Origin of the sequence: Acinetobacter sp. UC24323, assembly GCF_024151445.1 — a bacterium.
GTDB lineage: Bacteria > Pseudomonadota > Gammaproteobacteria > Pseudomonadales > Moraxellaceae > Acinetobacter > Acinetobacter baumannii.
Genome location: NZ_JAHIBY010000002.1, coordinates 53,022 through 110,692 on the forward strand (window position 1 = coordinate 53,022; position 57,671 = coordinate 110,692).

Annotated in this window: 51 protein-coding genes, 1 tRNA gene and 2 pseudogenes (2 of these 54 cut by a window edge); 32 read left to right on the forward strand and 22 right to left on the reverse strand. The window is 39.2% G+C overall.

Translation table 11 applies throughout. The features are described from left to right. On the reverse strand, positions 1-49 hold the 5' portion of the coding sequence (gene pheA / locus KNQ97_RS02880; RefSeq protein ID WP_000606364.1) for a prephenate dehydratase. The gene continues 1,061 nt to the left of window position 1, outside the view; only the first 49 of its 1,110 coding nucleotides appear in the window; the start codon lies at positions 47-49; its stop codon lies off the left edge, out of view. 185 nt (positions 50-234) lie between these two features. Here pheA and KNQ97_RS02885 point away from each other — a divergent pair, with 185 nt between their 5' ends. Next, entirely contained in the window at positions 235-1,179 is a 945-nt protein-coding gene (locus tag KNQ97_RS02885; protein WP_148561477.1) for an alpha/beta hydrolase, read from the forward strand. 42 nt (positions 1,180-1,221) lie between these two features. On the opposite strand, the gene KNQ97_RS02890 is transcribed toward KNQ97_RS02885, so the two are convergent. Both KNQ97_RS02890 and KNQ97_RS02895 read right to left on the reverse strand, forming a co-directional pair. Continuing rightward, positions 1,222-2,367 carry an acyl-CoA dehydrogenase family protein gene (locus KNQ97_RS02890; RefSeq protein WP_000881868.1) on the reverse strand — a complete coding sequence of 382 codons (1,146 nt, stop codon included), beginning with the start codon at positions 2,365-2,367 and terminating at the stop codon, positions 1,222-1,224. A gap of 164 nt (positions 2,368-2,531) precedes the next feature. Beyond that, positions 2,532-3,890, reverse strand: coding sequence for a dicarboxylate/amino acid:cation symporter (locus tag KNQ97_RS02895; RefSeq protein WP_001085436.1), 1,359 nt, complete (start codon positions 3,888-3,890; stop codon positions 2,532-2,534). A gap of 499 nt (positions 3,891-4,389) precedes the next feature. Between KNQ97_RS02895 and KNQ97_RS02900 the strand changes: the two genes are divergently transcribed. Further along, positions 4,390-5,400: a glycosyl transferase family protein gene (locus tag KNQ97_RS02900; protein ID WP_253611792.1), complete on the forward strand. Its 1,011-nt coding sequence runs from the start codon at positions 4,390-4,392 to the stop codon at positions 5,398-5,400. A gap of 197 nt (positions 5,401-5,597) precedes the next feature. Here KNQ97_RS02900 and KNQ97_RS02905 read toward each other — a convergent pair whose 3' ends face one another. Beyond that, a complete protein-coding gene (locus tag KNQ97_RS02905; RefSeq protein WP_001019667.1) occupies positions 5,598-5,870 on the reverse strand; it encodes a YeaC family protein in 273 nt (90 codons plus the stop codon). After that, a complete protein-coding gene (locus KNQ97_RS02910) occupies positions 5,867-6,775 on the reverse strand; it encodes an NAD(+) kinase (RefSeq protein ID WP_001167242.1) in 909 nt (302 codons plus the stop codon). The genes KNQ97_RS02905 and KNQ97_RS02910 overlap by 4 nt, the downstream gene beginning before the upstream one ends. Before the next feature lie 185 nt (positions 6,776-6,960). Between KNQ97_RS02910 and mrcB the strand changes: the two genes are divergently transcribed. Both mrcB and KNQ97_RS02920 read left to right on the forward strand, forming a co-directional pair. Beyond that, complete coding sequence (mrcB, locus tag KNQ97_RS02915) at positions 6,961-9,357, forward strand: penicillin-binding protein 1B (protein ID WP_000667412.1); 2,397 nt, start codon at positions 6,961-6,963, stop codon at positions 9,355-9,357. 20 nt (positions 9,358-9,377) lie between these two features. Beyond that, complete coding sequence (locus tag KNQ97_RS02920; protein ID WP_000913439.1) at positions 9,378-9,929, forward strand: tetratricopeptide repeat protein; 552 nt, start codon at positions 9,378-9,380, stop codon at positions 9,927-9,929. A gap of 21 nt (positions 9,930-9,950) precedes the next feature. Here KNQ97_RS02920 and KNQ97_RS02925 read toward each other — a convergent pair whose 3' ends face one another. After that, entirely contained in the window at positions 9,951-10,850 is a 900-nt protein-coding gene (locus tag KNQ97_RS02925) for a thiamine phosphate synthase (RefSeq protein ID WP_253611793.1), read from the reverse strand. A gap of 136 nt (positions 10,851-10,986) precedes the next feature. Here KNQ97_RS02925 and hemP point away from each other — a divergent pair, with 136 nt between their 5' ends. Continuing rightward, entirely contained in the window at positions 10,987-11,157 is a 171-nt protein-coding gene (hemP, locus tag KNQ97_RS02930) for a hemin uptake protein HemP (protein ID WP_000993415.1), read from the forward strand. 65 nt (positions 11,158-11,222) lie between these two features. Here the strand turns inward: hemP and KNQ97_RS02935 are convergent, their stop codons facing one another. The 4 genes from KNQ97_RS02935 to KNQ97_RS02950 form a co-directional block, all read right to left on the reverse strand. Next, positions 11,223-12,581: a cell wall metabolism sensor histidine kinase WalK gene (locus tag KNQ97_RS02935; protein ID WP_001257359.1), complete on the reverse strand. Its 1,359-nt coding sequence runs from the start codon at positions 12,579-12,581 to the stop codon at positions 11,223-11,225. Continuing rightward, positions 12,578-13,240 carry a response regulator transcription factor gene (locus KNQ97_RS02940; protein WP_001221449.1) on the reverse strand — a complete coding sequence of 221 codons (663 nt, stop codon included), beginning with the start codon at positions 13,238-13,240 and terminating at the stop codon, positions 12,578-12,580. Before KNQ97_RS02940 ends, KNQ97_RS02935 begins: the two co-directional genes overlap by 4 nt. Before the next feature lie 107 nt (positions 13,241-13,347). Beyond that, the gene (locus KNQ97_RS02945) at positions 13,348-13,707 is read right to left on the reverse strand and encodes a NirD/YgiW/YdeI family stress tolerance protein (protein WP_114198020.1); all 360 of its coding nucleotides are present in this window, start codon (positions 13,705-13,707) and stop codon (positions 13,348-13,350) included. A gap of 81 nt (positions 13,708-13,788) precedes the next feature. Continuing rightward, a complete protein-coding gene (locus KNQ97_RS02950) occupies positions 13,789-15,546 on the reverse strand; it encodes a GspE/PulE family protein (protein ID WP_001020908.1) in 1,758 nt (585 codons plus the stop codon). Between the two features lie 287 nt (positions 15,547-15,833). Between KNQ97_RS02950 and KNQ97_RS02955 the strand changes: the two genes are divergently transcribed. After that, positions 15,834-17,102: a DUF4010 domain-containing protein gene (locus tag KNQ97_RS02955; RefSeq protein WP_001052946.1), complete on the forward strand. Its 1,269-nt coding sequence runs from the start codon at positions 15,834-15,836 to the stop codon at positions 17,100-17,102. 6 nt (positions 17,103-17,108) lie between these two features. On the opposite strand, the gene tsaA is transcribed toward KNQ97_RS02955, so the two are convergent. Further along, positions 17,109-17,837, reverse strand: a complete 729-nt coding sequence (gene tsaA / locus KNQ97_RS02960) for a tRNA (N6-threonylcarbamoyladenosine(37)-N6)-methyltransferase TrmO (protein ID WP_253611950.1) — start codon at positions 17,835-17,837, stop codon at positions 17,109-17,111. 104 nt (positions 17,838-17,941) lie between these two features. Between tsaA and KNQ97_RS02965 the strand changes: the two genes are divergently transcribed. Then, a complete protein-coding gene (locus KNQ97_RS02965) occupies positions 17,942-18,721 on the forward strand; it encodes a ferredoxin--NADP reductase (protein WP_000718711.1) in 780 nt (259 codons plus the stop codon). Between the two features lie 54 nt (positions 18,722-18,775). Here the strand turns inward: KNQ97_RS02965 and KNQ97_RS02970 are convergent, their stop codons facing one another. Next, positions 18,776-19,645 (reverse strand): PhzF family phenazine biosynthesis protein, encoded by an 870-nt coding sequence (locus KNQ97_RS02970; protein ID WP_000117591.1) that lies wholly within the window; start codon positions 19,643-19,645, stop codon positions 18,776-18,778. Positions 19,646-19,874: 229 nt separating this feature from the next. On the opposite strand from KNQ97_RS02970, the pseudogene KNQ97_RS02975 reads away from it, so the two are divergent. From KNQ97_RS02975 to abeS, 4 genes and pseudogenes are all read left to right on the forward strand, one after another. Further along, a pseudogene (locus tag KNQ97_RS02975) lies at positions 19,875-21,340 on the forward strand (PLP-dependent aminotransferase family protein). A 56-nt stretch (positions 21,341-21,396) separates the two neighbouring features. After that, the gene (gene yegQ / locus KNQ97_RS02980) at positions 21,397-22,767 is read left to right on the forward strand and encodes a tRNA 5-hydroxyuridine modification protein YegQ (protein ID WP_253611794.1); all 1,371 of its coding nucleotides are present in this window, start codon (positions 21,397-21,399) and stop codon (positions 22,765-22,767) included. Between the two features lie 2 nt (positions 22,768-22,769). Next, positions 22,770-23,033, forward strand: a complete 264-nt coding sequence (locus tag KNQ97_RS02985) for a YfhL family 4Fe-4S dicluster ferredoxin (RefSeq protein WP_017816360.1) — start codon at positions 22,770-22,772, stop codon at positions 23,031-23,033. Positions 23,034-23,269: 236 nt separating this feature from the next. Then, positions 23,270-23,599: a multidrug efflux SMR transporter AbeS gene (abeS, locus tag KNQ97_RS02990; protein ID WP_000121131.1), complete on the forward strand. Its 330-nt coding sequence runs from the start codon at positions 23,270-23,272 to the stop codon at positions 23,597-23,599. A gap of 76 nt (positions 23,600-23,675) precedes the next feature. Here abeS and adeL read toward each other — a convergent pair whose 3' ends face one another. Further along, positions 23,676-24,707, reverse strand: a complete 1,032-nt coding sequence (gene adeL / locus KNQ97_RS02995) for a multidrug efflux transcriptional repressor AdeL (protein ID WP_002040670.1) — start codon at positions 24,705-24,707, stop codon at positions 23,676-23,678. Between the two features lie 197 nt (positions 24,708-24,904). Between adeL and adeF the strand changes: the two genes are divergently transcribed. Genes adeF through adeH form a run of 3 tightly spaced genes read left to right on the forward strand, consistent with a single transcriptional unit; the run spans position 24,905 to position 30,769 of the window. Next, a complete protein-coding gene (adeF, locus tag KNQ97_RS03000) occupies positions 24,905-26,122 on the forward strand; it encodes a multidrug efflux RND transporter periplasmic adaptor subunit AdeF (protein WP_000010641.1) in 1,218 nt (405 codons plus the stop codon). Between the two features lie 6 nt (positions 26,123-26,128). Then, the gene (adeG, locus tag KNQ97_RS03005) at positions 26,129-29,308 is read left to right on the forward strand and encodes a multidrug efflux RND transporter permease subunit AdeG (RefSeq protein ID WP_001027061.1); all 3,180 of its coding nucleotides are present in this window, start codon (positions 26,129-26,131) and stop codon (positions 29,306-29,308) included. Between the two features lie 12 nt (positions 29,309-29,320). Further along, positions 29,321-30,769, forward strand: a complete 1,449-nt coding sequence (gene adeH, locus KNQ97_RS03010; protein WP_000633128.1) for a multidrug efflux RND transporter outer membrane subunit AdeH — start codon at positions 29,321-29,323, stop codon at positions 30,767-30,769. Positions 30,770-30,809: 40 nt separating this feature from the next. Here adeH and glyA read toward each other — a convergent pair whose 3' ends face one another. Continuing rightward, positions 30,810-32,063, reverse strand: coding sequence for a serine hydroxymethyltransferase (gene glyA, locus KNQ97_RS03015; RefSeq protein ID WP_000457893.1), 1,254 nt, complete (start codon positions 32,061-32,063; stop codon positions 30,810-30,812). Positions 32,064-32,123: 60 nt separating this feature from the next. Here glyA and KNQ97_RS03020 point away from each other — a divergent pair. After that, a pseudogene (locus tag KNQ97_RS03020) lies at positions 32,124-32,225 on the forward strand (hypothetical protein); the annotation flags it as partial. A gap of 83 nt (positions 32,226-32,308) precedes the next feature. Here the strand turns inward: KNQ97_RS03020 and KNQ97_RS03025 are convergent. After that, a complete protein-coding gene (locus KNQ97_RS03025) occupies positions 32,309-33,538 on the reverse strand; it encodes an alpha/beta fold hydrolase (RefSeq protein ID WP_253611795.1) in 1,230 nt (409 codons plus the stop codon). 249 nt (positions 33,539-33,787) lie between these two features. On the opposite strand from KNQ97_RS03025, the gene KNQ97_RS03030 reads away from it, so the two are divergent. The 11 genes from KNQ97_RS03030 to KNQ97_RS03080 all read left to right on the forward strand — a co-directional run bounded on the left by KNQ97_RS03030 (position 33,788) and on the right by KNQ97_RS03080 (position 42,945). Continuing rightward, positions 33,788-34,474 carry a DUF3820 family protein gene (locus KNQ97_RS03030; protein WP_001147935.1) on the forward strand — a complete coding sequence of 229 codons (687 nt, stop codon included), beginning with the start codon at positions 33,788-33,790 and terminating at the stop codon, positions 34,472-34,474. 144 nt (positions 34,475-34,618) lie between these two features. Further along, entirely contained in the window at positions 34,619-35,254 is a 636-nt protein-coding gene (locus tag KNQ97_RS03035) for a hypothetical protein (RefSeq protein WP_253611796.1), read from the forward strand. A gap of 99 nt (positions 35,255-35,353) precedes the next feature. Further along, positions 35,354-35,430 (forward strand) — tRNA-Arg (locus KNQ97_RS03040). 117 nt (positions 35,431-35,547) lie between these two features. Further along, a complete protein-coding gene (locus KNQ97_RS03045) occupies positions 35,548-36,483 on the forward strand; it encodes an ABC transporter ATP-binding protein (protein WP_000128669.1) in 936 nt (311 codons plus the stop codon). Then, the gene (locus tag KNQ97_RS03050; RefSeq protein ID WP_001010536.1) at positions 36,480-37,253 is read left to right on the forward strand and encodes an ABC transporter permease; all 774 of its coding nucleotides are present in this window, start codon (positions 36,480-36,482) and stop codon (positions 37,251-37,253) included. The genes KNQ97_RS03045 and KNQ97_RS03050 overlap by 4 nt, the downstream gene beginning before the upstream one ends. Continuing rightward, on the forward strand, positions 37,250-38,062 hold the full coding sequence (queF, locus tag KNQ97_RS03055; protein ID WP_000110165.1) for an NADPH-dependent 7-cyano-7-deazaguanine reductase QueF: 813 nt from the start codon (positions 37,250-37,252) through the stop codon (positions 38,060-38,062). Before KNQ97_RS03050 ends, queF begins: the two co-directional genes overlap by 4 nt. Before the next feature lie 23 nt (positions 38,063-38,085). Next, positions 38,086-38,736, forward strand: coding sequence for a hypothetical protein (locus KNQ97_RS03060; RefSeq protein WP_253611797.1), 651 nt, complete (start codon positions 38,086-38,088; stop codon positions 38,734-38,736). A 128-nt stretch (positions 38,737-38,864) separates the two neighbouring features. Beyond that, positions 38,865-40,007, forward strand: a complete 1,143-nt coding sequence (gene rodA / locus KNQ97_RS03065) for a rod shape-determining protein RodA (protein WP_000075224.1) — start codon at positions 38,865-38,867, stop codon at positions 40,005-40,007. Positions 40,008-40,026: 19 nt separating this feature from the next. Beyond that, positions 40,027-41,028: a lytic murein transglycosylase B gene (gene mltB, locus KNQ97_RS03070; RefSeq protein ID WP_000951088.1), complete on the forward strand. Its 1,002-nt coding sequence runs from the start codon at positions 40,027-40,029 to the stop codon at positions 41,026-41,028. 290 nt (positions 41,029-41,318) lie between these two features. Beyond that, positions 41,319-41,936 carry a septal ring lytic transglycosylase RlpA family protein gene (locus KNQ97_RS03075; protein ID WP_001177236.1) on the forward strand — a complete coding sequence of 206 codons (618 nt, stop codon included), beginning with the start codon at positions 41,319-41,321 and terminating at the stop codon, positions 41,934-41,936. Between the two features lie 556 nt (positions 41,937-42,492). Next, on the forward strand, positions 42,493-42,945 hold the full coding sequence (locus KNQ97_RS03080) for a DUF962 domain-containing protein (protein WP_253611798.1): 453 nt from the start codon (positions 42,493-42,495) through the stop codon (positions 42,943-42,945). 40 nt (positions 42,946-42,985) lie between these two features. Here the strand turns inward: KNQ97_RS03080 and KNQ97_RS03085 are convergent, their stop codons facing one another. The 6 genes from KNQ97_RS03085 to rpsB form a co-directional block, all read right to left on the reverse strand. After that, positions 42,986-43,303, reverse strand: a complete 318-nt coding sequence (locus KNQ97_RS03085) for an AzlD domain-containing protein (RefSeq protein ID WP_253611799.1) — start codon at positions 43,301-43,303, stop codon at positions 42,986-42,988. 1 nt (position 43,304) lies between these two features. Continuing rightward, positions 43,305-44,021 carry an AzlC family ABC transporter permease gene (locus KNQ97_RS03090; protein ID WP_253611800.1) on the reverse strand — a complete coding sequence of 239 codons (717 nt, stop codon included), beginning with the start codon at positions 44,019-44,021 and terminating at the stop codon, positions 43,305-43,307. 94 nt (positions 44,022-44,115) lie between these two features. Further along, positions 44,116-44,940 (reverse strand): AraC family transcriptional regulator, encoded by an 825-nt coding sequence (locus tag KNQ97_RS03095; RefSeq protein ID WP_000554500.1) that lies wholly within the window; start codon positions 44,938-44,940, stop codon positions 44,116-44,118. A 98-nt stretch (positions 44,941-45,038) separates the two neighbouring features. Next, a complete protein-coding gene (locus KNQ97_RS03100) occupies positions 45,039-45,524 on the reverse strand; it encodes a DUF3465 domain-containing protein (protein ID WP_000182512.1) in 486 nt (161 codons plus the stop codon). A 65-nt stretch (positions 45,525-45,589) separates the two neighbouring features. Then, complete coding sequence (gene tsf / locus KNQ97_RS03105; protein WP_000125378.1) at positions 45,590-46,465, reverse strand: translation elongation factor Ts; 876 nt, start codon at positions 46,463-46,465, stop codon at positions 45,590-45,592. Between the two features lie 137 nt (positions 46,466-46,602). Continuing rightward, positions 46,603-47,355, reverse strand: coding sequence for a 30S ribosomal protein S2 (rpsB, locus tag KNQ97_RS03110; RefSeq protein WP_001982118.1), 753 nt, complete (start codon positions 47,353-47,355; stop codon positions 46,603-46,605). A 209-nt stretch (positions 47,356-47,564) separates the two neighbouring features. Here rpsB and map point away from each other — a divergent pair, with 209 nt between their 5' ends. From map to KNQ97_RS03130, 4 genes are all read left to right on the forward strand, one after another. Further along, a complete protein-coding gene (map, locus tag KNQ97_RS03115; RefSeq protein WP_001089491.1) occupies positions 47,565-48,392 on the forward strand; it encodes a type I methionyl aminopeptidase in 828 nt (275 codons plus the stop codon). A gap of 204 nt (positions 48,393-48,596) precedes the next feature. Next, positions 48,597-49,715, forward strand: a complete 1,119-nt coding sequence (locus KNQ97_RS03120; RefSeq protein ID WP_000976517.1) for an OmpW family protein — start codon at positions 48,597-48,599, stop codon at positions 49,713-49,715. A 412-nt stretch (positions 49,716-50,127) separates the two neighbouring features. Further along, positions 50,128-51,474, forward strand: a complete 1,347-nt coding sequence (locus KNQ97_RS03125; RefSeq protein WP_000097621.1) for an MFS transporter — start codon at positions 50,128-50,130, stop codon at positions 51,472-51,474. Positions 51,475-51,648: 174 nt separating this feature from the next. After that, positions 51,649-52,863, forward strand: a complete 1,215-nt coding sequence (locus KNQ97_RS03130) for an MFS transporter (protein ID WP_016685954.1) — start codon at positions 51,649-51,651, stop codon at positions 52,861-52,863. 243 nt (positions 52,864-53,106) lie between these two features. On the opposite strand, the gene sthA is transcribed toward KNQ97_RS03130, so the two are convergent. Next, positions 53,107-54,519: a Si-specific NAD(P)(+) transhydrogenase gene (gene sthA / locus KNQ97_RS03135; RefSeq protein WP_001137505.1), complete on the reverse strand. Its 1,413-nt coding sequence runs from the start codon at positions 54,517-54,519 to the stop codon at positions 53,107-53,109. 196 nt (positions 54,520-54,715) lie between these two features. Between sthA and lipA the strand changes: the two genes are divergently transcribed. Together lipA and KNQ97_RS03145 are read left to right on the forward strand one after the other, a co-directional pair. After that, complete coding sequence (gene lipA / locus KNQ97_RS03140) at positions 54,716-55,729, forward strand: lipoyl synthase (protein ID WP_001289259.1); 1,014 nt, start codon at positions 54,716-54,718, stop codon at positions 55,727-55,729. Positions 55,730-56,012: 283 nt separating this feature from the next. Further along, positions 56,013-57,671 carry the 5' portion of an acyl-CoA dehydrogenase gene (locus KNQ97_RS03145; RefSeq protein ID WP_253611801.1) on the forward strand. It continues 807 nt past the right edge of the window, so 1,659 of the gene's 2,466 nt are visible here — the first part of the coding sequence; the start codon lies at positions 56,013-56,015; the stop codon falls past the right edge of the window.

A 57,671-nucleotide genomic window follows, 5' to 3' on the forward strand; every position in this document is an offset into this window, starting at 1 on the left:
TTTGTTCTAAACTAAGAGAAGTCGTTTTGTTTTGATCATCGTTGATCATTGGAAGGCAGCCTCAGCAAAATCATCTTTTAAACGAGAGTATAACAATAGTCGGCTTTGATTTGTTAGGCAATATGGGTGTATGGGCTTTTTTCATTAATCCGGCTCGAACCTTTGTATAAGATCACTTTATTTGATAATGATTTTCATTTATTATTTGACTTATAACATTTTCTTAACTTTATTATGCTTAAATCTTTTTTCTTTTTATCTTGTAATTTCTTTCTAGGCTCTTTAATAAGTAGTTCCGTTTTGGCTCAAGCCCCTGTAAAAAATCAATCAAAAATCGATTTTCACAACAATCAGGCCCAGTTCCAAATCAAATCTAAAAATACTGGACATGAATACCTTATTCAAATTTATAAACCACCTGTTGCCCCACCCCAACATGGTTATCCGGTACTTTATATATTAGATGGTAATGCAACATTTCCAAGCGCAATGAATATTGCCCAGTCGATTGGATCAGGCTCTGCAAAATTAGGTTTAGATCCGCTCATTATTGTAGCTGTGGGCTATCCTCAGCAAAAAACCTTTGATGTGCAAAAACGCGCTTATGATTACACCCCAAAACCTTCTGCCGAGTTTCAAGCACAAGGTAAATATAAATATGGTGGTGCTGACCAGTTTATTGCTTTTTTAAATAATGAGCTTAAGCCTGAAATCGCTAAACAGTTTCCAATTAATAGCCAACAGCAAAGTCTCTATGGGCATTCTTTTGGAGGATTGTTTGTGCTTTATCATTTTTTTCAAAAACCTACTGCCTTCCAACGTTACTTTGCTGCAAGCCCTTCTCTCTGGTTTGATCAAGGCATGTTATTTCGAGAATTAGAACAATGGCAAAGTCAAAAGCAAACCGTGTTCCCAATGCTGATGACGACAGTCGGTACACATGAACAAGGTGGGCCACATACCCAGTTTAATCAAAGAATTAATAAAGACGATTTCTTTAAAGTCTTAGAAAATAAACGTTCAGACCAATTTACTTATTGGCATTTCAATAATCCTGCTGAACAGCATATCACCAATTTGTATGCGAGCTTACCTAAAGCGCTTATGTTTGCTTCATGCCAAAATCTAGAAAGCTGTAAATCTTTATTCGATGAACCATCGCAGAAAACAGCTAAATAATAAAAAAGCCTACTCAAAGGTAGGCTTTTTTTGAAGCTATTATTAAGCTTTACCGATTAATCCACGTGCTACGATTTCTTTCATAATTTCATTTGTACCGCCGTAAATACGTTGGATACGGGCATCTACAAAGAAGCGTGAAATTGGATATTCAGTCATATAACCATAACCACCAAACAGTTGTAATAGGTTATCCGCCACCTTCATTTGCATATCTGTACTAAAACTTTTCAGTGCTGCAGCCGTCTCAACATCAAGTTTACCTTCTTGATATAAAGCAACATTTCGCTCATAGAAAGCTGTTGTCGCAAGCTCATCAATTTTTGCTTGTGCTAAAACAAAACGAGTATTTTGGAACTGTGAAATAGGTTGACCAAATGCATGACGTTCTTTTACATAAGCGGTTGCCAAATCAATTGCACCACGAATAGCGCCGACCGCTGTCGATGCGATAGCCGTACGTTCGCGCGGTAATTCTTGCATTAAATAAGCAAAACCTTGTCCAGCTTGTCCGAGTAACTGGTTTTTAGGAACCTTAACATTATCAAAAAATAGCTCAGATGTGTCTTGAGAATGCAGACCGATTTTGTCGAGGTTGGTACCTTTTTTAAAACCTTCTAGATGAGTATCTACCAATAATAACGACACACCTTTTGCACGTGCTTGGGGATCAGTTTTTACTGCAAGCACCACAAGGTCAGCATGTTGTCCATTTGAAATAAATGTTTTTGAACCATTTAGCAAATAATGGTCATCTTGCAAAATGGCGCTAGTACGCATTGATTGTAAATCCGAACCCGCTCCAGGTTCAGTCATACCAATTGCACCAACCACTTCACCTGTCACCATTTTCGGTAACCAATATTGTTTTTGCTCTTCTGTCCCGATGTGCAAAATATACGGTGCAGCAATCTCAGAGTGACAAGAAATAGCAGTTGATAATGCGCAAAATCCAGCACGAGCCGATTCTTCAACTAACATTAATGAATAATACGTTGGGACGCCATAACCACCATATTCTTCTGGTACATCCACACATAAAAAGCCATTTTCGCCCAGTTGAGACCAAACTGAACGTGGCATAATTCCTTCACGTTCCCATTGGTCATAATGTGGAGCAATATGCTCATTCATAAAACGTTTAAAATTATCACGGAATAATTCTAAATCTGCATCATATGCCAACATAATATTTTCCTTCGGCTTTATTGTTTTATCGAATCTCATTGCTGTGCATGCTAATCATTTTTTACACAACTGTCATGGCTTAGCTGCTCATTTAAACTGTACTTTTCAGTCAGCCAATAAAAAAGGAAGCCAAAGCTTCCTTTTTTTATATAGGTAGATCCGAATTAATCTAAACCTTCTGCAACCTGAGGATTTTTTGGAGCCAACATTTTTCTGTCAACTTCATCTGGGTTGTTTAAAGCATCATTGAGCTTATCTTTGTCTAAAGCACCCACCCATTTTGCAACTACAATCGTTGCCAAAGAGTTACCAACAAGATTGGTTAAAGCACGTGCTTCTGACATGAAGCGGTCAATACCTAAAATCAATGCCAAACCAGCTACCGGAATATGTCCTACTGCAGATAAAGTTGCTGCCATAACAATAAAGCCAGAGCCTGTTACACCCGCTGCACCTTTAGATGAGATTAGAAGTACCAACAACAAAGTAATTTGATGTTGAATATCAAGCTGTGTATTCGTTGCCTGAGCAATAAAGATTGCAGCCATAGTCAAATAGATTGACGTACCATCAAGGTTAAATGAATAACCTGTTGGAATAACTAAACCAACAACCGACTTTTCACAACCTGCAATTTCAAGTTTACGGAGCATGCGTGGTAAGACCGACTCAGAAGAAGATGTACCAAGTACAATTAATAACTCTTCACGAATCAGGCGAATCATTTTCAGAATACTGAATCCACTAATGCGGCTGATTGTACCCAAAATTAAGAAAATAAAGAGTAAACACGTAATATAGAAGCAGATAATGAGCTGGCCTAACTGTACCAGTGAACCTACACCATATTTACCGATAGTAAACGCCATTGCCCCAAATGCACCAATTGGCGCAAGCTTCATAATCATATTCACAATGTTAAAGAACACGTGTGCAATTTGATCAATTAACTTTAAAACTGGGCGTCCTGCATCACCTAACTTATGAAGCGCGAAACCAAATAGGATTGCAAAAAGAAGGACCTGTAAGATTTCACCATTTGCAAATGCACCAACCACCGTATCCGGGATGATGTGCATCAAGAAATCAATGGTAGATTGTGACTCACCAGAAGTGACGTATTTTTGGATACCTGAAGTGTCCAGAGTTGCAGGATCAACATTCATTCCTACGCCTGGCTTTGCAATGTTAATCACCACAAGGCCAATCAGAAGCGCGATTGTTGAAACGATCTCGAAGTATAACAATGCAACACCGCCAGTTTTACCAACTGACTTCATACTTTCCATACCAGCAATACCACTTACTACTGTACAGAAAATAACAGGTGCGATGATCATTTTAATCAAACGAATAAAAGCATCACCTAATGGCTTGAGTTGCTCACCTAAACCTGGAATATGTTGTTCAACACCATTAACAATTTGCGTTGTACTTGGTGAGAAATGCCCTACCAAAACACCCGCAATAATCGCAATAATCACTTGAAAATAAAGTGATTTATAAATCGGTTTTTTAGCCATAACTTTACTTCAATCTATATTTCCAAGTCCGTTGGAAATATCAAAATGAAACGTCTATTCTTTACGAATACACAGCCCTAACCTTTCACATGAACACCGCAAAAGGGAAATGGTTTTTTAGAAACAAAAAACCTTCCTACTACCTCAATGAAAACAAAAAACTGTTTTCTAAAACAGGAGAATACCTGAAGTTTCTAACTACTTTGAGTAGCTAGAAATAACCTCTTACTTTTTCAATAAAAAGCTGAAGATATAGGAGAATCACAGAAAATTATGATATGAGTGCTCAAAAAAGCACATGAAGTTTACTCGAATTAAATAACGATTCGATTAAAATTTTGGCTAATACGCACAAAAAATACTCATGCAGCCTTAAGACTTTAGTATGAGAAACACTTTTGATATTTTTTCATCAGTTTTTTATGTCATATTGATAAGTCCTTGTAGACATTTCATTTTGAGCTGCCTACTCCCCTTATTTTTACTGTTTTGAATTGCCATGAATACTAAACGTAATATCTATAAAGATGCCGAACATCCCTTTGCTCAATATGTCCGTATTTTAGGTAAGGGGAAAACTGGATCTCGCTCACTGAGTTATGAAGAAGCCTATCAGGCTTTTACTATGATTTTAAAAGGCGAAGTTCTTGACGTTCAGTTAGGTGCTTTTTTAATGCTGCTACGTGTTAAAGAAGAATCGATTGATGAACTTGCAGGTTTTGTACAAGCCACCAAAGACCAGCTTCATTTTGCATCTTTAGAAGTTGACTTAGATTGGTCATCTTATGCTGGTAAACGTAAACATTATCCTTGGTTTTTATTAGCGGCTCTTACCCTTGCTCATCACGGTTATAAAATCGTAATGCATGGCGCTTCCGGACATACCATTAACCGAGTTTATACCGAACAAGTTTTGGAATATTTAGATTATAAAATTTGCCATTCTGAACAAGAAGTTTGCACCCAATTGGCAGAACAAAATTTCGCTTACCTACCCTTAGAAGTAATTTCACCGGTTTTAAGCGAACTAATTTCTCTAAGAAATGTCATGGGTTTGCGTTCGCCTATTCATACTTTAGCCCGTTTAATTAATCCTTTTAACGCTAAAGCCACCTTACAAGCCATATTCCATCCTGCTTACAGAACTTCCCATCAGCATAGTGCACTTCGCTTAGGCTATCAAAATAGCGCAGTTATTAAGGGCGAAGGCGGCGAATTTGAGCGAAACCCAGACGCAAAAACGCTGATTTGCGGAATTAAAAATGGTGAACTCTATGAGCATGAGTTGCCAAAGCTTACGCCTGAACGTAGCCCAATTGAAGAAGAGTTAGACTTAGCAACCTTTAAAGCTGTCTGGCTTGGGCAACAGCATCATGAATATGGGGAAATGGCCGTAACAGAAACCATGGGTATTGCGTTATATACCATGGGTGTGGTTTCTAATTTCGAGGAAGCGATGCAAAAAGCAAAAGTATTATGGGAAACACGAAATATAAACTCAGAAAGCTAAATATAGTCCATACAGCCTTATATAGCATGTTTTTCCTATATCACTGCATATAGGCTTTTATTACTTTTGAAGGATCAAAAGTAACCAAAAATCCTCTGTATCACTGACGATACTTCCTTGTATCGCAGTGATACGGGCGACATCCATGTCGCCCACACGATAGCAAATACTAACTAAGATTTATTCTAAAAGTGATTTTAAACAAAACGAATCGGTTTAAATTCAGGCTCATGCTTGTGATGATCATCTTCACAAACCTCGCCCTCTTCTTTTGTACCACGGTCAATATAACCACTACGCTGTTCTTCTGGTAAGTTCTTTAACTCCCAAGCAATAACAGCTTGCATACATGTTTCACGCTGTTCTTTCGTTAAAGCAACACCATTTGGCCATTTACCAATTTCTACTGCTGTTTTTAAACGCTCTACAATCTCAGGGTTTAAAACAGATAGCATTTGTTCAATATTCATGATTCATCTCTTTGAAAAGATTCAAAATCTTGGTTCCAACCCAATTTGGTACGACAAGCCATATAGAAATCATAACCAGGTGGGTGTAATAAACTTAATTTAAATGGGTGTTTGCGGATGTGCAAACTATCACCGACATTGAGAGAGACACTATGTTGTCCATCTGCACTTACCATCGGTAATACCCGATTTTCGCGAATGACGATTTTAATTTCACTTTGCCCACCAACTACGATTGGGCGTGAAGATAATGTATGGGGATGCATAGGAACTAATGCAATAGCATCCATACTTGGATGTAAAATTGGACCACCACCTGATAAAGCATAAGCAGTTGAACCGGTTGGTGTCGAAACAATTAAACCATCACTATGCTGGCGATAAACATATTGCCCATCGATATTGAGTTCAAAATCGATCATATGTACCGACTTACCAGAGTGTAGTACGACATCATTTAAAGCAATTGCATCATAAATGACTTCACCATTGGTACGTACTTCCATTTCAAGCAAGAAACGGCGATCAAGCTGGAAATGACCTTGTAAAACCTGATCAAGCTTAAAAATAGCTTCCGAAGGCTTAATATCGGTTAAAAAACCTAAACGTCCACGGTTAATCCCGATTACAGGCGTATTGTAGCGCACTAAAGCTCTGGCTGCATGAAGCAATGAACCGTCACCGCCTACAACAATCACCAAATCAGCGACTTCACCTAATAAGTGACGACTAACGACTTGCGCATGATCATAGGGCACTAATTCGGCAGTTTCCTGATCAAAAATGGGGTTTAGGCCTAAACTTAGCAAATGGTCATGAATTAAACATAGTGTTTCTACAACTGATGATTTATCTGGTCGACCAATTAACCCGACGTTTCTGAAGGACTTATGTGAAATTTGCACGAATGAGTAAGCTCCGCTGCGATTCTACGCTATCATAACATTAACCAGATTAATTTAAAAAAACATAACAACAAGATACTGTAAAATTCAATCTAAGTTTTCCATTTATTCACAGTTTTATCATTGCAAATTGATGACAAGCTATCGCATCATTAACGCATTGTTTAGGGTTTTATCTCATTTATATGAAGTTTGAACGTGGTATCGGTTTCTTCGCGCTAATTTTTTCCATTTTGGTGATTGGTGCTTTTATTGCTCTTAGTATCTATCTGATTCGTTTAGATAATATTATACGTGAAAAATTTGAAGGACAGCGCTGGGACATTCCGGCCAAGGTGTTTGCTCGACCTTTGGAAATTTATAATAATGCGCCAATTACTCAAGCAAATTTCACCCAAGAATTAAAATTACTAGGTTACAAAACTTCAAGTAATTATGACAAGTCTGGAACCTATGTTGCTCAAGGCAGCAACATGTATGTCCATACACGTGGTTTCGACTATGGCGACAGCGTAGAGCCTGAACAGGTTTTAGAACTGAGTTTTGCAAACGACCAAGTTGTAGAAGTTCGCAGTACAAAACCGTCATCAACTGGGGTTGCCCGTTTAGAACCTTTATTAATTGGGGGCATTTATCCTCAACATAATGAAGACCGCGTTTTGATTAAGCTTAATAGTGTTCCTAAACCACTTATTGAAGCTTTAATTTCTACAGAAGACCGTAACTTTTATCATCACCACGGTATTTCAATTCGTGGTACAGCACGTGCTTTGGTAAGTAATGTAACTGGAGGACGTCGCCAAGGTGGTTCGACCCTCACCCAACAGTTAGTCAAAAACTTCTATCTAACTCCTGAACGCACACTTAAACGTAAAGTTAATGAAGCATTAATGGCTTTACTTATTGAGTTGCATTACAGCAAAGATGAAATTTTAGAAGCATATTTAAATGAAGTGAATTTAGGTCAAAACGGTAACTATTCAATCAATGGTTATGGATTGGCCTCTCAGTTTTATTTCGGTTTACCACTACGTGAGCTTAATGTTGCACAACAAGCTTATTTAGTCGGTTTGGTTCAAGGTCCATCTTTATATAACCCTTGGAAAAACCCTGAAGGGGCAAAAAATCGTCGCGATACAGTATTAAATAACATGCGTGTCATGGGGTATTTAACTCAAGCAGAGTATGAAACTGAAATTGCGCGCCCTTTAAATGTTCTAAGCAAGCCAAGCCTAGGTCCAGCAAAATTCCCTGACTTTTTAGATATTGTGCGTCGTCAATTACGTACCGAATATCAGGAAAGTGATTTAACCAATCAAGGATTACGTATTTTTACGACCTTGGACCCAATTGCTCAAACACAAGTTCAAAACGCCTTTAAAGCTTCTGTAGAGCGCTTAGCTAATAGCAACCCTGCTCGCTTGAAAAACCTTCAAGGGGCTGTACTGATTGCCCATCCTGAAAATGGCGAATTAATTGCAGCTGTCGGGTCAACGCAAGACTTTACTGGTTTTAACCGTGCCTTAGATGCAAAACGCCAAGTCGGTTCTTTATTGAAACCTGTCATTTATTTGAGCGCAATTGAATCTGGACGTTATAACTGGGCAAGCCAGATTGAAGACGCTCCAATTAGCGTTCCAGTAGACGGCGGTAAAAGTTGGACACCGAAGAATTATAGCGGCGGTGGACATGGAATTGTGAGTTTAAGTGAAGCCTTAGCAAATTCTTATAACCTTTCTGCTGTGCGCTTAGGTCAAGAGTTCGGGTTATCTACATTTACCAATAACTTAAGAAAATTTGGTGTTGAATCGACAATCCCGGCCTACCCTTCTATTTTCCTGGGTGCAGTTAATATGTCACCAATGGAAGTACTTGGTATTTATGAAAACTTTGCTACAGGCGGTTTCAAATATCCGACTCGTGCGATTCGTTCTGTTGTAGATGCAAATGGACGTTTACTTGATCGTTATGGTCTAAACGTACAACAAACCATTGATCCATCTGTCGGTTATATCATGAACTATGGTTTACAACAGGTCATGTCATCAGGTACAGGACGTGCAGCCTATAACAGCTTATCTCCAGCTTTAAAATTAGCGGGTAAATCAGGTACGACTAACGATACACGTGACTCATGGTTTGCTGGCTATTCAGGTAATCATGTTGCAGTAGTATGGTTAGGTTTAGATGACAATAAAGTAACTGGTTTAACAGGTTCATCTGGTGCATTACCAGTATGGATTAATGTGATGAAACAATTACGCCAGACACCAGTAAACTTACGTCAACCAGACTCTGTACAATGGCAATGGATTGACCGTGCATCGGGTGACTTATCGGCACAAGCTTGTGATGGTGCCATGTATATTCCAATGCTAGCGCATACAGTCCCACATCGTGCTACGCCATGTGGAGCACCGTATTATCAAGTTGATCCAACATATACGCCACAAAGTGATAACACAATTCCTGAGCCTCAGGATGATAATACCGACAGTTATATTCGTGAAAGTGAAAACCAGATGGAACAAGATCTGTCGAATAACACACGAATCATTTCAAGTGGTAGTTATAACAACTAAGCGTTAACAGGAAACAGGATATGTTAAAGAAAGGTGTTTTTTATATTGGTGCTGTACTTATGGTCGGCTGTACAACTTTACCAGATCATTCAGCTCCAAAAGAGAAAACACCTCCTGTTTCTGAAAAGAAGAAGTCCGAGTCCTCATCTGGTGTAAAAATTACACCTTATGATCATCCGGAAATTCAACGAAAAAGCTTACAAGTAATTGTTCCTCAGCAGAAAAAGCCGCAACGCTTTAATGATGATGGAAGCCAGTTACCCGCTTTTAAAACTTTAATGCAAAAAACCGAGCAGGCTTACAAAAACCAACAATGGTCCGAGGCTGAGCGCTACGCTCTTCAAGCACAGCGTTTAGCGCCACAGGCAGCCGAGACCTATTTATTTCTGGCATTAACTGCAAATCATAAACAGCAATATTCTAACGCTGAGTCTCTTGCAAGACGTGGTTTAAGCTTTGCGCAGAGTCAAGCCATGAAAAAACAACTTTGGTTGGTCATTTTAAAAGCTGGACAACAGCGCAATAACCCAAAAACTGTTCAAGAAGCACAACAAGCATTGAAAGCTTTCTAGCTTTTAATGCTTTATTTCTTATTAAAAATTACGAATACCCGCCAAGCCATATGCACCATGTTGTTGTGCTGTGGCTAAATCCTCAGGACTCATGCCTCCCAAAGCAAATACGGGAATTTGGCACTTCTCAACTAAATCAGCAAAACGATCCCATCCTAATGCACTAACTTCCGGATGAGTAGCCGTCACTTTTACAGGACTAACAAAAACGGCATCACAGCCAATTTGCTGAGCATGTTGTAAAGAAACTGCATCGTGACAAGCAGCAATAAAACGTACTCCTACCTCTAAGTCACCTTTATGTAAACTCATGAGCTGAGATTGTTTTAAATGAACAGTCTTGATCTGTTTTTTTAACTCGGGGTTCAATTGCTGCCAAATATCTACATTTATAATTAAATTTGATCGTTGCCCTTCATCTAAGGCCGTTAATTGTTCTACTTCTCGCGGGCCAAATTCATCTTCTATACGCCAATACAATAAAGCATTACTATTTGCTACAGATGTAAGTGTATGGCTAATTTTAATAAAATGAGGCCAATATAATCTTTTAATAATGTCTTTATTAGCTTTCGGGAAGTTTAGGTGAAGTAGCTGTTCACGTGTGTACCATGTCCAAGGCTGATGAATAAGATTTAATAACTCATCAGGTACATAACTATGGAACAAATGAAGGTTGACGATAATGTCATCATATTCATGGTGAATATAATCAAATTGATGCCAATCTTTTAAACCAATACCGACTTCTTCATAAATTTCACGGCGGCAGGCTTCTTCAGGCATTTCACCCTGCTCTACCTTTCCACCAGGAAACTCATGCTTTCCACCTTGATGCTGCTGTTCACCACGCCATCCCACTAATATTTTTCCACGATGAATTAAGATAGCTATTGCGACATCGACAATCGGTTTGGGCATTTTTCTACTCACTAAAATTTTTCACAAGTGTAAGCAAATTTTATCAATTTATAAAATCTTTAAAATCTCATTGACAGATCTATTCGATAATGATTATCATTTAAATCGTTCAAGAATATACCACGGAGCACAACAAATGAACGCACCTTTTAGCTTATTTACACGCAATACAGATTCAGCTCATGCCTTACCAATGCTGCATTCTAACAACCTATTCGCCTTAGGTCGTGAAATTCGAATTATGCATGCTGGCGAGGAATATCGTTTACGCCTTACTCGCAATAACCGTCTCATTTTAACTAAATAAGAACGATCCTCGCGTTTCAATAATATTCGTGGGAAAACAAAAAATGGATAGCATGGGCAACCATGCTATTTTTGTATTTCACGGTTAAAAGGTAGTATTACTTCAACTTTTAAGCCACCTTGGCTTGCATGCATAAAATGTAATTCCCCACCATGGAGTTGAATAATTTTTTTAGTAATTGATAACCCTAACCCTGAGCCTTGTTGCTTTGTCCCTAATACACGAAAAAAACGCTGTCCTAAACGCCTTAAGACCTCATCATCCACACCATTCCCCGTATCTTCTATAGAAATCTTCAGCTTTTGCTGGTACTGGCTTAGCTCAACATGAATAGCACCCAAAGCCGGACTATAACGAATAGCGTTATCAAATAGATTTCTAAAAGCAATAAACATGAGCTCTTCATTTGCAAATGTTTTGGTTTCATTTGACAGAATGTTTGTCTCAATTACCATGTGTTTGGCTTGTGCATCAATATTTACTGTATCTATCACTCTAGCTAATACATGATTTAAATCAACGACACTCTTAGAGAGTTCTAATTGCTCTGTTTCATTAGGTTCCAAGCGAGCGAGTAACAATAAATTTTCCAGTATTTTTGTACTTCTTGAAACGTCTTCTTGAATACGCTCAAAATCATGATCAAGCTCTGGAATATGCTGATATTTCCGTTGCAACACCTGAAGACGCATTTGTATGGCTGATAAAGGTGAACGTAATTCATGTGAAGCATCTGCAGTAAAACGCTGTTCAGCAACCAGTGCCCTTTGTAGCCTTGCAAGTAGCTGATTTAAAGCATCAATCACAGGCTGAATTTCTGTAATAACATCTGGTTCTTGAATTGGCTCTAAGTTTGAGGCAGTTTTTTGAGCAATACGTTTAGAGAGTAAATTCAGCGCAGCCAATTGTTGTTCGGTACGCCAACTTACAATAACCCACTGTAGTAACCAGAACAGCACCATAAGGCCACTATATCCAGCAAGTGCTTTCAATACCTCTTCAATGCGTGTACTAATGGGCTGAAAAACTTCAACTTGTAGTTGAGAATCTTCTTGTTGTGCAGCCAGACTACGCCATAATTGGCCATCAAACCAAAAATATGAAAAACCTTCTGATAAGTTACCTTTTTCAAAAAGTTCATGCTGATAGGTATGAGAATGGGTAAGCACCTGACCTGTATCTAATAACTCATATTGAATATCAAACTCATCACTCAGCTCATCAAACTGCTTCATCGAGTGTTTAGAAAGGTCAGAAACCAGTAAGGTATCTGAAATTTCATCCATGATTTCATCTTGTACTGACATGTTGTGATAAATCGAAAATATAGTGAGTAAACTTAATGCCAGTAGCCCCACCACAATACTGCTCCACATGGTGGTTTTAACCAGTTGTGACTGCAAGGATGAACGATTTGATCTCATTTTAAGTCTCCCATACGGTAGCCTAGCCCCCGTATGGTTTTAATACTGCTGCTTCCGATTTTCTTTCGAAGTTGGTAAATAAAAACTTCGATTGCGTTACTCTCGATTTCCTCGCCCCATGCATAAAGTGCTTCTTCTAATTGATCACGGGTAATAATATGCTCAGGATGAACCATAAGTTTACGTAATATTTGAAATTCTTTTGCTGTTAAATCGATAGTTTTACCAGCACATAATACAACTTTCGCTTGTGTATCAAGTTGCAAATCACCCCAAGTTAAAATCGATTGCTGACTCAGAGTTTGTTTACGTAATTGAGCACGGATGCGAGCCGATAATTCTTCTAGGCTAAATGGTTTAACCAAATAATCATTTGCACCTAAATCAAGCCCTTCTACGCGGTCATGAATACTGTCACGTGCAGTAATAAAAATCACGGGAACGTTTTTTTGTTTGTGGCGGATGGTTGTTAAAACTTTTTCACCAGCCAGTTGGGGCAAGCCCCTATCAAGCAAAATGCAGTCATAATCATGCTGCTCAATTGCTGTAAGGGCATAATCACCTCTTTCGACCCAGTCTACTTGATAACCGTCTAATTCTAACCATGATTGAATACTTTCAGCTTGAGAGCGATCATCTTCTGCAAGCAAAATTCTCATCTGTTTTTCCTGTTATATCCTGATTGGATGTTGCCAAGTCTTTATAAAAAAAGCAAAGCCGCATGATTTAAATGCGGCTAAAAGGAATAAATGTAGAAATTAATTTATTAGAACTGGACCTGATCCACATCAATTTCTACACGTTTTAAAGGCTTATAATCTATGTCTACTTCACCAATTAAAGTCACATTTGTATTGGCTGAAACAGGACGTCCTTGCCAAAGCTCATCATCTACATCAATTGTAATGCTACCGCTCTTATCGCGGAATTGATATTTTTCATCACCTAAAGATTTTACGACCTGACCATGTAATTTTACAGGCGTATTATCTTTTGATGCTAACGCTTGTTTCACTGTAGTAACTGTCGCTGGAGCAATAGCTGCCTGATTCACAGGCGTATTTGCTACAACCACACCCGCAGTTGCCATACCCGTAGTCATCAAAATTACTTTAAGCATTTTCATAAAATTACCCTCTGTTATTTGGTTTACCCTTGGAATAAAACAATTACGCCATCGATAGATGAGGTGAATCTTAAGAAAAATTTAATTTAATGGAACAACTCGCAATACCTCTTCCAAGGTGGTCAAACCTTCAATAACTTTGCGAGCTCCTGCAATTCTTAAAGGCTCTACACTTTCTTTTTTAGTTTGACTTCTTAATTCATTTAATGTCGCATGACTGCTAATAAGATGCTTAAGCTCAAGACTAACTGGCATAAACTCATAAATGCCGATTCGACCTTTATAACCCGTATGCCGGCACTCTTCACAACCTACCGCCCGATAAACTTTTTCTGGCATTTCCATAATGTAGTCAAATGTTAGGTGCTGCCATTCATCTTCATTAATATGAGTTTGTTGTTTGCAGTTTGGGCAAAGCTTACGCACTAAGCGCTGTGCCAATACACCTAAAATAGTCGCGGCTGTTAAAAATGGTTGTACACCTAAATCATGTAAACGGGTCAAACTAGACGGCGCATCATTGGTGTGTAAAGTTGATAATACCAAGTGGCCTGTGAGTGCAGCCTGAATGGCCATATTCGCAGTATCTTGGTCACGAATTTCCCCAATCATAATAATGTCTGGGTCTTGTCGCATAAGCGCACGCACACCATCTGCAAAGCCCAGTTCAATTGCATGATTGACCTGCATTTGGTTAAAACTAGGCTCTAGCATTTCAATCGGATCTTCAATGGTACAGACATTGACCTGCTCGGTTGCAAGCTGTTTTAAAGAAGAATATAACGTTGTAGTTTTACCAGAACCTGTTGGCCCCGTAACTAAAATAATGCCGTGACTATTTTGCGTAATACGCTGCCATTGCTGTAATAAAGACTGGTCAAAACCCAATTGCTGAAAGGAACGTACTAACACATCTGGATCAAAAATACGCATAACCAGTTTTTCACCAAACGCTGTTGGTAAGGTAGATAGACGTAGTTCGGTTTCTTGGCCTTTCGGCGTACGTGTTTTTAATCGACCATCTTGCGGTTTACGCTTTTCTGCTACATTTAGCCGCCCTAAAATTTTAATCCGAGAAATCACGGCGGTCAGAGTATTTGAAGGCATGTTATAAATGGTATGTAAAACACCATCGATACGGAACCGAACTTTGCCATTGTCTTTACGCGGTTCCATGTGAATGTCACTGGCGCTCTGTTCAAATGCAAATTGCAATATCCAGTCGACCAATTTCACAATATGCTGATCATTGGCATCAGGGTTTTGGCTATCACCAAGTTGTAAAAGCGCCTCTACACCTTTGTTATCACGGTCATGAGCCGCATCTTTTTGAGCTGAGTTTACTGCTCGGCTGACTTGATAATATTCTCGTAAATAACGTTGTAATTGCTCGGGGTTGAGAAATACACGTTCAATTTTTTTTGGTGCTAAACTCTTCTCTAGATTATTTAGCCAGTCTGTTTGAAAAGGCTGGTCTGTTCCTATCACAATTCGGTCCGCATGGACTTCTACAGCTAAAATATGATTACGGATCGCAAACTCTTGCGACATGACTTGAGTTAAAGCACTCACATCTGCCTTTAAAGGATCAATCACAAATAAAGGTAATTGCGCCCGATCTGCAAACCATTGGCACAGACGGTTTAAACTTAAATGTGCTTGTACATGGTGTTGGTCTTTTAAATTAAAATGTGCAATCCACTGTAATGGATGCCATTTCAACTGATCTTTTTGCCTATTTGTGGTTTGTACAAGTAACTTATCTCGTTCAGTGATACGGCCTTCTTGTAATAGTTGTTCTAGACACCAATGTGTGTCTATTTCTACATGTATATTCATGTGTTTTCCCCAATATATTTTTATAATATATCAGAGAAGGTTTAGATTTAGCCCGTCTAAAAAACCCAAGTTTAGCTTTTAAATATCTTTGAACTTCAAATAATTAATCCAATTCTCAACTTAGTATTTTTTTGTGTCGTAGATCATATTTATAAAGATGCTTATTGTGATAGTTTGATTAAAAAAGAGACTAGGCTCAATACAAGAAAAAGCATAAACTAAAATGGAATACATGATTTTTAAATGACTGACATCTACATATAACAATAAACCAAAGAGGAAGTATTATGAATCTTCCAATGACAATGTCATTACAAACCGTATCTTTTGAAGAGTTTATTACCACCATTGCGGCTGCATTAGGCTGCGGCTTATTGGTAGGTCTGGAGCGCGAACGAAGTAAGTTAAAACACGAATATAAAACTTTCGCAGGTTTTCGATCTTTTGCAATTAGTTCTCTACTCGGAGCAATTTGTTTTTTATTTGGTCCCGCAATCGGGATTGTAGGCGCTCTACTTATAGGCGCGATCAGTATTGTATCTCTTAAAAATCAACCAAATGACCCCGGTGTCACCACAGAACTTGCCTTTATTATGACTTACTTTATTGGGGCACTTTGTATCTGGAATATTTCTTTAGCTGCGGGACTCGCCGTCATCATGACGATTATTTTATTAGCAAAACAATCAATGCACGGCATTGCCAGTCAATGGATTACCGAATCAGAGTTGCGCGACGGGATTTTTTTACTTGCTCTACTTCTAATTGCTTTACCCTTAGTTCCCAATAAACCTTTTTGGGGACCCGTTCTAAACCCTCATGTGATTTTAAAGTTACTGACGTTGATTTTATTTGTACAAGCCCTCGCACATATTGCAAAGCGGCTTTTATCCTCTAAAAATGCCTTATTACTTTCTTCTTTAGCCTCGGGTTTTGTTTCAAGTACTGCCACCATCGCGAGTCTAGGCTTAGAAGTACGCTCTGGTCGCGCGAATGCAAAAACAAATGCAGGTGCAGCGTTAATGTCATGTGTTTCCACATTGGTACAAACCTTAATTATTGTCATCGGTATAAGTTTGGCGTGGTTCAAACTCATTATATTTCCAACGCTCATTGCATTGGCTTTTTTAGCGGTATGGGCCTTCATTCTATTACGTAAGGCAGAACCCAGTACGACTTCATCTGAACTCGATACCAGAATGTTCAGCTTAAAAGAAGCGATTATTATTGCTGGGACACTTACGCTCATTCAGGCAGGGGTTTATGGTCTAAGCCTATATTTAGGTAATGCAGGCTTAATCGCAGGGACACTACTTGCCTCTTTGTTCGAAATACATGCCGCTATTGCAGCAGTGATTGTACAAGGTGAACCAAATAACTCTCAGACGTCGTTATTAATCGCGTTCATGGGTGGCTTTGCTGTTCATGCAATTGCCAAGAGCATTAACTCTGCCATTTCGGGTGGACTGCATTATGCCCTTGCTTTCATACCTGCCCAAATTTTGCATATGACAATATTTATTAGCTTGCTCTGGATGAACATACATTGGTTCTAAAATTTATTACACGAGCGATGTGTCTTTCACCATATCAACAACTGTAATGACATTGCCATTAACTTTAAAATGAATATCAAAATTCGAAAATTTCATTTTATAGACTCGTTCAGGGTCTTCTTGATAGGCAGGTCTAGGATCTAATGACAATACTTGTTCTAATTCATCAAGATATTGTGCATTAATTTCTTTATTTTTAAAAAGAGACTGCTGGGTAGACAATGCATTTTCAGACCATAAGACCGATTTTCGTTCTGGTTCGGCCTGCGCATAACCACTTTGAGCATCAACAATAGCATCTGAATATTGAATATAAGGCTTAATATCTAAAATTGGCGTGCCATTTAATAAATCACTGCCAGTAACATAAACTCTTAATGATTTACCGACTTTTTCAACCTTGTTTAAACGTACTACAGATAAGCCTATAGGTGCTGGACGATACATACTACGTGTTGCAAACACACCAATTTTTTCATTGCCCCCTAGACGTGGTGGGCGAACTTGAGGCCGAAATTTAGTTGCAGTCTCCTGATTTTTATTGTCATGAAACTGCCAGATGAGCCAAAGATGACTAAATTGTTCGATTCCCTCAAAAGCTAATAAGTCATTATAAGGTTCTACCATTTTGATATAAGACTCGATATTGACCAAATTAGGCTGACGTGGAATACCAAATTTTTCTCGAAAAGGTGAGCACATGTGCCCGACTATTGGGAGGGTGACAGAATTCATCATCACTTTTTCTTATAAACACAATTAAATATATTCAGTTTATCGGGAATGAAATTAGATTAGAATAGCAACCTGTTTTCTTTTAATCGTGATCGAGACCTTTAATGGCTGCTTTTAACGTTGAACGCATTACTCATGTGCACCACTGGAATGACACCCTTTTCAGTTTTAAAACTACACGCGACGCTAGCTTACGTTTTAAAAATGGTCAGTTCGTGATGATCGGACTTGAAGTGAATGGCAAACCGTTAATGCGTGCATATTCGATTGCAAGTGCGAACTACGAAGAAGAGTTAGAATTCTTCTCGATTAAAGTACAAGACGGTCCTTTAACTTCGATTTTGCAAAAAGTACAAGTTGGCGACGAAATTTTAGTTTCTAAAAAACCAACAGGTACATTGGTTCATGATGACCTTTTACCTGGTAAAAACTTGTACCTATTATCTTCTGGTACTGGTCTTGCTCCATTCTTGTCAATTATTCGTGACCCAGAAACTTACGAACGCTTTGAAAAAGTAATCGTAGTTCACGGTACACGTTATATTTCTGAATTAGCTTATCAAGACCTAATCTTGAACGAATTACCAAACAATGAGTTCTTTGAAGAATTAGGTATTAAAGACAAACTTGTTTACTACCCTACCGTTACTCGTGAACCTTTCCATACTCAAGGCCGTGTAACAACTGCAATTGAAACTGGTGCTTTATTTGAAAAAATTGGTTTACCACGTTTCAACCGTGAAACTGACCGCGCAATGCTTTGTGGTAGCCCTGCATTCTTGAAAGATGTTGCTGCGTTACTTGACCAACACGGTTTAGTTGAATCACCTCGTATGGGTGAAATGGGCGACTATGTCATTGAACGTGCGTTCGTAGAAAAATAAGATTTTTTCTAATTAAAAAACCGAGGCAAAGGCCTCGGTTTTTTATTTCTGTTTTTACAACTTAATCGTACCGTCGATACAAGTAACAGCAGCTCCACCCACTAAAATTTTATCTTGATGTAATTCAAGTTGAAGCTGTCCTTCACGCCCTAAAGCTTGCCCCTGAGAAGAAAGCACCACATCATTTTGCGCAGGCAAAATACCATGGTAACGAATGAAAGATGCCACGCTACCATTACCGCTACCACAAACAGGATCTTCGTTAACTCCATATGCCGGAGCAAATGAACGAACTTCTATGCGCTTTTGCTCATTACTTTCTTCATAAAATCCATAAATTGTAGAGCCTGTTACTTTCATCTCTAAACTAAATTGCTTTAAAGCATTTAGATCAGGCTGACTTGCCAAAACAGCCTTAGCATTAACAGCTTGCAATACAACCCAGCGGGCTCCGACATCCACCAATGCGGCATTCCATTGAGTATTGATTTTACATTTTAAAATCTCGGCCAACTTCTCAGTTTGCAGTGCATCTAATAGTGTAATTTTAGGTTTAGGTAACTCAAAGGAAATATGATTTGAGTCATTCACGGTCAGCGTCACCAAACCAGCAGCGCACTGCTGTACCAGCTGACCTTCTTTCGCTTTAATTAGACCTGCCTCAAGCAAAGCATAGGCTGTACCAATGGTAGGGTGTCCTGCAAACGGCAACTCACTTTGTGGAGTAAAGATTCGAACCTGATAGTCAGCTTGTGAATCAGTGGCTGGCAATACAAATGTGGTTTCAGAAAGATTGGTCCAGTTCGCAATGGCTTGCATCTGCTCAGACGTTAAGGTACTGGCGTCCATAATGACCGCAACGGGGTTTCCTTTAAATGCTTGTGAAGTAAAAACATCAACTTGTTTAAATGCAACAACAGACATAGACCACTCCTACTGATTTTGTAATTTAAAATATGGCTTTAAATCCTCACCATTTTTTGATCTTACTGTTTTATTTTTAATGGTCACAGTATCAGTTAATATGAAAAATAACAGACACAGTTCTTAAAACTAAATCCTCCATTAAAAGCATTAATCTAAATTAATCACAATATTTGAGTTAAATATGAGATCACTATAAAGTGTATCCATTGCTTTTGCTTTTTAATAAATTGATATGTACAAATATAAAAAGTGAGTGATGACCTTACTCTTCAAATTCAGAATGGCAGGCAACCTGTGGGTTCTCGGTTGCCATCAATTCGAGACTGTGCCCAACATTATCAAGTTAGTATTAACACCGTAAAGGAAGCTTATCGGAAGCTTGAAGACCAAGGTTTAATTTCTGTTCGCCCACAGTCTGGCTACTATGTTTGTCATGCACCTTCAAACTTGCCAGATCTTGAGGAGCGTTATATCAGTGAAGAAAAAGTGCCCCTTTCAGGAATTAGCTGTTTTCTCGCTCAAATTGTTAAAAAGCAGATGGACCCCGACTATATCAATTTGGCCCTAGCTTGCCCATCTGGTGAAAACTTCTACCCGATTGAACGCTTAAAACGCTTAACTGCTCAAGTTTTACGGACACAGCCGGATATTTTTAAAAGCTATACTTTACCGCCCGGCTCTATACGTTTACGTACTCAAATTGCTAGACGTAGTTTACAGCTTGGTATGTTTCTATCCGCAGATGACATTGTGCTGACTCATGGCACCATGGAGGCTTTAAGTCTCGCGATTATGGCAACCACCCAAGCAGGTGACAGCATAGCGCTTGAGATCCCTACTTTTCATAACTTATATCCACTTCTTCAGAATTTAGGACGAAAAATTGTAGAAGTGCCGACTTCGCCGCATACAGGGATGTGTCTAGACGCACTTGAAGAACTCTTAAAATCTCAAAGCGTACAAGCCATATTAACTATTCCAACGGGACATAATCCTCTTGGTTTTAGCATGCCTGAAAACAACCGACGTCGTTTAGCAGAGCTCGCTAATCAATTCCAAATTCCTGTTATTGAAGATGCGATGTATGCCGAATTACAACTCACCGAGCCTCTTTTGCCCAACATTAAGGCATTTGACCAAAATGGATGGGTTTTGGTCTGTGGCAGCTACACCAAAACTGTGGCACCCGACTATCGAATTGGTTGGCTAGAAGCTGGACGCTTCCGTAATATTGTACAGCAGCTTAAATTTACAACCACTGTTGCCGAGCCAGCTTTACTCACAGAAACGTTGGGACTTTTTTTAGAAAATGGCGGATATGATCTACATTTACGTCAGCTCAAAAAACGCTATCAACAACAAATTGACACCATCAAATCTTATATTTGTCGTTATTTTCCAGTCGGTACTCGAGTCAGTCGTCCACAAGCAGGATTTATTTTATGGTTAGAGCTACCCGAATCAATTGATACCCTAGAACTGTTTCATCAGGCCATGGATGAAAAAATCTTATGTATGCCGGGAATTTTGTGCTCGGCTGATAAACGTTTTAGTCATTGTTTACGTATTGCAGCTTGTTTTGAGTTAAATCCTAAAATGTTAAATGCTTTGATGCGTTTAGGAGAGTTAGCAAAAAATATGCTACCTGTACAAAAAGATATAGATCAAATCCCTACTAATTCAGTAGGTTGAATCGAAAATATAGAGTTAATAAAATAAAACCATATATTTTTTATGCCTTTTATTTTATGAAAACCGAACTTCTCTCTCCCGCAGGTTCACTTAAAAACATGCGCTATGCATTTGCCTATGGTGCAGATGCCGTATATGCAGGACAACCACGTTATAGCTTACGTGTACGTAATAATGCTTTTGACCATGACAATTTAAAAATCGGAATTGATGAAGCCCACGCTTTGGGTAAAAAGTTTTATGTTGTGGTGAATATCCAGCCACATAATAGCAAATTAAAAAACTTTATTCGTGATCTTGAGCCGATTGTGGCTATGCAGCCAGATGCTTTGATTATGTCTGATCCCGGCTTAATTATGATGGTACGTGAGCATTTTCCAGAAGTGCAAATTCATCTATCGGTTCAAGCCAACGCTATTAACTGGGCCACTGTTAAATTTTGGAAAGACTACGGCCTAAGCCGTGTAATTTTATCTCGTGAATTATCTTTAGAAGAAATAGAAGAAATCCAGCAACACGTACCAGATATTGAACTCGAAGTTTTTGTACATGGCGCTCTATGCATGGCCTACTCAGGCCGCTGTTTACTTTCTGGATATATGAACAAGCGTGATGCCAACCAAGGTGCTTGTACCAATGCTTGCCGTTGGGACTATAAACTGCATGAAGCTCAAGAAGATTTAAACGGCGATGTAATTCCAGTCACTCAACTAAATACACCAGAAAAGTCTTGCTGCTCATCAGGACAATCAGAAACAACCTCGGTTCAAACTTTACTCGTACAACGTAATGATGAAGAAATGTTTGCTGCCGAAGAAGATGAACACGGCACCTATTTTATGAACTCCAAAGATTTACGTGCGGTACAACATGTAGATCGTTTAACAAAAATGGGCATCGCCTCACTCAAAATTGAAGGCCGTACTAAATCCTATTTTTACTGTGCCCGTACTGCTCAAATTTATCGAAAAGCCATTGATGATGCTTTAGCAGGTAAACCTTTTGACCCAAGCTTAATGACCCAACTCGAAGGGTTGGCAAATCGCGGTTATACCGAAGGCTTTTTAAGACGGCATGTACATAGCGAATATCAAAACTATGCTGATGGATCATCACATTTCGACTACCAACAATTTTGTGGAGAGGTTGTAGAACGTCACGATAATTATATTCGGATTGAAGTTAAAAACCGTTTTGTGGTGGGTGACTCACTTGAGCTGATGACGCCTCAAGGCAATATCACCTTTAACTTAACCGAAATGCGCGATTTAAAAGGCAACCCAATTACAGATGCTAAAGGTTCGGGACATTTTGTTGAAATTCCGCTCTCACAAGATGTTGATATCAGTTATGCCCTACTCATACGCAATTTGCCGCATGCAAAAGAAAGTATTACTGCATCGACATTGGCTTATTCAGCGAGTTAAATATGGCACTTTTAATTACAAATGACTGCATCAATTGTGATATGTGCTTAGCAGAATGCCCCAATACGGCTATTTTTGAAGGCAACAAAGTTTATGAAATCGATCCACTTCGTTGTACAGAATGTGTAGGTTTTTATGATGCACCAACATGTAAGGCGGTTTGTCCAATCGATTGCATTAAACAAGACCCTGCGCATATTGAAAACAAAGAACAATTATTAGAGAAATTTAAAGGCCTGAATTTAATTGGCTCATTCTCTTTTTAAAACCATTTAGAGGATCAAGTTAAAATCGCTGATCCTCTTTTTATGACTATGCTGACCAGCTATTAAATAAACGAAGAAATGGTCTAGAGCATATTGCTAGTGATAAAATCAATTTATCAGTTTAGTTCCATTTACTGGTACTTTTGTACCAAAAAAATTGAACAATCGTTAAAACTGGTCAAACTATATCAACATCTCATGTAGATTGATTAAAACCCTTTCTGGCGCAGCTTCCCATGTCTTATCTTTATTTAGCAATTGCGATTGCTTGTGAAGTTATTGCAACTTCAGCATTAAAAGCATCTCAAGGTTTTACTGTTCCAATTCCGTCTATTATTACGGTTGTGGGTTATGCAGTTGCTTTTTATTTATTATCTCTTACGCTCAAAACAATTCCGATCGGGATTGCCTATGCCATTTGGTCAGGCGCAGGTATTATTTTAATTTCTGCAATTGGCTGGATATTTTACAAACAGCATTTAGACTTAGCTGCCTGCATTGGTTTAGCTTTAATGATCGCAGGCATTGTGATTATTAATGTGTTTTCTAAAAACACCCATCTATAAAATATAATTAAAAAGTACTCCTAGTACCTTTTTGGTCTAGGGTGCTTTCATCTTTAAACTACAATAAACAATAAGTTTAAGTTTTTAATACTCTTGCTTCAGCAATATTATGCTGCTCGACCAAAGTACGAATTGTATATTCATGACCAGTTTCTTTATCACAGGCAAATTCACATTTCTGGTCGAAAGGTAAAGCTGTACCGCCAAGTAATGGACAGCCTGCAAAAAGTTCAGCGACCCAATCTACAAACACTTTTACTTTAAGCGATAAATGACGATTTTGAAGATAAACTGCTGAAATCGGCATCGGCGCTGGCGTCCACTGAGGCAATACCTCTTTTAATAAACCTGATTCTAAATGGTTGGTGAGCATATAACGTGGGCCTTGAATTATACCAAAACCTTGCAAAGCCAAGTCGATATAAGCATCACCGTCATTTACCGAAACACGTCCACGTACTGACACACTTTTAATTAAATCATCAACCACAAAGTCCCAATCGAAGTTGCGTCCGGTACGGCTTGAAAAGAAGTGAATCGCTTTATGATTTTTTTGCAAATCTTCAATTGAGGTAGGTTCGCCATATTTTTCTAAATAAATCGGTGAAGCAGCAGTTGCACACTGGAAAGTTCCGATACGACGCGCAATTAAGCTTGAATCTTTTAATTCACCCACCCGAATTGCACAATCAACCGCTTCTCCAACCAAGTCTACAGGTCGGTCGTTCAGACCAATTACTAAATCAATATCAGGATAGCGTGCATGAAAATCGCGGAGCCTTGGAATTAAAATTAAACGTCCAATCGATACAGGCACATCAATACGAAGCTGACCTCTTGGCCCCCGCTCTGCATCATGAAAAGAAGATTCAATATCGGCAACATCCGCTAAAATACGGGCTGTCCGATCATAATATACGGCGCCATCCGGTGTGAGACTAATTTTTCGTGTTGTCCGATTAAGCAATCGAACTTGCAAATGCTTCTCTAAAGCCTGAATGGTTGTGGTCACAGAAGCACGCGGTAAACCCAAACTATCAGCTGCTAAACTGAAACTATTTGTTTCAACAACTTTGTTGAATACTCTCATGGCATGAAATAGATCCACACGCACACTCCTATTAATGCATTTTCTAGTGCAAACACATCAATTGTTATAAAAATACGAATAGTGTTATCAAATTTAATATATTTATTCGTGATTGACAAACTTTTATGCTCCGTCCATTCCATAAACCCTGTTTCTCCCATACGGACCATAACTAAAAGTCTGAAAACAGGTATCCAAATAACTAGGAGCACCTCATGTCATTTTCCCGCAAACAGTTTGCACTGTCTGCCATCTTTGTCGCTATTTTAGCAACCGGTGGCAGTTTTATGTTGTTACATGAAAATGCCGATGCAAAAGCTGCACCAACCGCTGCCCAACAAGCTGCTACTGTTGATGTAGCCCCAGTAGTAAGCAAAACCATTACCGATTGGCAAGAATATTCCGGTCGTTTAGAAGCAATTGATCAAGTTGATATTCGACCTCAAGTTTCAGGAAAACTCATTGCCGTACATTTCAAAGATGGAAGCCTCGTTAAAAAAGGTGATTTACTTTTCACAATCGACCCTCGTCCTTTTGAAGCAGAACTGAACCGTGCAAAAGCCCAGCTTGCTTCAGCTGAAGCACAGGTAACATATACCGCAAGCAATCTTTCGCGTATTCAACGTCTCATTCAGAGTAATGCTGTTTCTCGCCAAGAACTGGATTTAGCCGAAAATGATGCACGTTCAGCCAATGCTAACCTGCAAGCCGCTAGAGCTGCTGTCCAATCTGCACGTTTAAATCTGGAATACACCCGTATTACTGCACCAGTCAGCGGCCGGATTTCACGAGCTGAAGTCACCGTTGGTAATGTAGTTTCTGCAGGTAACGGCGCACAGGTTTTAACAAGTTTAGTGTCTGTATCACGCCTATACGCATCTTTCGATGTTGATGAACAAACTTACCTGAAATATATCAGTAATCAGCGCAATTCTTCGCAAGTACCTGTCTATATGGGACTTGCCAATGAAACAGGCTTTACTCGCGAAGGTACAATCAACTCAATCGATAACAACCTGAATACAACCTCAGGTACGATTCGTGTTCGCGCAACTTTTGACAATCCAAACGGCGTTTTATTACCGGGCCTATATGCACGAATTCGTTTAGGTGGAGGCCAACCTCGACCAGCGATTCTGATTAGTCCAACCGCGGTTGGTGTCGACCAAGATAAACGTTTTGTCGTAGTAGTTGATGCGAAAAATCAAACTGCTTATCGCGAAGTAAAACTCGGTGCCCAACAAGATGGCTTGCAAATCGTAAATAGCGGATTACAAGCGGGTGATCGTATTGTAGTGAATGGTTTACAGCGAATTCGTCCAGGTGACCCTGTTACACCGCATCTCGTTCCTATGCCAAATTCACAAATCACTGCTAACGCTACTCCTCAACCTCAGCCAACAGATAAAACATCAACTCCGGCAAAAGGTTAATCACATATGAATATTTCTAAGTTTTTTATTGATCGGCCGATCTTTGCTGGTGTGCTATCAGTCTTGATTTTACTCGCTGGTCTCCTTTCGGTATTTCAGTTACCGATTTCTGAATATCCGGAGGTTGTTCCACCATCTGTGGTGGTACGTGCCCAATATCCGGGTGCAAACCCAAAAGTGATTGCTGAAACGGTTGCTTCTCCGCTCGAAGAGTCAATCAACGGCGTCGAAGACATGCTGTATATGCAATCTCAAGCAAACAGCGACGGTAACCTAACCATTACGGTGAACTTTAAGCTCGGTATCGACCCAGACAAAGCCCAACAATTGGTTCAAAACCGTGTGTCTCAGGCCATGCCCCGTTTACCTGAAGATGTACAGCGCTTAGGTGTAACCACACTAAAAAGCTCACCTACTCTAACTATGGTGGTACATCTGACCTCCCCAGATAATCGCTATGACATGACCTACTTACGTAACTATGCGGTGCTCAACGTGAAAGACCGTTTAGCGCGTTTACAAGGGGTTGGTGAAGTCGGATTATTTGGTTCTGGTGACTACGCGATGCGTGTATGGCTTGACCCGCAAAAAGTAGCACAGCGTAACCTTACAGCCACTGAAATTGTGAATGCAATCCGTGAACAAAACATTCAGGTTGCAGCGGGTACAATCGGTGCATCACCAAGTAATTCACCTTTACAGCTTTCGGTCAATGCTCAAGGTCGTTTAACCACTGAGCAAGAATTTGCCGATATCATTTTAAAAACTGCTCCCGACGGTGCAGTCACCCGATTGGGTGATGTTGCACGTGTTGAACTCGCAGCTTCACAATATGGCTTACGTTCATTACTCGATAATAAACAAGCTGTCGCAATTCCAATTTTCCAAGCTCCGGGTGCGAATGCTTTACAAGTTTCCGATCAAGTGCGTAGCACGATGAAGGAGCTTTCAAAAGATTTCCCATCTTCAATTAAATACGACATTGTTTATGACCCGACTCAATTCGTACGTGCCAGTATTAAAGCCGTCGTTCATACCTTACTTGAAGCAATTGCACTGGTTGTTGTGGTCGTTATTTTATTCTTGCAAACATGGCGTGCCTCAATCATTCCATTGCTTGCCGTACCAGTTTCAATTATTGGTACATTCGCGCTCATGCTCGCTTTTGGTTACTCAATCAATGCGCTATCACTGTTCGGGATGGTACTTGCCATCGGCATTGTCGTCGATGACGCGATTGTGGTCGTCGAAAATGTCGAGAGGAATATTGAAGCAGGCTTAAACCCAAGAGAGGCGACTTACCGTGCCATGCGAGAAGTCAGTGGACCGATTATTGCCATTGCTTTAACACTTGTTGCAGTATTCGTACCTCTTGCCTTTATGACAGGCTTAACAGGGCAATTCTATAAACAATTTGCCATGACCATTGCCATTTCAACGGTTATTTCGGCATTTAACTCGCTTACCCTATCTCCTGCTTTGGCAGCGCTGTTACTTAAAGGACATGATGCTAAACCGGATGCCTTAACACGTATTATGAATCGTGTATTCGGGCGTTTCTTTGCACTGTTTAATCGTGTATTTTCACGCGCTTCTGACCGTTATAGTCAAGGCGTCAGCCGTGTCATTTCCCATAAAGCTTCGGCAATGGGTGTCTATGCAGCACTTCTAGGTTTAACCGTTGGTATTTCCTATATTGTTCCAGGTGGTTTCGTTCCTGCGCAGGACAAACAATATTTAATTAGCTTTGCGCAGCTACCAAACGGCGCGTCATTAGATCGTACCGAAGCGGTGATTCGTAAAATGAGTGATACTGCGCTTAAACAACCTGGTGTAGAAAGTGCAGTTGCCTTTCCCGGCCTATCAATTAACGGTTTCACCAATAGCTCGAGTGCCGGTATTGTCTTTGTGACCTTAAAGCCATTCGATGAACGTAAGGCTAAAGACTTATCTGCAAATGCAATTGCAGGTGCACTCAACCAGAAATATTCAGCTATTCAAGATGCTTATATCGCGGTTTTCCCACCACCACCAGTGATGGGCTTAGGCACGATGGGCGGCTTTAAACTGCAACTTGAAGACCGAGGTGCCTTAGGCTATTCAGCCTTGAACGATGCTGCTCAAAACTTTATGAAAGCAGCACAATCAGCCCCTGAACTTGGTCCAATGTTCTCAAGTTATCAAATTAACGTACCTCAACTCAATGTAGATCTGGACCGTGTAAAAGCTAAACAGCAAGGCGTTGCTGTGACAGATGTTTTCAACACTATGCAGATTTATTTAGGTTCTCAGTACGTTAACGACTTTAACCGCTTTGGACGTGTTTATCAGGTTCGTGCACAAGCCGATGCGCCTTTCCGTGCTAACCCTGAAGATATTTTGCAGCTTAAAACCCGTAATAGTGCCGGACAAATGGTGCCATTATCTTCATTGGTGAATGTAACTCAAACCTATGGTCCTGAAATGGTCGTTCGTTATAACGGTTACACATCAGCAGATATTAACGGCGGCCCTGCACCAGGTTATTCATCTAGCCAAGCAGAAGCTGCGGTTGAACGTATTGCTGCACAAACTCTGCCGCGTGGTATCAAGTTTGAATGGACAGATTTAACTTACCAAAAAATCTTGGCTGGTAATGCAGGACTTTGGGTATTCCCTATTAGCGTATTACTCGTGTTCTTGGTTTTAGCTGCTCAATATGAAAGCTTAACCCTACCATTAGCAGTTATCTTAATTGTACCGATGGGAATCTTAGCGGCTCTGACAGGTGTCTGGCTGACTGCTGGAGATAACAACATCTTTACTCAAATCGGTCTAATGGTACTGGTCGGGCTAGCCTGTAAAAATGCCATCTTAATTGTCGAATTTGCGAGGGAACTTGAAATGCAAGGCGCGACTGCCTTTAAAGCAGCCGTTGAAGCAAGTCGTCTACGTTTACGCCCAATTTTAATGACCTCTATTGCATTTATTATGGGTGTAGTACCACTGGTTACTTCAACTGGCGCAGGTTCTGAAATGCGACATGCGATGGGTGTTGCCGTATTCTTCGGCATGATCGGTGTAACATTCTTTGGTTTATTCCTGACTCCTGCCTTTTATGTGCTGATTCGTACCTTGAACAGTAAACATAAATTACATTCAGCAGCCGTTCATGAAGCACCTTTATCTACCCCACACGATCATTAAGGAGGACATTTGGTGATTACATCAAAACAAAACTGGTTGTTGTCCTCACTCATGGGAAGCCTGCTCCTTGCAGGCTGCTCATTGGCCCCAGAATATCAACCTGCAAAAGTTATAGTGCCAGTCAAATTCAAAGAATCTGACCCCAAACTTGAAGATAATAACTGGAAGATTGCCCAACCTGCTGATCAGCAAACTCGTGGTGAATGGTGGCGCATTTACAATGATGCTCAACTGAATGAACTTGAACAGCAAGCTATCGCAGGCAACCAGAACCTAAAAGCGGTGGCAGCAAATATTCAGGCTTCACGTGCACTACGTTCGGCAGCTCAAGCTGAACGCTTACCAAGTATTGATGCCGGATTTGGGCCAACCCGCCAAAAGCCGTCTCCGGCTTCACTCGGTTTAGATGACAATGCACATACTTCGGCTCAAACCTTATGGCGAGCTCAAGCCAATGTTTCATATGAGCTCGATTTATTTGGTCGTGTAGCAAGTAGTGTCAACGCAGCAACAGCGGATCTACAGCAACAAGAGGCACTATATCAGTCGGCACTTTTAGCTCTACAAGCGGATGTAGCTCAAGGTTATTTTCTGATACGTCAACTTGATACCGAACAAGCAATTTATAACCGTACAATCAAATTATTAGGTGAAACACGAGATTTAATGCAGCTTCGTTTTAAAAACGGACTGGTCAGTGAATTAGATGTTTCTCGTGCACAAACCGAACTTGCTACCGCACAAACCACTGCCCTAAATATTGCTCGTAACAGAGCCAGTGCAGAACATGCGCTTGCAGTCTTATTAGGAAAACCACCAGCAGACTTTAACTTGGCAGTTCAACCTTTAACTGCAAATAGTATCCGTCTCCCTGCCGGTTTGCCGTCAACTTTACTTGAAAGACGACCCGATATTGCGGCTGCAGAGCGTGCAATGGCAGCAGATAATGCGCGTATTGGAATTGCTCGTGCAGCATTTTTCCCAAAACTCAGTCTTACAGGAGCTTTAGGTTATGAATCTTCAAGTTTAAGCGAGTTGGGCAAATGGTCGAGTCGGACTTTTTTACTAGGACCTGTCGCCGGTACTATTTTGTCGTTACCTTTATTTGATGGTGGACAACGTAAAGCAGGCGTTGCTCAAGCAAGAGCGGCTTATGAGGAAAGCGTCGCCAACTATAGACAAACTGTACTAAATGCATTTCGCGAAGTTGAAAATGGTTTATCTGATCAAAGAATTCTCGATCAGCAAATTCAGGCTCAAAACCAAGCACTCTCCTCTTCTCGTCATGCCAATCAACTTTCTCATTTACGTTATCGAGAAGGTGCTATTAGCTATCTTGATGTAATTGATTCTGACCGCACTATTTTGCAACAAGAACAATTAGCAGCTCAGCTGAAAGGTAGCCAAATCATTGCAAGCATCAATTTAATCCGTGCTTTAGGGGGCGGTTGGAGTAGTTAATAAAAAAAGCGCCTTACGGCGCTTTTTTTATATACACAAATTATTTTGCATATACAGGGAATTTTGCACAGACAGCTTCAACTTTTGCTTTTACATCAGCAATAACTTTTTCGTCACCTTTGCTGTCAATCACGTCAGCGATCCAACCAGCAAGTTCACGAACTTCAGCTTCACCAAAACCACGAGTTGTTACTGCCGGAGTACCGATACGGATACCAGAAGTCACAAATGGAGAACGTGGGTCATTTGGAACTGAATTTTTGTTCACAGTAATGTGAGCAGCACCTAACCAAGCGTCTGCATCTTTACCAGTTACGTCTTGTTTGATTAAAGATAACAAGAATAAGTGGTTGTCTGTACCACCAGAAACAACATCATAACCACGAGCGATGAATACTTCAGCCATTGCTTGAGCATTTTTCACAACTTGTTGTTGGTAAGCTTTAAAGTCGTCAGACATTGCTTCTTTGAAGCAGATTGCTTTAGCAGCAATCGCATGCATTAATGGACCACCTTGGTTACCAGGGAATACAGCTGATTGAAGTTTTTTCTCGATTTCTTCATTCGCTTTCGCAAGGATTAAACCAGAACGTGGACCACGAAGTGTTTTGTGAGTCGTCGTTGTTGTTACGTCAGCAATTTGAACTGGGTTTGGATATACACCAGCAGCAACAAGACCAGCAACGTGAGCCATATCAACAAAAAGGTAAGCACCAACTTTGTCCGCGATGTCACGGAAACGTTGCCAATCTACAACACGGCTATAAGCAGAGAAACCAGCAACGATCATACGTGGCTTGTGTTCCAATGCTAAACGTTCAACTTCTTCGTAATCAATCTCACCAGTTTCAGCATTTAGACCATACTGAACAGCGTTATACGTTTTACCAGAGAAGCTTACTTTTGCACCGTGAGTCAAGTGACCACCGTGAGCCAAGCTCATACCTAAAACTGTATCGCCCGGGTTAAGAAGCGCTAAATAAACAGCAGAGTTAGCTTGTGAGCCAGCGTGTGGTTGAACGTTTGCGTAATCTGCACCAAAAAGTTCTTTAGCACGGTCAATCGCCATTTGCTCAATAACATCTACAAATTCGCAACCGCCATAATAGCGTTTGCCAGGATAACCTTCTGCGTATTTGTTCGTAAGTTTTGATCCTTGCGCTTCCATTACCGCAGGAGAGCAATAGTTTTCAGATGCAATTAACTCGATATGTGCTTCTTGACGCTCATCTTCAGAAGCAATTGCTTGAGCTAATTCTGGATCAAATTCAGAAATGGAAATATTGGCAAACATTAGCGGGGGTCCTATAAATTAGGGCTTTTAAGCCGTGCTAAGATTGCGGCATATTGTAGCATGAACTTTATAATTAAACAGAATGAAGTTAGCTCAGTTTTAAATAAAAATGGCTCAAGTTTTATAAAAAATGAGCCATTGTTTATAAATCAATTAAAAAGCTGATTTAAAGCTTATATTTTAAATTTATCCATCGTTAATTTTAGCTTATAACAATATTAAAAAGTCTTTAAATATCAAAAACTCTATTGAGCTGATAGTAAAGTCTGAACATTTCCAACAATATTATCTACATTACTACTCATTGCCGTCCCATGATCCCAGTTACCCGTCACATAATTATTAATTTTAGTGCCTGCAGCAGTGGCATTAGATATCAATAGATCAGTTGCCAATTTAGGTACTGTAGGATCAGCTATCCCTTGATAAATGATGATTGGAGTAGTAACTTTTACTTGTAACGGCTGCGAATCTTTATCTAAAAATGTTTTAACTAACGGTACAGCCATAAAGTTAGGTTGTGTACGTGTAAAGCCATCTAGTGTCCCATTATGGTCTTTAGCATAATTACTCATACCTTCATAAAAGGCTCCATACAATGGTCCAGAACAAAGGTTTTCTGCTTGGGCAGCAATACTTGAAATTTGTGAAGTAAATACTTGTCCATAATCAAAGCTCGGCTGTGTGTTGCGAATACCAGCTGTAACCAAAGCTGTATATGTATCAAGCTGTGCATAGATTCCAATTTTAATGTCTATAGGTGCATTCGCAACTTGTGCCTCTCCATCTACTAAAATACTTCCCAAATTAGAAGCAGGTGCTACAGCTACAGTACCTTTATAGTCTAGTTGTGCACGGCTCGCATACTGTGCAGCTCCTAATGCAGCATGCCCACCTTGAGAATGGCCCACAGTGACCCATTTTTTCGAAGTTAATAAATTACGTTGCGATAAATAGTTACGCGCTGCAACCACAGCATCGGTAATTGAAAAAGCCTCACTTTTAACATTTAAAAAAGGATGTATACCAGGGGTACCCAAACCTTCATAATCAGGTGCCACAACAACATAACCTGCTGCTAATAATTTACTAATTAAATCTTTTGTACTGTCTGCTAAAGCTGCTTTACTTGGTGCACATACATCTGCCACACCCGTAGTGCCATGCGCCCAGACTACAATGGGCCAACCGCCGACTGGTGGTGGAGTGTTTGGTGTAAACACTAGACTTGTTGCCTGCACTTCTTGTCCACTTTGACCTAACATTTTATAAGTTAAAATACTACTTTCTGCGGCAACTGATCCTAAGTTAGTACTTGTATAGGCTTCAACTTTAACCACTGGATTTTGAATATTATTGGTTGGAGTTCCGGATGGATTAGTAGTAGCTGGGCCATCATCACTACTCCCTCCTCCACAAGCGACTAAAAATAAACTCGTACTAAGAACGCTCGTCATTAATAGTTTCATTTTCATTGGCATATCTTCCCTTAAATTCCATTTTTGTTGTGCTTTAGTTTTTTAATCAACATTCTCTAATGTCTTAAAAACAATTACGCCTAATCTTAATTTTCCGCAAGTTCTATTCGACAAAATCAATCCCTGAAAATTTCTATTTTTAATATAAATTGTCGTTCTCACCACTTTCAGCCTCACTTCAGGTTTTAAAGTGCGAGGCCAACTGTTAACATTCTTGATTACTCGTAATTGTTTAAAGGGCCGGATATGCAAGCCATTATTTTAGATACAGAAACACATACACTAAATGGTTTGCCTATTGAAATTGCATATGCCCCAATTGAAATTAATGCAGGCAAGCTCACCTTAGATAAAAGCAAATTGTTTGATCAACTTTATCAAGTTGGGACCCCTATCTCTTACGCGGCTATGGCAGTACACCATATACTAGAATCAGATTTAGAAAATCAGCCCCACTATAAAACTTTTAAATTGCCAGACACTACAACTTATATTATTGGCCACAATATTGATTATGATATTGCCGCGATTGCACGTTGCGGTGTAGATGTTTCTCATATCAAACCGATTTGTACGCTAGCTTTAGCACGTAAAACCTGGCCTGATGCAGAAGCGCATAATATCTCAGCACTGATCTATATGATTTCTCAAGGCAGTAGTAAAGCTCGAGAATTACTCAAAGGCGCGCACCGTGCCGATGCGGATATTATTTTAACTGCCAATATCTTGATGCATATTGTCTATCATTTAAATATTCAAGACATTGAAGAGTTGTACCGAGTTTCTGAAGAAGCACGTATTCCCACAACAATTAACTTTGGCAAGCATAAAGGTACAGCTATTGCTGAACTCCCTAAAGACTATATTCAATGGCTATTGCGCCAAGACGAGCTGGACGTTTACCTACGTAAAGCATTAGAAAGTGCATTTTAACGGCCTAAATAGATGATATTCATAAATTCTTCATCATATTGTCATTTTTGAGTTTTATCGTTAGCCCCATTTATATTTTATTAAGAACAGTACTGTTTGATAGAAAAAATCAAACAGGCTGCTTCATTTTTATATTGGGGAAAAATGATGGCTGGTTTTTATCGAACCAATTTGGGAAGAGTCGCGCTTCAACAACGTAATATTGCTTTAAATGCCAAACAAAGACGTTTACTTCTATTAATTGATCATGAAGATTTTCAAAGTCTCAATACCGAGTTTAAAAAACGCATTGCTCCACCAGAACTCATTCAACAACTTATTGACTTAAAGCTTATTGCCCCTATTAGTGAAAACGATTCAGAATTTACTGAACAAATAGCTCTCTCAGTATCCCCTACCACGAGTTTAGAAGTAAAAGCGCAACAAAAAAGCACCATAGATGAAAATGAAAGTGCCGATTTGACTGGAGAAATTAAAGTTTCTCTAGAACCATCATGCCATTCTTCAAATATTGAAAATACTCAGCCACCAATTCCTGTTCAACAACTTACTTTTGAAGAAATACAACTATTAATGAAACAAAGCTTAAGCCAATACTGTGGGCTTATGGCCAAACCACTTATTCAAAAAATAGAACAAATTAAAAATCTTCAAGAACTAAAAATGTGCCAAATGCAATGGATTACCAGTTTGCAAGAGTCAAGGATTCCCCCTCATGAGCTGGCGCATACGCTTCACTCTATTAATTATTCAATTCAGCTCATTCAGCAAAAGAACTAAAACATAACAAGCTGCTGTTTAATTAAGCATTAAATTCACTTGGTACGTATTTCGTGCTTTACCTGCAAGTGTTTTTTTCCTATGATGTGCCCCACACATGCGCTCGTAGCTCAGTTGGATAGAGTACAGGTTTCCGAAGCCTGGGGTCGTGGGTTCGATCCCCGCCGAGCGCACCATTTTATATATAATAACTTCATAAATTTATCTCAATTTTATAAAATTCCGACTATTTTACTTGGTTTATTAATCATTATCGCTCAAAATATACCCCTCTTTCATAATGTGAGAATTTCATGACTGATGCTTTGGTTTTAAGAGATTTGTCCAAAACATATCGTAATGGTTTTCAGGCGTTAAAAGGTATTAACCTCACTGTGCCTGAAGGTGAATTTTATGCGTTGTTAGGTCCAAATGGCGCCGGCAAATCAACAACCATTGGTATTATCAGCTCCCTCACGAAAAAGACCTCAGGAACAGTTGAGATTTTTGGACATAATCTCGACACTCATCCATCCTTGGCAAAACAGCAGCTTGGCGTTGTCCCTCAGGAATTTAACTTTGGGCAGTTTGAAAAAGCATTTGATATTTTAGTAACGCAAGCTGGTTATTACGGTATCCATAGAAAGATTGCAGAAAAGCGCGCAGAACATTATTTAGAAAAACTGGGCCTATGGGAAAAACGTAATATACAAGCACGCATGCTGTCGGGTGGTATGAAACGCCGTCTTATGATTGCCCGTGCCATGATGCATGAGCCTAAACTTCTTATTTTAGATGAGCCTACTGCAGGTGTAGATATTGAGTTACGCCGTTCTATGTGGGATTTTCTGACTGAAATGAACGAAAACGGTACTTCTATTATTTTAACGACACATTATCTCGAAGAAGCAGAAATGTTGTGTCGTCAAATTGCCATCATTGACCGTGGTGTCATTAAAGAAGATACCAGCATGAAAAGTTTCTTAAACCAGCTGAGTGAAGAGTCTTTTATTTTTGATTTGGCTGAACCTATTGCCCCACTCCAGCTCAATATTATTGGTGTGAAGTTCAATTTAATTGATAGTAGTACTTTAGAAGTAACAATGGATAAAGCACATACATTAAATGATTTATTCCAACTTTTAGAGTCACAAGGTATTCGTGTTCGCAGCATGCGAAATAAATCGAATCGTCTTGAAGAGCTATTTGTCAAAATGGTCGAGAAAAATCTTGAAGGAGCGGCAAAATGAACTTTAACCAACTGCAAATTGCCCTCTGGACTCTAGTTCGTAAAGAAGTACGCCGATTTCTACGCATTTGGCCACAAACCTTATTACCACCTGCAATTACCATGAGTTTGTACTTTGTCATTTTCGGTAATTTAGTTGGCTCACGTATTGGTGAAATGGGTGGCGTAAGTTACATGCAATTTATTGTACCTGGCCTCATCATGATGGCTGTCATTACCAACAGTTATGCCAATGTATCATCGAGTTTCTTTAGTGTGAAATTTCAAAAAAGCATTGAAGAGCTGATTATGAGCCCTGTACCTCTGCATATTATTTTGTGGGGCTATGTTATTGGTGGTATTTGTCGAGGTGTCTTGGTTGGTGCAATCGTTACCGCGATGAGTATGTTTTTTACTGATCTTTTTATCCATAACTGGTTCGTAACTATATATACAGTATTAATTACATCCGTTTTATTTTCTTTAGGCGGTTTTATTAATGCAGTCTACGCAAAATCATTTGATGATATTTCTATTATTCCAACATTTGTACTTACTCCACTTACCTATTTAGGTGGTGTGTTTTATGCCATTAGTGCACTTGGTCCTTTTTGGCAAAAACTTTCTTTAATTAATCCTATTGTTTATATGGTAAATGCTTTCCGTTTCGGCATTTTAGGTCATAGTGACGTGAACGTTTCGTTCTCTTTAATCATTGTGACATTATGCTGTGCTGTACTTTACGGAATTGCTTATTATTTACTTGCTCGTGGTTCAGGAATGCGTGAATGAGTGTCGAACAGTCTTTATTGGGTAAAGAAACCCAATATCCAACTAGCTATCAACCCGATGTGTTATTTCCAATTGCACGTGCTCAATCTCGTGAAAAATATGCTCATATCGAAGGTATAACCCAAGGTAAAGATTGGTGGCACGTTTTCGAAATTTCTTGGTTGAATGCTCACGGTATTCCACAGGTTGCTATCGGCAGAATTACACTGCCAGCTTCTTCACCGAATTTGATTGAATCAAAGTCATTAAAACTTTATTTCAATAGTCTTAACTTCACTCAGTTTGACTCTACACAGTCATTCATTGAAACAGTTGAAAAAGATCTATCTGCTGCGGCAGGTGCAAAAGTTGAATTAACCCTATTTCAAGTAGATGATTTAGAGATTTCTAAACCTCAAGGGATCTGTATTGATGATCTTATGCCAGAGCGTTTAGAACAACATCCTGATGCTACTCTCTTAAAACTTGATGAGTCAGATGAAGAAATCGAAGTTGAACTGTATTCTCATCTTTTGAGAAGTAACTGCCCAGTCACGGGTCAACCGGATTGGGGGACAGTTTTTATTCGTTTTAAGGGCAAAAAACCTTGTTATCGTAGTCTTTTAGCCTATATTATTTCGTACCGTCAGCATAACGGTTTCCACGAACAATGTGTCGAACAAATCTTTGCCGATATTTGGCAAAATTTGCAACCTGAAAAGCTGATGGTTTATGCAACTTATACTCGCCGCGGTGGACTTGATATCAATCCTTGCCGAGTATCGGATCTTACATGGATGCCAAAACCGATTCGATTGGCACGACAATAAAACGAATAATTTGAGGATACACCATGCCGTTTTTTGGTTTTACCCCTTCTGAAGGCTTATTGAACGATATACAGACTGGAATTGCGAATAAAAATTCTAGTCAACCGTTATATCCACTTCGAGACAAAATCGCTTTACAACTTAATGAGGAAATTATTGAAAATGTACTTACTCAGTTAGTACAACATTTCCCAGCGAGTGAAAAAAGAGATACTGCCGAAAAACTAGCTGGTTATGTCAAATCAACAGTTGCTGTGCTTTTAAAGCAATTACTCAGCAAAGCGCCAAACGATGTGGTTAAACAGTCAGTTGAGTTTTCAGAGAAAAGCTTATTTAAAGATCCGCAAGGCCAATATAAAGTTGGCGTAGCTTTAGATGCTGGCCTAGTTACCAACTTGAAGCATAATTTTGCCGAGCTTCAAGCGGGTAATGATATTAATAAAGCAGCATTAGCAGAACTATATAAACAGTTCGGTGATGCTATGGTGAGACATTTTATGTCTGACTTTAATAAAACATTAGATTTAGGCATGATTAAGCGTAAAGCAGCCGATATTGGCGCTGCTGCTGTAACTAAAGCAGTTCATATTGCGATCGACAAACTCATTCCAAGTTTAAATCGCACTGAACTAAAAGCGATGGCTGAATATCATGATGGACTATTCTTTAACTAATAAAAAATAGTCTATCGGAAACCTGGTGAGAGCCAGGTTTTTTTATTGCAAAATATTGATATACATTGTCATAAATCAAGTTTATGTTAGCATGCGCCAAGCACTGATTGACCTTTAGTTAAAGCCGCATGTCTCCTAGTCCACAATATAAATTTTTACGCCAAGCTCCTCGAGATGGCCTTAGTACTGCCATGCAACCTTCACGCTGGCAGCAGCTTCATATTGACCCTTGGTTATGCCTATTTTTATTCCTAAATGCATTGTTAGGTTTAACGGTACTTTATAGTGCATCTGCACAAGATGTGGGACTCGTCAGTAAACAGGCCATGAGCTTTGGTATCGGCTTTCTGGTCATGATTAGCCTAGCGCAAATTCCACCCAAGGTTTATCAAGCTTTTTCACCTTATTTTTATTTATTTGGCCTGTTTTCCTTAATTGGCGTTATGGTTTTTGGTGAAGTTCGCATGGGTGCGCAGCGATGGATCGATATTCCAGGGTTCGGGAGTGTTCAACCCAGCGAATTTATGAAAATTGGCATGCCAATGATGGTTGCATGGTTTTTAGCTCGTAAACCTCTTCCTCCTAGCTTCTCGCAGGTTATTTTGTCTTTAATGTTAATTGGTGTTCCATTTTTACTTATTGCAGAACAGCCTGACCTAGGAACATCACTATTAGTATTAGCAAGTGGGATTTTTGTACTGTTCTTAAGTGGGCTATCTTGGCGCATGATCGGTGCAGCAGCAGCTTGTGCAGCTATTGTGATTCCAATTGCATGGGAATTCCTTTTACACGACTATCAACGTCAACGAGTATTAACGTTGCTTGACCCAGAAGCGGATGCTTTAGGAACAGGCTGGAACATTATTCAGTCCAAAACAGCAATCGGTTCTGGTGGGTTCTCAGGTAAAGGTTTCCTCGAAGGTACTCAATCACATTTACACTTCTTACCAGAAGGCCATACTGACTTTATTATTGCTGCTTACTCAGAAGAATTCGGTTTAATTGGTGTACTTATATTAGTAATTCTTTATTCGGCCATTATTTTTAGAACATTTCAAATCGGTTTACAAAGCTTTCATAATTATGGCCGATTAGTGGCTGGCGCGTTTGGTTTGTCTTTTTTTGTTTATGTATTTGTAAACGCAGGAATGGTCAGTGGTATTTTACCTGTAGTGGGTGTTCCCTTACCTTTTATGAGTTATGGTGGTACCGCTATTATTACTTTAATGGCCACTTTTGGTTTAGTCATGTCTATTCATACACATCGATAATCTGGAATTTAAAAAAGATATGTTGTCTCAATTTGTTAATAAAACTTTAAAAGTGCTTGCCTTGTGTACTGGCCTTATTAGCACAAGTCATTTTGCTCAGGCCAATGATTTTGTAACTCATCCTAACTATTTAAATTTTAAACAAAAAGCCATGAGCACTTATGGCTTAAGCGGTGAACAGGTTGACGCCGCTATGAATGGTGCAAAAAATTTACCAAACATTATAAATATTATGACTCGCCCTGGTGAAAGTAAGCCTTGGTACGACTATCGCTCTATGTTTTTAGTCGAAGGTACTATTCAACGTGGTGTCCGCTTTAAAAACCAATATGCCGATGCTCTCAATCGTGCTGAACAACAATTTGGTGTCTCTCAAGCGGTTATTCTAGGCATTTTAGGTGTTGAAACAGGTTATGGAGCCAATAAAGGCTCGTTTATTACTCGTGATGCACTTGCAACGTTAGCTTTTGGCTACCCACGCCGTGCTGAATATTTTGGCGATGAGTTAGCTGCTCTCATTGCATGGACTTACAAAGAAGGTTATCCAACCAATAGTATTGTAGGTTCTTATGCTGGTGCCATTGGCTTCCCGCAGTTTATGCCAAGCAACATTAGTAAGTACGGGGTCGACTTTGATGGTAATGGTCATATCGACCTACGAAACTCTGCAGAAGATGCGATTGGTTCAATCGCAAATTACTTAGCAAAACAAGGCTGGCAACGCGATCAACCTATTGGTTTTATGGCTCGTTACACAGGTTCAAATCCGGAAAGTATCATTGCTAAAGATTTGACCCAGCCCACTCCGTATGGTGCACTAAAAAATCAAGGGATTTCCCCTTTAAATCCGTTAGTCAAAATTGATGACTTAGATATGGTAAATGTTATTCAATTACAAGACTATAACGGTCCAATTTACTATTTAACCTATCCGAACTTTCAAGTAATTACGACTTATAACAAAAGCCGAATGTATGCGACTGCCGTATGGTTGTTAGGTACAGAAGTAGCTAGCCGATAGGCTAGCTTTTTGATGAGTTTATGTAAAAGTCAATAAATATTTTTGTTAAATCGATCACAATACATACATTTTAAATACCTTGTTACATATTTGGTTATTTTTTAACCTAAAACTGTAAGTTTTTGCCCTTTTTGTAACTATTTCTCGTTAAAGACTAGACACTCTCCGTAAGCGATGAATATTATCCACCCCAATCAAGCAATTGCAAAAGTGAATAATTAGGCATGTTCACTTCAATTTTTAGCTCTTTGGCTAAATGAAAAAGTGCATGTTCTCAGGAGTTTATATAAATGCAGTTATCGCTGAAATACATTCTTGCACTGACGGCTAGTTTAAGCATGGCCCCACTGCACGCTGAAATGATGCAATCATCATCATTAAATAGCGATGTAGATGGTCCAAATGCAAATTTAGCTGCTCGTGTGTTGAGTAAAGATACTCAAAACTTTAATTCTCGTTTCTCTAACATTAACAGTCTTTCAATCACTGAACGTTCTGGCGATCAAATCCGTCGTCAAGCTATCGCAGCTAAAATTGAAATCCCTGAAGATGAGCCTTCAGTGATTGAAAAACTTAACACAGTAGCTTCAAATACTGTTCGTAAGTTTAGCCAAACTGGCATGGCATCGTGGTATGGTCGTCAATTTCATGGCCGTAAAACTGCAAGTGGTGAAACATTCGATATGAATGCACTTACTGCTGCTCACCGTAGCTTACCGCTTAACTGTTATATCCGTGTCACCAACAAAGACAATGGCAAAAGCGTAGTGGTAAAAGTAAACGATCGTGGTCCTTTCCATGGTAATCGTGTGCTTGATTTATCATACGGTGCAGCTAAACGCCTTGGTATTACCAATGCTGGTACTGCTAAAGTAAGTATTGAGCGTGTAGACGGTCCTACTTCATAAGCGATTACTCCTCGAGTTCATGAAAAAGCCACAAGTTAAGTTGTGGCTTTTTTAATATAAAAAGAGCAAAAAAACCCTATAAAAATTTTGTGTCTAGACTCTTTTTTTCATTACAAAAATGATTATTTTTTAACCCAAAAACACACTGATTTATTCTTTATCGTTTTTTGCGCATATTTTTCGATTACAGCCATTTTAAAATAATTCCGCTACCCTAGTACCACTTTAGTCTAAAAAGAGTTGTTTAACGCGTTTTAAGACAAGATGAGTTGAGTATTTTTCTATTATTTTCCCATTCTTCATGAAAATGAGGTTTTTTTGAGGATTCGACTCTCTCAAAATCACAAATAAATAACCTGAAATTTTTGAGCTCATCCTCCCCTTTCTTCAGTGCTGTTTTTCATTTTTGTGCCGAAGTGAATAAACTTTAAATTTTAGGCTTACTTGATTTAACAAACATGTCGATATACAACTTGTCTTGTCACTCCCGATAACGAGAGGATAAAATATAAACAGAAAAAGAATGACTCAAAATTAGACAAGGAGAACAAGGTCTATGAAATCTATCGGTGAATGGTTTGATGAATATAGTGAAAGTCATCAAAACCCGATAAATAAAAAAATTCACTGGGTATGTGTTCCAGCTATTTTATTTTCGATTATTGGAATTATTGCTCACTTTAGTGCCCTACTCACCGCTTTACTCGTAGTACTAACCCTCATTTTTTATGCTCAGCTTGATCTTGTACTTGCAGTAGCAATGGCTGCTCTACTTGTTGTGATGGCATGGCTTATTTATGTTCTGCCAGTAGGTGTAGGATTTTATATTGCTCTTTTTGTGTTTGCCTGGATTGGACAATTTTATGGACATAAAGTTGAAGGCAAAAAACCTTCTTTCTTTAAAGATTTGCAATTTCTCTTGATTGGTCCGGTCTGGTGTATGGATGCTTATCTTGCAAAGATATTACCTCATTGGAAAAGCCGTCAGAAGAAACTGACTGCTCAATAAATTTTGAAGAAGCTGAATCCTAAAAAGATTCAGCTTTAACTTAATGATTTATTAGAAAATTTATAAAATAAAAAAATACTAGGCTCAGCAGAACGCTCGGTAACACTTTTTTAAAATAGAAAGCTACGACAGTACAAAATATCGTTGCGTATAAGTAAGGATTATCTAAAAATCCTCTTAATTCATTATTTTCAAAAAAAATTACTGGAATACAAATAGCACTTAATAAACAAGGAGCTGAATAATTCAACATTTTATTCATAAGTACTGGTAATTTAACTTTTACGTTTGGTTCCAAAAAATAATAACGATTAAAAAATATGATAGCTGCCAGTCCTAAAATCATAAGCCATGACATTTTATTTTTCTCCCATTTTATTTTCGACTATTACCGCAATAAACATCCCCAATAAACCAGAAATTAGAATGGCACCTTCTATATGAAAAAATTTAAGAACAAAACCACTGACACAAGTCATTAAAATGCCTGCCATTACAGGCTTCCCTTTACACATAGGAACAATCATGGCAACAAAAATAGCAATAATGGAAAAATCCAAATGATAATTTAATAAGTTAGGTAGCGCCGTTGCTAATAAAATACCAACTAAACTAAAAACCACCCAAAATAAATAAAAGCAAAGACCTGCTCCGAATAAGTATTGAGGATGTTTTTTCTCATTAGGAACACTTACTGCAAATAATTCGTCGGTAAGCAGAAACCCTAAAGTTAGTCTTTTTGAGAGAGGTAAAATAGAAACGTCATTTCTTAAAGTTAAAGCATAAATAAAATGTTGAGCAGTAAGAAAGAAAATAGTGACATAGATGGTTAATAACGATGCACCTTCCATCACCATGCTTAAACTTACTAATTGCGCAGCGCCAGCAAACACAATTCCTGACATCGCTAGTGCTTTATAAAATGATAAACCCGCATGAATTGCCATTGATCCAGCTAAAATAGCCCATGGTATAACCGAAATAGATAGTGGCAATATATCTATCGCCCCTTGTAAAAAAAGATGCGGTGGTCGGCTTTTAGAAAATCTAATAGATTGATTTAAATGAGTATTCATCCCTAGACATCTATAACAGTTATTATTTATAGATTTTCTGGTACTTAGCTCAGCTTCTCTTGAACAAAATTGCGGTTAGCACTGCAAATAAATTTTAAAGATTAAGACTCGCCACATATTGGGTTGGTGTAACACCCATCGCCTTTTTAAAATGACGATTAAAATGGCTTTGATCAGAAAAACCACATTGCTGTGCAACCATTACAATTTGAACGCCTTGTTTTAATAATTGTCTCGCTTTTTGCAAACGCGCCTGTACTAACCATGCATGAGGCGGTAAACCCACATGCTTTTTAAATTGTCTTAAAAAATGCCATGCACTTAACCCGACCATATCAGCCAATTCCTGCAAAGAAAAATTCTTTTCAGGCATATCAGCTAACAAATCTTTAACTTTTAATACTTTTGAATAAGCTTCTGGCAACTCGCAAAAGGTGTGTCTTGACTTACCATGACGTACCATTAAGCAGGCTAATGTTGATAAATACATGGTTTCTTTAAGCAAAAAATTGTCTTTTTGTTCTAATAAATCAAATAATAAACACAGTTGTTGAGATAATCCCAAGTCCTGAATTACAGCTTGCGGAAACCAAGGTGCCCCATGGCCTTGTTCAAAAAAATCTTGGCTTACTTCAGCAAGCATTTCGGGTGTAGGATAGATTGCACGGTAACGCCAGCCCGATTCAACAGCAGATGAGCCTGTGTGAATTTCATCTGCATTAACTAAAATAATGTCACCTTTAGGAGCAACATGTAGTTGACCCGTCCTAAAAAAAGACTGTGCACCCTCTTCAATGACACCAATACAATATCCTTCATGAGTATGCTTTGAAAATTGTGTTTGGTGATAATGTGCTTTTAATAATTCTAAACCGCCCAACTCTCGCAAATGCAAGTAGTCAGCCTGTTCCCGGTGCATATATACATCTCATCTATTTATCTACAAAAAAACATAGCATGTTTTAAAAAGATGCATAGAACAAAATTGCTGTTATGCGGAAATGGATACCCTATTTTCTATTGATAAATACGACCATTATGTTTCAGCCAACCATTTTCATGGCGGTTCTGTGGATCATGATGCGTCCAATGTAATACTCCACCTTTTTCGTTATATTCATATTCCCCGTTAAATTCGACAATATCACCCTTTCTTAAATCTTCAATTTTTGGTGCTAAATCAATATTATGTGCTACTAAAATTGAAAGACCATTTTTTAATACCAAAATAAATTTCTGGTGTCTCGACCCATCATTATCTTCTCTTAAGATTGCTTTTACTCGACCACTACCCTGCACTTGAACGTTACTTTGTCTACGTTCATAAGCAGCCTTTATGGTATCTATTCCATCATTTGAAAACGTCGTTTCAGTACGCTGATTCGCAGGTATGCTTGATGATGGTGTCGGATTGTTTTTATGCCCAGATAAGTCCAGACCCAAATATGCAGCAATCAATAAAACAATTATGCCGCCAATACCTAGATTCTTTTTATTTGTCATCTTTAGATTCCGTTTTCAACAGAGATAAAAAAAGCCCCATAGGGGGCTTTTTTTGAAGATACGAATTACTTCGCAGCAGCTTGAGCAGCAGCAACTTCTTCAGCAAAGCTAAGTTCAGCTTTTTTCTCGATACCTTCACCAACTTCGAAACGTACGAAGTTAGCAACATTTGTACCAGTCGCTTTTAATACGTCAGCAACTTTTTTCTCGTTGTCGATAACGTACATTTGACGGTCAAGAGCAACTTCGTTTAAGTATTTCTCAACAGAACCAGTTACCATTTTCTCAACGATGTTCGCTGGTTTACCAGATTCTAACGCTTTCGCTTCAGCAATTTCTTTCTCTTTAGCGATAAGGTCAGCTGGAACAGCTTCAGCATTTACTGCTACTGGGTTGAATGCAGCAACGTGCATTGCAATACCTTTACCAGTGTCAGCATCACCAGTATAAGAAACTACAACACCGATTTTTAAACCGTGTTTATAGATAGCCAATTGTTCGCCTTCAACGATTTTCGCACGACGAACTTGGATGTTTTCACCGATTTTTTGAACAAGCGCGATACGAGCTTCTTCAACTGATTGGCCATCAGCTAATTTTAATTCAGCAATTTTAGCAGCATCAGTTTCGCCAGCAGCTAATGCAGCAGCAGCAACTGTGTGTGCAAAGTTAGAGAAGTTTTCGTCTTTAGCAACGAAGTCAGTTTGACAGTTTACTTCAACTAAGATCGCTTTATTACCGTCTTGAACGATAGTGATTGCACCGTCAGCAGCAATGTTGCCAGCTTTTTTAGCAGCTTTAGCTTGACCAGATTTACGAAGGTTATCAATAGCAAGTTCGATGTCACCGTTCGCTTCTGTTAATGCTTTTTTGCATTCCATCATTGCAAGACCAGTACGGTCACGTAATTCTTTTACCATGCTTGCAGTAATTGCAGTCATGTTGATCTCCTAAAATCGGTAGAAAATAAATCTGTTCAACAAAAACGGCCCAAAGAAACTCTGGGCCGTTTGCACTCTCGACGCTTAATTTGCCACCATTACATGTCGCAAAAATGACAAGCCTGCGTCAAAACGCATTAAGCCTCAGAAGCGTCTTTCGCAGCGTCATCGCCTTTTGCTTGAGCGTTCGCTTGAGATTGAGCGTATTCTTTACCAGCAAGAATTGCATCAGCCATAGCTGAAGCATATAAAGTTACTGCACGGATCGCATCGTCGTTACCAGGAATAACGTAATCTACGTTGTCTGGGTTAGAGTTTGTATCAACGATACCGATAACAGGAATACCTAAGTTTTTCGCTTCTTTGATTGCAATCGCTTCGTGATCAACGTCGATTACAAATAATGCGTCAGGTAAACCACCCATGTTTTTAACGCCGCCTAAAGAGCGCTCAAGTTTTTCCATCTCACGAGTACGTTCTAAAGCTTCACGTTTAGTAAGCTTAGCAAAAGTACCGTCTTGAGATTGAGTTTGAAGATCTTTTAAACGGTTGATAGATTGGCGAAGTGTTTTCCAGTTCGTCAACATACCACCTAACCAACGGTGATCTACGTATGGTTGACCAGCGCGTTGAGCTTGTTCACGGATGATGTTAGAAGCAGCACGTTTTGTACCAACGAACAAAACTTTGTTCTTTTTGCTTGCTAATTGGTTAGCGAAGTTCAAAGCATCATTTAACGCAGGAACAGTGTGCTCAAGGTTGATGATGTGAATTTTGTTACGCGCGCCAAAAATGTATTGACGCATTTTTGGGTTCCAGAAACGAGTTTGGTGACCAAAGTGCGCACCTGCTTGAAGAAGGTCGCGCATGCTTACGTTGTAATCTGCCATTTTCTTTACCTTAAAAGTTGGGTTAGGCCTCCATATATCCGCATTCTCCACCTTTTTACGGGCACCCAGAGTAATGTGACGATATATGTGCGGATTTTTACTCCACCTATCAAAATTCTTCGTAAAAGATATTCACGAAAAGCATTTGATAAAATGGGCGGCTATTTATACCATAGACGCTTGTAAATTACCAAAAGTTTTTAGAGATCATGAACAGTACTTATACAGCTCCACGTCGATTAATCAAAACTCCAGATGAAATTGAAAAAATGCGCATTGCAGGACGACTGGCGGCTGAAGTTCTAGATATGATCAAGCCGCATATTAAAGCTGGTGTAAGCACACTCGAGCTTGATACGATTTGTCGTAATCATATTGAAAATGTACAGCATGCTATTCCTGCCTGTGTAGGTTACGGTGGTGCGCCAGGACGCCCTGCTTTTCAACACTCTATCTGTACTTCGGTTAACCATGTTGTATGTCATGGTATTCCTTCTGAAAATAAAATCTTAAAAAACGGCGATATCCTTAACATCGACGTGACCGTCATTAAAGATGGTTATCATGGCGATACCAACATGATGTATATCGTGGGTGGTGAAACCTCTATTCTGGCAAATCGGTTATGTAAAGTAGCTCAAGAAGCGATGTATCGCGGAATGGCAACAGTTAGAGATGGTTCGTATTTAGGCGATATTGGACATGCCATCCAAAAATATGTCGAATCAGAACGTTTTAGCGTAGTACGTGAATATTGTGGTCATGGCATTGGTACCGTTTTCCATGATGAACCTCAAGTATTGCACTATGGTCAAGCTGGTACGGGCATGCGTTTAGAAGCTGGTATGACTTTCACTATTGAACCTATGGTAAATGCCGGTGTTTGGCAAACCAAATTGCTTGGTGACAAATGGACAGTTGTAACCAAAGACCATAAACTTTCAGCTCAATATGAACATACTATTTTAGTCACTAAAACAGGGATTGAAGTATTAACAGCTCGCCCAGAAGAAGATCTTTCACGCTTCAATCAATAATTTAATCAAAATTAAGAAAAGGCTACTTTATGTAGCCTTTTCTTTTTTATTTTGTACTTTTTATTAATAAATATTTCCAAATATAAACAAATATTTCAAAAAAATTACAATTATTAATTTTTAATACACAATTATTTCAATAAAACGCGTTATGGTGGGCTCAATAAAAATCAGTAAACAAATGCTCGGACATGGAGTCCTTTTATGATGAAAAAGTCATTATTTTGTATGACAGCTGCCTTTTTTGCTCTGCCAACAGTCACTTCTGCCGCTTCCCCATATTTTAGTTTAAAAGATGGTGATGGTTTCAAACGTTTTTCAGTCTCAGCTGGCTGGCTCCATGCTATGCCTCAAGGCTCAGGAAACCCTGTCAATATCAATACTAGCGTTGCAGAAGGTACAAAATCTAAAGTTGGAGATGTATCTACAAAAGCCGTTTTAGACGCAATCGATCAAAGTAAACCTTCAGGACAATTTTGGCATAGCACTATTAGCCTTCTTGATAAGTTTACAGACACTCTTCCCTCATCACTTGCGGGTACAGCAGAAATTAATGGTCTTTCTCAATGGGAACAACAAGGTTCTGGCTTAGAAGCTGCTGATGTTGATACCGTTGGTCTTATGTTTAACTACAACTTTACGGATAATTTATCTTTAGAAATTAAAGGTGGTATTCCCCCTAAAGTAGATATTAATGGAAAAGGTAATATTTACGCTCCCCTCTCTGGAAAAGCGACTCCACTAAAAGATGGATCTGTGATTGGAGGAATCATCGGAGATGGTATTGCCAAAGCGGGTGGAGATATTCCTTTAAAGCAAGACATTCATATTACTGATCTTTCTCAGGGCGGTAAGGCTGCGACCGCACGTGCATGGTTACCAGCTGTTGAGCTACATTATCAATTTGGTAAAACAGGTGTAAATAAGTTCCGTCCTTATATCGGAGCTGGCGTGATGTATGCATACTTTAATGATTTAAAAATGAATTCCGGTATTGAAGCCGATTTAATTCAAGCGGGTCACATGATCCAGAATATCCATGATAATAAAGCAGGTGCAGCATTAGATCGTAAAACATCTTCTGCTAATCCTATTGTGAAACTAGAAGCGACAGATACATTTGCACCTATCGTTACCGTAGGAGCAACTTATGATTTTAATCCGAACTTGTTTGCTGTAGGCTCAGTTTCTTATTCGAAAATGAATAGCGAAGCAAAAATTTACGTGACTGATCAAAATACAGGTAAAGAATTAATTCAGGCAAATAGCAAAATTGATATTGACCCGCTTATTACTTATTTAGGTGTGGGTTACCGATTCTAAATCTCAAAAGCACACAAGCTATAAAAGCTTTACTTAAGCTTTTATAGCTTTTTATTTATCCTGCCAAAATTGCTTCTTTTTAAACCAAAATGCCAAAAAAATGAGCATTTTTTAGGATCATGTTTACTAAGCTCAACCTTCTTTATTTTTTATTATCACCTCTTCTTTTAATTCCTTTTCTCTAATCATTTTTATGTTAGACAACTAACCTAATAAAATTAAAAACTAAGATTTTCCTTTTAGTAAAAATTATCTTTTGGCACGCACTTTGCTTTATGTATGACATGATGAATCAATGGCGATTCAATGGATAAACCAAGACGGCCAAAGATGTCCGCTCTGATCGGTATGCAAATAGACAATTCATTTTGTCGTGCAAATTAAAATTTCGTTCAGTTCAGGGGGACGGCGTATGTCTTCAAATATTAATTTAGATGCAAAAAAAGCGACTGAAATTAAATTATTCAGTTTTTCAACCCCAGCCATGCGTGCTTTCCACATGACTTGGCTCGCGTTCTTTGTCTGCTTCTTCGCATGGTTTGCTTGCGCTCCATTAATGCCCGTTATTAAAGGTGAGTTCGGCTTAACCAAAGATCAAATTGCCAATATTAATATTGCCGCCGTTGCAATTACAATTTTAGTGCGGCTTGCTGTCGGACCACTTTGTGATAAATATGGTCCGCGTATTACTTACACCACCCTTCTCTTACTTGGCAGTATTCCTGTATTTGGTGTTGCCGCTGCCAACAGCTATGAATCTTTTCTTTTCTTCCGTTTACTCATCGGTGCAATTGGCGCAAGCTTTGTCATTACGCAATATCATACCAGTATCATGTTTGCGCCAAATGTCGTAGGCACAGCAAATGCAGCTGCTGCGGGTTGGGGTAATGCTGGCGGTGGTGCAACACAAGCTCTAATGCCTTTATTACTCGGTGCAATTGTCATGTTCGGTGTCGAGCAAACTATGGGTTGGCGCGTTGCATTAATCGTACCAGGCGTAATGATGGTAATTGTTGGGGTTCTTTACTGGAAACTTACCCAAGACTGCCCTCAAGGAAACTTTAAAGAAGTTCGTGCACAAGGTATTGAGGTGGGTAGTGGTAAAAAAGGTGGCATGGCAATCTTAATGCAAGCGGCTCGTAACTACCGTGTCTGGATTTTATTCCTCGCTTATGGTGCTTGCTTTGGTATTGAAATTTTCATCCATAATGTTGCCGCAATGTACTATGTTGACCAATTCAAAATGGATTTAAAAACAGCAGGGTTAACCGCAGGTATATTTGGACTTCTTGCCTTATTTGCACGTGCATTGGGCGGTATTATTTCCGATAAAGTCGCACTTAAAAAAGGTTTAGACGGACGTACTAAAGTACTTGTACTGATGATTTTAGGCGAAGGTTTATTCTTAATACTCTTCTCTCAAATGAACGTCGTAGCTCTTGCAATTATTTCCATGACAGTTTTTGCATTGTTTACCCATATGGCTTGCGGAGCAACATATGCACTGGTCCCTTTTATTGACCGAAATGCATTAGGCGGCGTCGCAGGCATTATTGGCGCAGGTGGAAATGTGGGCGCAGTAGCAGCTGGTTTCTTACTAAAAGGCGTACTTGATATTCAAACTTGTCTATTTATTTTAGGTGGACTGGTTATGGTTGCAGGCTGTAGTGTAATTTTGATTCGCTTCACAACCGAGCACAAAGAAAAAGAAAAAGTACTTTTTGAACAGGCTCTACTTGAACGCAATTCCGCAGCCTAATTCTGATAAGAAGCAGAAATCAAAAATGATTTTTGCTTCTTCCCCTTTCTCATAATAGTCCGAAATCTCTAAGATTCTTTTTAACTTTTCTTAAAATAATTTTATAGATATATCGATATTATTAGATATATCTTCTACAATGATTTATCACATTCTTATAATTTTCTACTCACAATGACTAAAACAAGCCATCAGTTTTCTCAATCACTCATTTATATGCTCATTGGAAGTGCCATTATTTTGGCTTTGTCACTAGGTGTACGACATGGTTTTGGGCTTTATTTAGTCCCGATGAGTCATGAGTTCGGTTGGGGACAGCATGTTTTTAGTCTAGCAATTGCCATGCAAAATCTAATCTGGGGTGCAGTTCAGCCTTTTACTGGGGCAATTGCAGATAAATATGGCAGTAAAGTTGTGGTAACAGTCGGCGGATTACTTTATACCCTTGGCTTACTCTTAATGGCTTTTAGTTCAAGTGTACTCATTTTGAATTTAAGCTTAGGTCTTATTATTGGTTTAGCTTTATCAGCAACCTCATTTACAGTTTTGCTTAGCGCAGTAGGCCGAGCTGCTCCGCCGGAAAAAAGAAGTATGGCAATGGGTATTGCCAGTGCAGCTGGTTCTTTTGGCCAATTTATTATGCTGCCTTCTACCCTTCTCTTACTTAAGACAGTGGGATGGTCATCAGCTTTAATGGTAAGTGCGCTGTTAATCGCTCTTATTATGCCTCTAGCATGGATGTTAAAAGGGCCAAGCAACCAAACCCCAAAAGCAATTGCCCAACCTCAGCTCACCTTTAAACAAGTACTGAATATTGCTAGAAAACATAAACCTTTTTGGTGGTTAGCTTTAGGCTTTTTAGTATGTGGCTTCCAAGTTGTCTTTTTGGGTGTTCACCTACCAGGTTATTTAATCGACCACGGCTTTGATGCCGCTACAGGTACGGTGTTTCTTGCTTTAGTCGGATTATTTAATATCGTAGGGACTTATGGCGCAGGCTGGTTAGGAGATCGTTTTTCGAAACCTAAGTTATTAATGGCACTTTATGGTAGCCGCGGCATCGCAATCATTGCTTTCTTATTATTACCTCTAAGCACTTATACAGTATATGCTTTCGGTATTATCATGGGACTTCTATGGCTTTCTACGGTTCCTCTCACCAACGGTATCGTGGCAAATATGTTTGGTGTTAAATACCTTTCAATGTTAAGTGGTATTGTATTTTTCACCCATCAAGTCGGGTCTTTCTTTGGTGGTTGGCTTGGCGGTGTTAACCATGATTTAACAGGTAATTACAATGCGATTTGGCTCTGTTCTATCGCATTGAGTATATTAGGGGTAATCGTACATTTCTTTGTAAATGAGGAGGCTGTTATTCATGACGCATAATGCCATACTTTTGAAAACAATTATGACTTTCCTCATCTTAGCTCTTCTGGTTTTATCTATTGTTTTATGGAAACAGACACCTGATTTGTTTGAATATTTTAATCAAGCATTTTGTGCACACTAGAGAGATGTGACGCTGAAATCACTCTGTACATTGTCATAAAAATATAAAAAACATATGGTCTAATAAAAATAAAAAAGCCCGCAAGTTTGCGGGCTTTTTTATGAAAAACTTATTTAAAATCAAAATAAACGATTCATACCATTAAGTGCAGCTACACGGTATGCTTCAGCCATTGTTGGATAGTTAAATGTCGTTTCAACAAAATATTTCAAAGTATTGTTTGGGCTGTGCATAACTGCTTGTCCAATGTGGATAATTTCAGCAGCATTATTACCAAAACAGTGAATACCTAAAATTTCCAAAGTGTCACGATGGAAAAGAATCTTCAACTCACCTACTGTATCACCGGTAATTTGTGCACGAGCTAAATGACGGAAAGAAGCCTGACCGACTTCATACGGAATTTTCTCTTCCGTTAATTCCTGTTCATTCTTACCAATAGATGAGATTTCCGGAATGGTATAAATACCTGTAGGGATATCACGTACCGGCTTAGCGTCTTCACCACTCATGTTTGCACCAGCACAGCGCCCTTGGTCATAGGCAGCCGAAGCAAGTGAAGGCCAACCAATCACGTCACCAGCCGCATAGATGTTTTCAACTTCAGTTTGATATTGATCATTTACAGAAAGTTGACCACGACTATTTGGTACCAACCCAACATTTTCAAGACCTAAACCTTCTGTGTTACCTGAACGGCCATTACACCAAAGAATCGCATCAGCTTTAATCTTTTTACCACTTTGTAAATGTAGAACAACGTGATCATCAAATGTTTCAAGATGATCCATTTGTTCATTGTGACGAATCAACACGCCCTGTTCACGTAAGTGATAAGACAAAGCATCGGCGATTTCATCATCTAGATAACTTAAGAGTTTTTGTTGAGTATTGATCAAGTCAACTTTATGGTCTAAACCAATAAAGATTGAGGCATATTCACAGCCAATAACACCTGCGCCGTAAATAATGATTTTTTGAATTGAGTAATCAAGATCAAGAATTTTGTCCGAATCAAATACGCGCGGGTGGTCAAAATCAAGACCTTGCGGATGATAAGGACGGCTACCTGTCGCAATCACGATTTGCTTACAGATAATTGTTTCTTTAATGCCTTCGTGGCTAAAAACTAAAACTGTGTTTTTGTCTTGAATATATGCACGACCGTGGAAGACACCAATTTTGTTACGGTCATAAAAGCGTGTATGCGTATCAACCTGTTGTTGAATCACTTTGTGCGCATTACGCAAGACCTGTTTCATAGTGAACTGTTTCCATTCACCTACTTTTTGAAACATTGGATCACGCTGATAGCGAATAATGCTAGAAACTGTTTGACGTAATGCTTTACTTGGAATGGTTCCTACGTGTGCACAGTTACCACCGAGTTGATCACGTACATCTACAATTGCAACACGCTTACCAGCTTTTGCAAGCTTCATTGCCGCGCCTTCACCTGCAGGTCCAGAACCGAGAACTACCGCATCGTACTTAACGAAATTCCCACTAACGACCTCTTTTTTACGTGGCATTGAAAGCTCCTTCCTCTGTTGAATGACCATATTTTATAATAAATTATGGCTAATATGCGGTGAATTTATGTATTTCTCAACCCTATATTTCTGAATAGCCACATTTATTATATGAATAGTTATTTTCCGCTATTACTTGTAGAAGTCCGCTATAATACAATGTCAATGTCTCTATAAACGAGTGGAAAAGTTAAATATGTCAGAACACCGTAAACCTGAACAGGGTGTAAAACTTCGTGGCGCAGAAAAAGTCGCAAGAATTCCTGTAAAAGTTGTACCTACGGTTGAAGTGCCGCGTAAACCTGACTGGATTCGTGTCAAGATGACGGCACCAGAAGAAGTTCAGCGTATTAAAACGACTTTACGTGCTCAAAAACTCCATACCGTTTGTGAAGAAGCAGCTTGTCCGAACCTTCCAGAATGCTTTGGCGGTGGTACAGCAACATTCATGATCATGGGTGATATTTGTACACGTCGTTGCCCTTTCTGTGACGTAGCGCATGGTCGTCCAAATGCATTGGACCCTGATGAACCACGCCACATGGCAGAGACAATTGCCAATCTTAAGCTCAAATACGCAGTAATCACTTCGGTTGACCGTGATGACTTGCTTGACGGCGGTGCACAACATTTTGTGGACTGTATTAAAGAAGCTCGCGCACTTAGCCCAAATACATTACTTGAAATTTTAGTACCGGACTTCCGTGGACGTATGGATATTGCTTTACGCATTATGACTGAATGTCCACCAGACGTATTTAACCACAACATTGAGACTGTACCTCGTCTATATAAAGCGATGCGTCCAGGTTCAGATTATCAGCACTCTTTAAACCTATTAAAAATGTTTAAAGAATACTGCCCAGACATCCCAACAAAATGTGGTTTGATGGTGGGTATTGGTGAAACTGAAGAAGAAGTTATTGCATTGCTTGATGACTTACGTGCTCACGATGTCGACTATGTCACTATTGGTCAATACTTACAGCCTTCTAAACAGCATGCACCAATTGACCGTTTTGTAACACCAGAAGAATTTGAACGTTATGCAGAGCATGGCCGTAAACTTGGCTTTAGAAATATTTGGTCTGCACCAATGGTTCGTTCAAGCTATTTTGCTGATCGCCAATACTATGGTGAACCTGTTCCTGAAGTTCGTCGCAAGGTAGATCCTGCGAAAAAAATTGCGGTACAAGCAATCGAAGCTTAACACTCCATAAGTATTAAAAAGGCCTTCAGATTATGAGGGCTTTTTTATTTATACAAGAAAATCAATAACATTTCTTGACAAATCGATAAAACAAGCCATTACACTTTCATTCAAAAATATTTTATACCTAAAAGCACGATATATCCCTGCTCTAGCATATACATCAATTGCGACATAAAAAATCAAATTTAAACAGCATTAAAAAATTCGCTAGTTAAGCCTTAAATCTCTCCTCGCTTTTTTATTATTTCTAACTTGAGGGCTTATCTAGCAAGGAGCAAGTATGATTTTCCTACTCTTTGTTTTAAGTATTGTCATTCAGCTTGTTGCAATATGGGCAATTTTCTTTTTTAACCTAAATAGAGTCGCTGGTAGTGTTATTACGATTGCTGTAGCCATACTTACTGCTTTCATTTTAACGCCGTGGGCATTACTTTTAGGGATTCCCCTTATTGCACTTAGCATTATTATTTTGTTTAAACCTTTACGGTTTAACTTAATTACCCAACCTGCATATAAAACTCTGGCCAACTCAATGCCGAGCATCAGTACCACTGAACAAGAAGCCTTAGAAGCAGGAACAAGCTGGTGGGAAAAAGAGTTATTTATGGGGGCTCCAGATTGGTCGCAATTTGAAAAATATCCCTATCCTACACTTTCACCAGAAGAACAAAGTTTTATCGATAATGAAGTTGAAGTGCTATGTAGCATGCTTGATGAATGGGAAATTCACCATCAATTAAAAGACCTTCCTCCTGAAGTTTGGCAGTTCATTAAAGATAAAGGCTTCTTAGGCCTTATTATTCCAAGATCCTTTGGCGGTAAAGAGTTCAGCTCATTTGCTCAAAGTCGCATTATGAGCAAAATTGCCTCGCGTTCATTAACTGCTGCGGTGAGTTGTATGGTTCCTAACTCATTAGGACCCGGTGAATTACTCATGCATTATGGTACAGATGCGCAAAAGCAGCAATATCTACCGGGACTTGCTAAAGGTGAAGAAATTCCATGCTTTGGTTTAACCAGTCCGGAAGCAGGTTCAGATGCAGGTGCAATTCCAGATTCGGGTGTAGTCTGCTATGGCGAATATGAAGGTGCTCAAGTTCTTGGGCTCCGCATGAATTTCTCTAAACGTTGGATTACGCTCGCTCCAATTGCCACAGTGGTCGGTCTAGCATTTAAACTTTATGACCCCGAAGGTTTACTTGGAGATAAAACTAAAACTGAGTACGGGATTACCTGTGCTTTAATTCCAGCCAATCATGCAGGCGTAAAAATAGGTGCACGACATTATCCGGGCTCTCCATTCATGAATGGGACAGTAGAGGGTGAAGATGTCTTCATTCCAATTGACTGGATTATTGGCGGACAAGAAAATGCCGGTAAAGGCTGGCGCATGCTGATGGAATGCCTAGGTGTTGGCCGAGGTATTTCACTGCCAGCATTGGCCACAGCCGCAGGTGAAATGAGCTATCTCACTGTCGGTGCTTTTGCAAGAATTCGTCAACAGTTCAATATTTCTGTCGGCAAATTTGAAGGTGTACAAGAAGCTAGCAGTGAAATTGCCAGCGATGCCTATATGCTTGAAGCATTTCGTTATTTAGTGACGTGTGGTCTAAACCAAGGTGGAACCCCTGCTGTAATGACTGCCATGGCAAAATACTATGCAACTGAAACGATGCGTAAAGTTATCAATCACGGAATGGATATTGCTGGAGGACGTGCAATTCAACTTGGGCCACGTAATTTCCTTGCCCTTACCTATCAAGCGATTCCAATTGCTATTACGGTAGAAGGCGCAAATATTTTAACCCGTTCATTGATGATTTTTGGTCAAGGCTCAATGCGCTGTCACCCTTATCTTTTTGAAGAATTGCAATTACTTCAGTCTGATGACAAAGCCAATGCCGTACAAAAATTCGATGATTTGTTGTTTAAACATTTA

Coding starts and splice junctions, on each gene's coding strand:
- KNQ97_RS02885 (WP_148561477.1), top strand. CDS start 235: ATGCTTAAATCTTTTTTCTTTTTATCTTGTAATTTCTTTCTAGGCTCT.
- KNQ97_RS02890 (WP_000881868.1), bottom strand. CDS start 2,367: ATGTTGGCATATGATGCAGATTTAGAATTATTCCGTGATAATTTTAAA.
- KNQ97_RS02895 (WP_001085436.1), bottom strand. CDS start 3,890: ATGGCTAAAAAACCGATTTATAAATCACTTTATTTTCAAGTGATTATT.
- KNQ97_RS02900 (WP_253611792.1), top strand. CDS start 4,390: ATGAATACTAAACGTAATATCTATAAAGATGCCGAACATCCCTTTGCT.
- KNQ97_RS02905 (WP_001019667.1), bottom strand. CDS start 5,870: ATGAATATTGAACAAATGCTATCTGTTTTAAACCCTGAGATTGTAGAG.
- mrcB (WP_000667412.1), top strand. CDS start 6,961: ATGAAGTTTGAACGTGGTATCGGTTTCTTCGCGCTAATTTTTTCCATT.
- KNQ97_RS02920 (WP_000913439.1), top strand. CDS start 9,378: ATGTTAAAGAAAGGTGTTTTTTATATTGGTGCTGTACTTATGGTCGGC.
- KNQ97_RS02925 (WP_253611793.1), bottom strand. CDS start 10,850: ATGCCCAAACCGATTGTCGATGTCGCAATAGCTATCTTAATTCATCGT.
- hemP (WP_000993415.1), top strand. CDS start 10,987: ATGAACGCACCTTTTAGCTTATTTACACGCAATACAGATTCAGCTCAT.
- KNQ97_RS02935 (WP_001257359.1), bottom strand. CDS start 12,581: ATGAGATCAAATCGTTCATCCTTGCAGTCACAACTGGTTAAAACCACC.
- KNQ97_RS02940 (WP_001221449.1), bottom strand. CDS start 13,240: ATGAGAATTTTGCTTGCAGAAGATGATCGCTCTCAAGCTGAAAGTATT.
- KNQ97_RS02945 (WP_114198020.1), bottom strand. CDS start 13,707: ATGAAAATGCTTAAAGTAATTTTGATGACTACGGGTATGGCAACTGCG.
- KNQ97_RS02950 (WP_001020908.1), bottom strand. CDS start 15,546: ATGAATATACATGTAGAAATAGACACACATTGGTGTCTAGAACAACTA.
- KNQ97_RS02955 (WP_001052946.1), top strand. CDS start 15,834: ATGAATCTTCCAATGACAATGTCATTACAAACCGTATCTTTTGAAGAG.
- tsaA (WP_253611950.1), bottom strand. CDS start 17,837: ATGAATTCTGTCACCCTCCCAATAGTCGGGCACATGTGCTCACCTTTT.
- KNQ97_RS02965 (WP_000718711.1), top strand. CDS start 17,942: ATGGCTGCTTTTAACGTTGAACGCATTACTCATGTGCACCACTGGAAT.
- KNQ97_RS02970 (WP_000117591.1), bottom strand. CDS start 19,645: ATGTCTGTTGTTGCATTTAAACAAGTTGATGTTTTTACTTCACAAGCA.
- yegQ (WP_253611794.1), top strand. CDS start 21,397: ATGAAAACCGAACTTCTCTCTCCCGCAGGTTCACTTAAAAACATGCGC.
- KNQ97_RS02985 (WP_017816360.1), top strand. CDS start 22,770: ATGGCACTTTTAATTACAAATGACTGCATCAATTGTGATATGTGCTTA.
- abeS (WP_000121131.1), top strand. CDS start 23,270: ATGTCTTATCTTTATTTAGCAATTGCGATTGCTTGTGAAGTTATTGCA.
- adeF (WP_000010641.1), top strand. CDS start 24,905: ATGTCATTTTCCCGCAAACAGTTTGCACTGTCTGCCATCTTTGTCGCT.
- adeG (WP_001027061.1), top strand. CDS start 26,129: ATGAATATTTCTAAGTTTTTTATTGATCGGCCGATCTTTGCTGGTGTG.
- glyA (WP_000457893.1), bottom strand. CDS start 32,063: ATGTTTGCCAATATTTCCATTTCTGAATTTGATCCAGAATTAGCTCAA.
- KNQ97_RS03025 (WP_253611795.1), bottom strand. CDS start 33,538: ATGAAAATGAAACTATTAATGACGAGCGTTCTTAGTACGAGTTTATTT.
- KNQ97_RS03030 (WP_001147935.1), top strand. CDS start 33,788: ATGCAAGCCATTATTTTAGATACAGAAACACATACACTAAATGGTTTG.
- KNQ97_RS03035 (WP_253611796.1), top strand. CDS start 34,619: ATGATGGCTGGTTTTTATCGAACCAATTTGGGAAGAGTCGCGCTTCAA.
- KNQ97_RS03045 (WP_000128669.1), top strand. CDS start 35,548: ATGACTGATGCTTTGGTTTTAAGAGATTTGTCCAAAACATATCGTAAT.
- KNQ97_RS03050 (WP_001010536.1), top strand. CDS start 36,480: ATGAACTTTAACCAACTGCAAATTGCCCTCTGGACTCTAGTTCGTAAA.
- queF (WP_000110165.1), top strand. CDS start 37,250: ATGAGTGTCGAACAGTCTTTATTGGGTAAAGAAACCCAATATCCAACT.
- KNQ97_RS03060 (WP_253611797.1), top strand. CDS start 38,086: ATGCCGTTTTTTGGTTTTACCCCTTCTGAAGGCTTATTGAACGATATA.
- rodA (WP_000075224.1), top strand. CDS start 38,865: ATGTCTCCTAGTCCACAATATAAATTTTTACGCCAAGCTCCTCGAGAT.
- mltB (WP_000951088.1), top strand. CDS start 40,027: ATGTTGTCTCAATTTGTTAATAAAACTTTAAAAGTGCTTGCCTTGTGT.
- KNQ97_RS03075 (WP_001177236.1), top strand. CDS start 41,319: ATGCAGTTATCGCTGAAATACATTCTTGCACTGACGGCTAGTTTAAGC.
- KNQ97_RS03080 (WP_253611798.1), top strand. CDS start 42,493: ATGAAATCTATCGGTGAATGGTTTGATGAATATAGTGAAAGTCATCAA.
- KNQ97_RS03085 (WP_253611799.1), bottom strand. CDS start 43,303: ATGTCATGGCTTATGATTTTAGGACTGGCAGCTATCATATTTTTTAAT.
- KNQ97_RS03090 (WP_253611800.1), bottom strand. CDS start 44,021: ATGAATACTCATTTAAATCAATCTATTAGATTTTCTAAAAGCCGACCA.
- KNQ97_RS03095 (WP_000554500.1), bottom strand. CDS start 44,940: ATGCACCGGGAACAGGCTGACTACTTGCATTTGCGAGAGTTGGGCGGT.
- KNQ97_RS03100 (WP_000182512.1), bottom strand. CDS start 45,524: ATGACAAATAAAAAGAATCTAGGTATTGGCGGCATAATTGTTTTATTG.
- tsf (WP_000125378.1), bottom strand. CDS start 46,465: ATGACTGCAATTACTGCAAGCATGGTAAAAGAATTACGTGACCGTACT.
- rpsB (WP_001982118.1), bottom strand. CDS start 47,355: ATGGCAGATTACAACGTAAGCATGCGCGACCTTCTTCAAGCAGGTGCG.
- map (WP_001089491.1), top strand. CDS start 47,565: ATGAACAGTACTTATACAGCTCCACGTCGATTAATCAAAACTCCAGAT.
- KNQ97_RS03120 (WP_000976517.1), top strand. CDS start 48,597: ATGATGAAAAAGTCATTATTTTGTATGACAGCTGCCTTTTTTGCTCTG.
- KNQ97_RS03125 (WP_000097621.1), top strand. CDS start 50,128: ATGTCTTCAAATATTAATTTAGATGCAAAAAAAGCGACTGAAATTAAA.
- KNQ97_RS03130 (WP_016685954.1), top strand. CDS start 51,649: ATGACTAAAACAAGCCATCAGTTTTCTCAATCACTCATTTATATGCTC.
- sthA (WP_001137505.1), bottom strand. CDS start 54,519: ATGCCACGTAAAAAAGAGGTCGTTAGTGGGAATTTCGTTAAGTACGAT.
- lipA (WP_001289259.1), top strand. CDS start 54,716: ATGTCAGAACACCGTAAACCTGAACAGGGTGTAAAACTTCGTGGCGCA.